This window comes from Bradyrhizobium sp. BR 1432, from assembly GCF_051547705.1.
GTDB classification, from domain to species: domain Bacteria; phylum Pseudomonadota; class Alphaproteobacteria; order Rhizobiales; family Xanthobacteraceae; genus Bradyrhizobium; species Bradyrhizobium zhanjiangense.
The window spans coordinates 5,042,575-5,100,245 of record NZ_JBPUGF010000003.1; the positions used below are offsets into that span (position 1 = coordinate 5,042,575).

Consider the following 57,671-nt stretch of genomic DNA (forward strand, 5'->3'; position numbering starts at 1 on the left):
CAGGTTCAAGCTGCACATCCTGTCGCGCGACGGCGATTACCGGGTGACCTACGAATTTCCGGAAAACTATTCGCCGGGCGCCTCCGTCGAGGTCGAGCTATCGCGCCTGTTCGCCTCGCTCAAACTGCCGCAGGACGATTATCTGGTCATCGCTGTGATGTCGCGCGGACGCATGGACGGCTTTCGCTCCTCGCCTGCGAGCTATTCGATGACCTATGTCGATCAGGACAATGTCGCGATCTACCGCACCGGTGCGTTTGCCCGGCCCCTGAACGAGGGCAGACTCAAGGCGCATGTCGGGTTCACCGGGATCAATCCGAAGATCATTGCGACCGGCGACATCGTCAGCAGCCTGATGCTGATCAATCACTCCTCCGATCCCGAATATGCTCATGCCGCGCGGCCGACGTCGAAGCTGATCCGCGAGGATGGCGAGCAGATCGAGGGCGACTTCGGTGAGATTCCGCCGCTGGGCGCGCGCGAGATGTCGGTCGTGGACATGTTCGGCAGCCGCGTGTTCGATTTCCTCAAGCCGTTCGGTGGCCGCGGGACGACGGTCACCACCTGCACCGGGGTCACGCTCGCGAGCCTGCACTTGCAGCGTACGAACGACAACCGGCGGACGCTGCTGGGCATCGAGCACTCGCGCCCTGCGCACATGAACCTCGCCGGCATCCTGCAGCATTAGGGAAATCACTTCATTCGGAGCGCAGGGCAGTGCAGTCTCGCCGTCGTTATGAGCGGCGGCGCCGCGGCTACCACACGCTTCTCCCGCCATCCATGACGAGATTCTGCCCGGTCATGTAGCTTGAGGCATCCGAGCAGAGGAACTGGACCGCGGCTCGGTATTCGTCGACATCGGCCATCCGGCCCATCGGGATCAGGCGCGTCAGCCGCTCCACGAAAGCGGGATCCTGGTTGTTGAAGACGCCGCCCGGCGAGATCGCGTTGACGCGCACGCCGTGATCGGCCCAGTAGGTCGCCAGATATTTCGTCAGCCCGATCAAGCCGTGCTTGATCACCGAGTAGGTCACCGGCTTCACCGGCTGTTCTTCTTCGCGTGTCACATGCGGCTGGCGGTAGAGCCGCTGGTCCGGCGCGATCACCCCGAGATCGGAGGCGATGTTCAGAACCACGCCGCGGCCGCGTTTGGCCATCTCGCCGCCGAACACCTGCGCGCACAGCATCGCGCCGGTCAGGCCGACTGCGATTTCGATCTGCCACTGTGGCACCGGGAACGCCTCGAAGCGCGAGGAGTGCGTGACGCCGGGCGCGGAGGTCACCTTGGGGTCGATTGCTGCGTTGTTGACGAGGATGTCGACGGTGACGCCGCGGCTTGCAAGCTGCTCGTGTGCGGCGCGCACCGAGTCGAGCGAAGTGACGTTGATCTCAAGCGGGATCAGATCGGCCGAAGGTGCGACCTGCTTCAGCGCCGCCACGCCGGCTTCGGCCTGCGTCATGCCGACATCGCTGACGACCACGCGCGCGCCGGCTTCCGCAAGCGCCGCGACATGCTGCTTGCCAAGGAGTCCGCCGGCCCCGGTCACGAGCGCGGTCCGTCCGGTCAGGTCGTAGCGAGAGAAGGGGTTTGCCATCGAAGGGCTCCTGTTCAGCTTCTGAGCTGGCCGCCATCGGCCACCACGACGCTGCCGGTGATGAAGGCGGCGCGCGGCGAAGCAAGGAAGGCAACGACGTCGGCGATCTCCTCGGGAGTGCCCAGTCGGCGCAGCGCCACTTCGCGCTGGAGCATGTCGTCGACCGCCTGCTTGTTTTCGGCGATCTTGCGCGCCCAGGTGCCGTCCGGGCTCAAGATGTTCCCGGGGCGACCGCGTTGATGCGGATGCCCTCCAGTGCCAGCGGCCGCGCCAGTCCGCGCACGGTCGCGTTCAGGGCTGCCTTCGCACCGTAGTAGGTCACGGGCGCGCCAAGCGCGGCCATGCCGGCGATCGACGAGATGCAGACGATGGCTCGGTCGCCGTTACCGCCCGCCATCAGCGGCCGGGCAGCCTCGATCATGTTGGTCGCGGCGAACAGGTTGAGATTGATCACCCGCGACCATTCCGCCGCGGTTTCCTGGCCCGGCGGCACGGAGGCGCCGCTGCCGACATTGCAGATCAGGACATCGAGCCGGCCCCATTGCTTCCCGACGCTCGCGACCAGCGCCTTCGCCGCGACCGGATCCGTGACGTCGGCGACATGGACCGAGGCGCTGCCACCGACCGCCGCCCGTGCGGCATCAAGCGCGTCGGCGCCGCGCGCGGCGAGCGCGACCTTTGCGCCCTCGGCTGCGAGCGTCGCCGCGATCGCAAGCCCGATGCCGCGGCTGGCGCCGGTGACGAGCGCGACGCGATCGTTCAGCTCGAGTTTCATCGCGCGGCGTCCTCGATCCAGCCGACCGTCATGTCGCGATATCTGGCCAGCGCGCCGGCATGGTCACCGTCGGCAGCGCGCGCGGTTTGCAGGATGTACTGCCCCTTGTAGCCGGATCGCTCGATCAGCCGGATCGTCCTGGCGAGATCCGCATTGCCGGTTCCGAGCGGGACGGTGGTGCCGCCACGGATGCGGTCCTTGACGTGAACATTGAGGATGCGCGGCGCGTAGGCGCCGATTTCCTCGTCGCTGTCATAGCCGAGCGATGCGCTGTTGCCGCTGTCGTAGTTGATGCCGAACACGTCGGCCGGAAACGCCTCCATGAACCGGGCGAGCTCGCGCGGGGGCAGATCGGATTCGAAGACGATCTTGACGTTCCGTCTTGCGAGCGTCTCCGAGCGCGCGAGCAGCACGCGCTTCAACGTATCGCCTCTCTCTCGCTCGATCTTGCCGTTGTCGACCAGCGGGATCACGACGAATTCGATTCCGATGCGGCTACAGGCGGCGATCAAGAGGTCGAGATCGGCGACGAGGGCATCGCGCACGACGGCATCGACCTTCCAGAACGGAGCCTGCATGAAGCAGTCGCCGGTCAGGCTCGGGATGCGCACGCCGTTGTCGCGCGACAGCGCTAGAATCTCCTGCTGTCCCGGCTCGGTCGTGAGCGGATTCTCGCGCAACCGCTCCTGGTCGATGGTCCATTCCATCCGCGTCAGGCCGAGTTCCTTCGCGCGCGGGAATTCGTCACGCCATTCATTCCACGGAAACGCCTGGATCTTGCCGTCGACGAGCGCCGACAAGCGTCCCTGCATGAAGCCGATGCGTTGCAGCGTTGCGGTCACGATTTGCTGTCCGAACTGATAGCGAGGCCTTTGGCGATCCAACCGCCGTCGACGAAGATCTCCTGGCCGGTCATATAGGCGGAGGCTTCCGATGCGAGGAAAACGGCGGCTCCCACCATGTCGGCGGGCTGCCCCCAGCGGCCGAGCATGGTATGGCGGCGCCGATCCTCATGCATGACAGGATCGGCGAAACTCGTCGCGGTCATCTCGGTCGCGACATAACCCGGTGCAAGCGCGTTGACGCGGATGCCGTCGGGCCCATAGTCGGCGGCGAGCGCGCGCGTCAGCCCGGCTAGACCGGCCTTTGCCGCCACGTAGCCGGGATTGCCGGGAAAGCCGCGGACAGAATTGATGCTGGTGACGTTGACGATCGCGGCCGAGCCCGCGTTCTTCAGCAGCGGATGGGCGGCAAGGATCGTGGCATAGACTCCGGTGAGGTCGGTTGCGACCGTCGCACGGAACCGCGCGAGCTCGCTTTCGGCGCTTTGGGCGGGAAGACTGATGCCGGCGGCGTTCACGAGTGCGTCGATGCGTTCGCCTTTTGCCGCAATGATGCGGAACGCGCTTTCGATCGCCGCATCATCGGAGAGATCGCAGGCAATGGCGCTCACGCCCTGCGGCGCGGTCCCGGACCGGCTGAGCCCGAACACTGTGGCCCCCGCATCTTGCAGGCCACTCGCAATCGCCGCGCCGATGCCGCGCGAAGCGCCGGTGACGACCGCGATCTTGCCTGCGAGGGAAAATGCGCCGAGATCAGGCATAACCGTAACTGCGCATGATGGCGGCGCACAGCTTGACGTCCTCGGGACGGTCGATCTGGAACATCTTGTGACGCTCCATCACGTGAAAGCCGATCTTGCCGCCGAGGCGATTGCTCTGCTCGCGCAGGAGTGAGGGAATGAGAACGTAGAACGAGCCGTTTTCCAGGTAGCGCTTTTCGATCTGTTGCCGCATCCGGCGATTGCGGAAATCGTAGTTGATCGGTTCCGGGCCGTTGGCGCCGATCCGCCAGTTGAAGTAATCCTCAACCTCGCAGACCGAGAGCAGGCTATCGAGGTGCTCGCGGTCGAAGGTCTCCAGCGCCCGTTCGATGTCGGCGGATTCGCGGATCGGCGAGGTCGCCTGGAGCGCGACGATGCGCTCGAAGCGCCCGAGGCGCGCGTCGACGGCTTCGAGCGCGTGCAGCCAGGCGGATTTGGAGGAGGCGAGATCGCCCGAAATGTCGTCGGGCCGGCGCACGCCGACGGCGCCGGCCGCTTCGGCCGCGGCGAGAATCTGGTCGCTGTCGGAGGAGACTGCGACCACATCGACGCCGCGCGCGGCGCGCGCCTGCTCGACCGTCCAGGCGATCAGCGGCTTGCCGCAGAGATCGAGCAGGTTCTTGTGCGGGATGCCCTTCGAGCCGCCGCGTGCGGCGATCACGGCCAGCGTCTTGCGCGCCATCAGATGTGCCCCTCGAGACGCTCGAGCGCGGTCCAGAAGCCTTCGCCCATGTTCTTGTGGCCCTGCCATATCTCGGGAATGAACGACGCGGTCGGTGCATGCTTGCGCAGCACCTGTCCGATCTCGTCGAAATCGATCTCGCCTTCGCCGATCTGGAGGCCTTCGCCGTCGAGCCCCTTGGCGTCGCCGAAATGCAGATGCGCGGTGTGCGGTCCGAGCTGGGCGAGGCCCTGCGCGAAGTCGAAGCCGAAATGATTGGCAGCGAGCTTGGTGTGGGAGATGTCGACGCACATGCGCAGGTCGTGCTTGGCGCAGAACCCAGCCGACTCCTCCGGGAAGATGAAGATGTTCTGGTGACGCTGGCCGCCGAAATGCCAGGGGAACGGCGCCATGGTCTGCGGCGTCAGCTCGACGCCGTCCATGTCGAGCTCCGTCAGGCTCTGGGCAAAGATGCGGTAACGCTCGGCCTTCGCTTCCGGTGGCAGCGGCTCGTCCATGGTGAAGCCGCCGATATTGGCGACAATCGGCGGGCGCTTGGTCTTCGGGAAGAATTTCTTCAGGCTGCGGGTGATGTCGATCACCGCCTGCGTCTGCTCCAGCGAGTATCGCCGCAACGCCTCGTCGGGAGTTGCGAGGTCCATCAGCTTGGAGCCGGCAAACAGCTCCGGCGCGTGCACGACGAAACCGAGATCATAGGTGCCGGAGAGATAGGCCGCAGGATCGCGCTCCATGTCGCTATAGCTGAGATGGAACTCGATGATGTCGGGCTCGCAAATCTCCAGGAAGCGCTCGGTGTCGTGATAGCGCACCGGCACGCCCCATGGGCGGTCGAAGCGGTAGCGCCGCGCTTTTGCGGCGCCTTCGTCGAGGTCGCTCTGGAAGAAATAGTCGTCGGCCGCCATCGTCCGCGTCAGCTTGCGGCCGAGCAGCGCCGGCATCTTCAGCGGCGACAGGCCCTGTCCCGGGCTCTTCACCGCAATGTCGCTCTCGGAGATCATCGTGCCGGCCGGAAGGTCGCGCGCGGCCACCAGGCTCTTCGCGAGATTTTCACGGTTGATCAGTTCGCCCTGACTTAGCGCGCGTTCTGCGAGCTTCTCGCCGCGCGCCGCCTCGACCTCGCGGATGCCGGAGACGAGTGCCTTGAATTCCTCGGGCTCGAGGCTCGCGGCATGATCGGGGCCTTCCATCTCGCGGTCGAGCGTGATGTGGCGCTCGATGACGACGGCGCCGAGGGCCACCGCGGCGGTCGAGACGGCGATGCCGCGCTCGTGGCCGGAATAGCCGACGGCGGGATGAAGCTCGCGCAGCGTCTCCATGAAACGCAGATGGATATTGTGGAGCGCGGCAGGATAGGTGCTCTGGCAGTGCAGGAGCACATAGCTCGCATTGCGGTCGTCGAGGAATTTCGCCGCGGACTTGATCTCGCCCGTCGTGCTCATGCCGGTCGAGACGATCAGCGTCTTGCCGGTGGCGGCGAGGCAGGCGAGCAGCGGCAGGTTGGTGAGATCGGCCGAGGCGACCTTGTAGGCCTGTACGCCGAAACCTTCGAGCACGGCGACGCTCTTCGCGTCCCAGGGCGTGCAGAGGTACTGGATACCCTTCGCTGCGCAATACTCGGCGATCTTCTTCTGCTGCGCGGTCGGCAGCTCGAAGCGGCGCAGGAGATCGAGCGTATATTCGACGGCGAGGTCGTCGTCCTTTCCGGACAGGCTCGAGGCGCGATAGACCTCGTCAAGTTTGCGCATCTGGAATTTGGCGCAATCGGCGCCGGCCGCGACCGCGGCATCGACCAGCGCGATGGCGCGGTCGAAGTCGCCATTGTGGTTGTTGCCGATCTCGGCGATGACGTAGCAGGGTTGGCCATCGCCCAGAAGACGGTTGCCGATGCGGACCGGAGCAGGCTGTTTGGGCGATGTCATCAACATTCTCGTCTCAATTTCGTCAGGCCAGCCGCGCGGGAAAGCGCGACTTCCACGTCCGCAGCCCGTTCTCCTCGAACATGATGCGCGAACAGCGATGTCCCTGCTGTTCCAGCGCGGCGATCAGCTGGTAGCGTTCGAACGGACGTACGAAGAACAGGAAGTAACCGCCGCCGCCGGCGCCCAGCAGCTTGCCGCCGACCGCGCCGTGCTGTTTGGCGAAATCGTAGATCGCATCGATCTCGTCCGACGAGATCTTCGAGCTCAGCTTGCGCTTGGCGTGCCAGGCCTCGTCGATCAGCCGGCCGCATTCCAAGAGCTGGCCGCGCAGCAGATGCCGCCGGATGTGGCGCGTCACTTCCTTCTGCTTGGCAGCCGCGGCGACGGCGTCGCTGGTCTCGTGCTGGGCCTTCTGGTCGCGGTGAATGGCGCCGGAATCGCGGCCCGAGCCGGTGTAGCAGAGCACCAGGCTCTCTTCGAGCTCGGCGATGATGTTGGGATCGAGCCGAAGCGGCACGATGGTGTTCTGATCGGAGAAGAACTCCATGTGATTGAAGCCGCCGAACACGGTGGCGTACTGATCCTGCCAGCCGCCGGGGATGTTGAGCATGAGCCGCTCGGCCTGGAACGCCATCTCCGCGATCTCGTGGCGGTCCCACTGATCCCCACGGAATTCGTTGAAGCAGCCGATGATCGCGGACGAGACCACCGCCGAGCCGCCGAGGCCGGAGCCGACCGGGAAGTCGGCTGACACTTCGAGCTCGAATCCGTAAGTCGGCTTGATCAGGCGCACGACCGACTTGATCAGCGCGAGATCTCCGTCCGTTCCGAGCTCTGCGAGATTGTCGGCCTCCACGGTGCGACGGAAGTCGTGCGAGTAGATCCGGATGCTGGGATCGCTCCGGCGCCGCAGCGTCGCGTGAGCGTACATCTTGATCGTGGCGTTGATGACCGCGCCGCCGTCATTCGCCACGAAGTAGTGCGTCAGGTCGGTGCCGCCGCCGGAGAAGCTGATCCGCACCGGCGAGCGGGCGCGCGCGAACACCTCGCTCTCTTCCGACAGGTCGAACAGCTCGCGGCTGAACACGTCGACCAGCCGTCCCTCGCCATCGAGGATCGGCACCACGTGCACGCGCTGGTCGAGCAGCTTGAGGATCTGCTCGCGCGGCCCGCCGGTCCGCGCCCAGACGAAGTTGCGGTTGATGCAACTCGCAACCCGGTCCTGGATCGTGGTGCCGGTCAGCATGCGCCTGCGGATGTCGCCGTCCGTCACCGCGCCGACGATTCGTCCGCTCGCGTCTTGCGCGAACAGGATACCGAGCATGTTCGCATTCAGGCGCCGGAAAGCTTCCTCAATGGTCTCGGTTTCGGCGATGGTGACGAGGGTTCGTTCAAGCACGTTTTGGGATCCGGGAAGGGCCAATTTCAGGCCATATCGTTACAGGGTGGTAATACGGGAGCGGCTGGGGCGATGCAAGGTTCCTGCGTCCGGGGGCATTACGCCAAAATGGCACGCGTCAAGCGCTTCGGCCGCACAGTGGCCGATTTACATTGGCCGCAGCTTTTATGGAAGGCTTCCGTAGCGGGGCCACACGAAATGGACGTGATTGGAATCAACTCGGGGATCGGATCAAGTACGGGCATCACGATGGTGCGCGGTGCTGCTGCGACGGCGAGTTGATCTCGGCCGCGGAGGAAATGCGCATCACGCATCCAGGGCGCTAATTGCGGACGCCAATCCGCTCTACAGTCGCCTGATCGGTGAGTTCGCGAAAGCGACCTCGCTGTCGAAGTCAGTTGAAGTCAGCGCTCGTCCGCGATCACCTTGCCGTCGTTCGGCAGCACACCGGGGCTGACCAGCTCGACGTTGCCGCCGAGCTTCGTCACGGCACGCAAGGTGCCGGCGATCTCCTCGCGCAACGTGTCACTCGCGGCCGTCGTTTCCGCTTTCAGCGTCATTGCGTCGGTCTCGCCCTGGCGCGTGACGACGAGGCGTAGTCGTCCGAGCACGGAATGGCGCTTGCCGATCTCGGCGACCTGCTCGGGCCGGACGAACATACCCTTGACCTTGGTGGTCTGGTCGGCGCGGCCCATCCATCCCTTGATGCGCATGTTGGTGCGTCCGCACGGGCTGATGCCCGGCAGTGTCGCGGTGAGGTCGCCGAGCGCGAGCCGGATCCAGGGATGGTGCGGGTCGAGCGAGGTGACGACGATCTCGCCGACATCGCCCGGCGCAACCGGGTCCCCGGTGCCGGGCTTGACGATCTCCATGATCAGGTCCTCGTTCACGACCATGCCCTCACGGGCCTCGGTCTCGAAGGCGATCAGGCCGAGATCGGCGGTGCCGAATGCCTGGTAGGCGTCGATGCCGCGCGCCTTGATCTCGGCCTGGAGCGAGGGCGGAAACGCCGCACCCGAGACCAGGGCGCGCTTGATCGAGGAGACGTCACGGCCGGCGCTTGCTGCGGCATCGAGCAGGATCTTCAGGAAATCCGGCGTGCCGCTGTAGCCGACCGGCCGGTAAGCCTCGATCAGCTCGAACTGCTGTTCGGTATTGCCGGGACCCGCCGGGATCACGGCGCAACCGAGCGCGCGTGCCGATGCATCGAAGATGAAGCCGCCAGGGGTAAGGTGGTAGCTGAAGGTGTTGAGCACGATGTCATCGGGGCGGAACCCGGCTGCGAACAGCGCCCGTGCGCCGCGCCAGGGGTCGGCCTGGCGTCCCTCCGGCTCGAAAATGGGCCCAGGGGAGGTGAAGAGGCGGGCGAACGACCCCGGCGCGGCCGCCACGAAGCCGCCGAAGGGCGTAGAGGCCTTGTGCAGCGCCGGCAATTCCGACTTGCGCAGCACCGGCAGGCCCGCCAGCGCCTCTCTCGACCTCACCGAGGCAGGGTCGAGGCCCCTCAGCCGCTCGGCATAGGCTGGAGCGGCCATCGCGCCGCGCAGGACCTCCGGCAGCCGGGAAAACAGCTCGGCCTCGCGCGCGCCCTGGTCGCGCGTCTCGAGGGCGTCGTAATGGGCGGTCATGGCTGATCTTTCCGGGTTGGCATGGTCCGTTGCACGCCGCCGCCGGCATCGGTATCAGACGGCCATTGGCGAGGCTTGAAGAGGACCCGATGGCGGACGAAGGAATTATTGCGGCGAACGAGGCGGCGGACGTCGTCGCGCGCCTGAAGCGCCGCATGATCGAGGAGGCGCTGCCGCTGTGGTCGAGCGTCGGCTGGGATCACACCACGGGCGGTTTCATCGACCGGCTGCACCGCGACGGCACGGCGGACGTGGCCGCGCCGCGGCGCGTGTTCGTGCAGGCGCGCCAAATCTACTGCTACGCCAAGGCCGCGCAGATGGGCTGGTACCCCGAGGGGCGCGCCATCGCGCTGAAGGGGTTGGAGCATCTGCTGGCCAAAGCGAAGGCGCCTGACGGCCGGCCCGGCTATGTGCACCGGCTGACGCCGGAAGGGACGGTGCTGGATGCGCGGCGCGATGCGTACGATCACGCCTTCATCCTGTTTGCCCTCGCGACGGTCTACGCGCTCGACCAGGATGCGCAGGTCCGCGCCGAGATGGACGCGCTGCTTGCCTTCCTCGACGGCCATCTGCGCTCGCCGCATGGTGGCGTCCACGAAGGCCTTCCGGTCTCGCTGCCGCGCCGGCAGAACCCGCACATGCATCTGTTCGAGGCAATGATCGCTTGCTTCGACGCCACGCACGATCTGTCTTTCCAGAACCGCGCCGGCGAGTTCTTTGCGCTGTTCCTCGCCAATCTCTATGACAAGCGGAAGTGCGTGCTCGGCGAGTATTTCGAGGAGGACTGGTCGAAGATCGAGCCGGTCAGCGTCGAGCCGGGTCACCAGGCGGAATGGGTCTGGCTCCTGAAGGGTTTCGAGCGCATCACGGGATGCCCGACAGGGCAGCGGCGCGCCGAACTGCTGGCGACCTCGCTGCGCTACCGCGACGAGGCCACGGGCTGCCTGATCGACGTGGGCGATGACGCCGGCAACGTCTGCCGCAGCACGCGTCGGCTGTGGCCGCAGACTGAGATCGCGAAGGCGTGGATCGCGCAAGCCGAGTCCGGCGAGGCGGGCGCGGCGGATGAAGCGCGCGTAGCGCTGGCGAGGCTCGAACGGCATTATCTCAGCCATCCCGTGAAGGGCGGCTGGTACGATCAGTTCGACCGCGACGGCAAATCGCTGATCGACACCATTCCTGCGTCGTCGTTCTATCATGTTCTCTGCGCAGTCACGGAAGCGGAACAGGTGCTGGGCTAGGCTCGTTGCGGATCACAGCCAGCGCTTGCGCCGCTTGAAGCTCTTGAGGTTCTTGAAGCTCTTGCGCTGGTCGCCGGCGCCGCCGAGGTAGAATTCCTTGACGTCCTCGTTGTCGCGCAATTCGTCCGCGGTGCCGTCGAGCACGACTTTGCCTTGCTCCATGATGTAGCCGTGACTCGCCACCGAGAGTGCGGCGCGCGCGTTCTGCTCGACCAGCAGGATGGTGACGCCGAGGTCGCGGTTGATCTTCTGGATGATCGAGAACACCTCCTTCACCAGCAGCGGCGACAGCCCCATGGACGGCTCGTCCATCAAGATCATCTTCGGACGCGCCATCAGCGCGCGGCCGATCGCCAGCATCTGCTGCTCGCCGCCGGAGAGATAACCGGCAAGGCCGGTGCGTTCCTTCAGGCGCGGGAAGTAGTTGAAGACCATGTCGAGGTCGGCATCGACCTCGCGGTCCCTGCGCGTGAAGGCGCCGAGCCTGAGGTTCTCCAGCGAGGTCATGTCGGCGACGATGCGCCGGCCCTCCATCACCTGGAAGATGCCGCGGCGCACGATCTTGTCGGGATCGATGCCGTTGATGCGGTCGCCCTCGAACAGGATCTCGCCACGCGTAACCTCGCCGTCCTCGGTCTTGAGCAGGCCCGAGATCGCCTTCAGCGTCGTCGACTTGCCGGCGCCGTTGGCGCCTAACAGCGCCACGATCGCGCCCTTGGGCACATCGAGGCTGAGCCCGCGCAGCACCAGGATGACGTCGTCATAGACGACTTCAATGTTGCGCACGCTGAGGAGGGGCGGGGCGGGCACGATGCTGTGATTGGGGCGCGTTGCTTCGGCGGTCTGGGTCATGCTTCATAACTCTCCACTGTCGTCGCCCGGCTTGACCGGGCGACCCAGTATTCCAGAGACGCCGAAGTTTCACGGATATGCTGCGGCGTACTGGATCCCCCGCTCCAGTGCGCGTTGCGCACAAGGCGGGGGATGACGATGGTGCGTGAGGCGAGCCGCGGGCTCACCACCCCAGCAATTCCGGCTTGCGCGGTAGTTCGACGGTCTTGACCTTCTCGAGCTTGATCGTGCCCTTGGCCATGAGGTCGTTGAGGTCGCCGTCAGTCGCACCTGAGACCTTGGTGCGATAGAGATCGACCTTCAGCGTGCCGCGGTGATCCTTGTCGGTCCAGGTCGAGGGATTGCAGACGCCGTCCATACCGGCCGGCACCCAGTCCTTCTTCTGGTAGAAGCCCTTGGCGACGTTCTCCCCGGTGGCGCCGCCGTTCTTGGCGGCCCAATCGAGCGCTTCTTTCATGTACAGCGCCGAGCAGACAGCCGCGACGTAGTGCACGGGGCGATAGACCTTGCCGGTGGGATCGGACATCTTGGAGATCTCCATCAGGGTCTTCATGCCGGGCGCATCGCCGCCCCAGCTCACAGCGGTGCGCAACGGGAAGATCACGCCGTTCGCAGCATCGCCCGCGGTCTTGGCGGCGTTCTCGTCCATGCCCCAGACATTGCCGAGGAACTGGACCTCGACGCCCGCGGTCTTGCAGGCCTTCATCACCGAGATGTTGGAGGCCGCGGTGTTGCCGAGATAGGCGTAGTTGGCGCCCGAAGATTTCAGGCTGAGGCACTGCGCGCTGTAGTCACCCGGCGAGAGCGCGAACACCAGCGGAGGCAGCACCTCGAAGCCGAGCTCCTGTGCCATGGCTTCGCCGGCGGCCTTCGGCGCGTTCGGATAGGGATGGTTGGCGCCCATGTGCACGAATTTCGGCTTGCCGGACTTGCCCTTGGCCTTCCAATCCTCGGCCGCCCACATCAGCATCGCGCGCAGCGAATCCGAATAGCTCGGGCCATAGAAGAAATTGTAAGGAGCAGGCTTGGCCTTGCCGCTGACGCCTTCGGGATCGGTCAGCGCGGCGGCATAGGAGCCGGACATGTCGGGAATCTTGTCCTGTGCGAGGAAGCCGGTTAGTGCCTCGGTGTCCGCGGTGCCCCAGCCCATGATCGCAGCGACTTTCGAGTCCGGCGCCGACCACTTCTTGTAGAGCGCGATCGCCCGCGGCACCTGGTAGCCATAGTCGTTGGTGTCGACGTTGAGCTGCTTGCCGCCGACGCCGCCGTTCTTGTTGACCCAGGCGAAGGTATCGGCGACCGCCTGTCCATAGGGCGTGCCGACGTCGGAGGTGCCGCCGGAATAATCGGCAAGATGTCCGAGCGCGATCTGCGCCTGCGCGCTTGCCGAGAATGCGGCGATCGCAAGCGCGAGTGATGCGGTGCTCAAAAGGGACTTCATCGTCATGGGGTCGGTTCCTCCTGTTATTGTTTAAGTGAAGTTTCCGCGCTCAATGCGAGAACGGGTAGAGTTTCCAATAAGCCTTGATCTGCCGCCAGCGATGCGCGAGCCCATCGGGCTCGAACATCAGGAACGCGATGATGATCACCCCGATCGCGATCTCGCGCAGGAAGGTGATGTTGGTGTTGAGCGAGAGCGCCTTGTCGATCGCGCCGCCCTTCAAATGCAGACTGAGGAATTCCATCGATTCCGGCAACAGCACCACGAAGGCGGTTCCCATCAGCGTGCCCATGATCGAGCCGGTGCCGCCGATGATGATCATGGCCAGGAACAGGATCGAGCGCTCGATGCCGAAACCTTCCTGGGAGACCACGAGCTGGTAATGCGCATGAGCGCACCGGCGATGCCGGCGAAGAACGCGGCGAGGCCGAACGACAGCGTGCGGTACTTGGTGAGGTTGATGCCCATGATCTCCGCGGAGAGATAATGGTCGCGAATCGCCACCAGCGCGCGGCCGTCCCGCGTGCGCATCAGATTGGTGACGAGGATGTAGCTCGCCAGCACATAGGCCAGCACCACGTAGAAATACTGCCTGTCGCCGCGCAGCGTGTAGCCCAGAATCGAGAACGGCTCGGCGCTCGCCGGCACCGATCCGCCCGAGAACCATTCGGCGCGCGAGAAGAAGTCGAGCAGGATGTATTGCGCGGCCAGCGTCGCGATGACGAGATAGAGCCCCTTCAGCCGCGCCGCCGGAATGCCGAAGATCAGCCCGACCAGCGCGGTGACGATGCCGGCGAGCGGGATTGCGAAGAACACCGGAATCGGCGCGTTGTTGGAGATATAGGCCGAGGTGAAGGCGCCGAGCAGGAAGAACGCGGCGTGGCCGATCGAGATCTGGCCGGTGAAGCCGACCAGGATATTGAGGCCCAACGCCGCGATCGAGAAGATGCCGATCTGGATCAAAATGCTGAGCCAGTAGCCGCTGAAGAATTGCGGTGCGAGGCACAGCAGCAGCACGCCGGCGATCGCAAAATTGCGGCTGGTCGTGGTCGGGAAGATCGTGGTGTCCGCGGCGTAAGTGGTGCGGAAATCACCAGCGGGGATGAGGGCAGCGCCGGCCATGGGTTAGATCCGCTCGATGTCGTGGGTGCCGAACAGGCCGTAGGGCTTGATCATCAGCACGATGATGAGGACGTAGAACGGCGCGATCTCGTAGAGATTGCCCCAGTGCAGGTACTCGCTGTCGACATATTGCGCGATGTTTTCGAGTAGCCCGATGATGATGCCGCCGAGCACGGCGCCGCCGACGGAATCGAGCCCGCCGAGGATCGCCGCCGGAAACACTTTTATGCCGTACGCCGCAAGGCCCGAGGACACGCCGTTCACGACTGCAACGACGACGCCGGCGACGGCCGACACCGTCGCCGAGATTGCCCAGGCCATCGCGAACACGCTTTTCACGGAAATGCCGAGCGACTGCGCGACCTGCTGGTTGAATGCGGTGGCCCGCATCGCAAGGCCATATTTGGAGGCGCGGAAGAACCATGCCATGCCGATCATCATCGCGACCGACACCACGAGGCTCATGACGTAGACGGTCTGGATCTGGAGGCCGAACAGGCTGACCGATTGGCTCTCGAACACGCGCGGGAATGGCTGCGGATTGACGCCGAACATCCATTTCAGCGTCGCCTGGAGCACGGTGGAGAGACCGATCGTCACCATGATCACCGAGATGATGGGCTCGCCGATCATCGGTCGCAGGATCAAGACCTGGACCGCGATACCGAACACGAACATGAACACCAGCGTGATCGGCATGCCGATCCAGAACGGCACCTGGTATTTCGCCAACAGCGCCCAGCATACCCATGCGCCGACCAGCAGCAGCTCGCCTTGCGCAAAATTGACGACCTGCGTCGCCTTGTAGATGAGCACGAATGACATCGCGACCACACCGTAGAGCGTGCCGACCACGAGGCCGTTGACCAGGAGCTGGAAGAGGAAGGCGGTGTTCATGCAGATATGCTCGCTGACAAATCCGGCGCGCTCTTCCCCTCTCCCCTTGTGGGAGAGGGTGGCTTCGCGAAGCGAAGACGGGTGAGGGGTCGTCTCGGCAGCAACGGTGTGGAGAGAGGACCCCTCACCCGAGTGAGGGTGTGGTTGGCTGCGGAGATGCCCTCTCCCACAAGGGGAGAGGGCGCATCGGTAGACTGTTTCACTCCGCAGCCTCCGCCATGTGCCCATGTCCGTCCAGGTCCACCACGCGCAACGTCGTGCGCACGCGCTGCGTGGTGCCGTCCTGGAAGCGGATCACGGTGTCGACGGGGATGTCAGCATCGCCGCGGTAGATGGCGTCGATGATCCCTGCGTATTTCTCGTTGATGACCCCGCGCCGCACCTTGCGGGTGCGGGTGAGCTCGCCGTCGTCGGCATCCAGCTCCTTGTAGAGCAGCAGGAAGCGTGAGATGCGCTGGGCAGGCGGCAGCGTGGCGTTGACGGTCTCGACCTCCTTCTGAAGCAGCGCGTAGACCTCAGGCCGCGAGGCAAGGTCGCTGTAGGTCGTGAACGAGAGTCGGTTCTTCTCCGCCCATTTCGAGATGATGGAGTAGCGGATGCAGATCATGGCGGCGAGCGCGTCGCGGCCGGCGCCCAGCACCACGGCCTCCGCGATATAGGGCGAGAACTTCAGCTTGTTCTCGATGAACTGCGGCGAGAAGCGCTCGCCGCGCGAGGTCTCGGCGAGATCCTTGATGCGGTCGATGACGACGAGCTGACCGTTGTCATTGAAATAGCCGGCATCGCCGGAACACATCCAGCCATCCTTGATGTCGGCGACGCTGGCCTCGGGGTTCTTGTAATAGCCGAGGAACATGTTGGGGTGCCGCACCACGATCTCGCCGACACCATGAACGTCGGCACTGTCGATCCGGATCTCGACGCTGTCGGCCATCGGTACGCCTGTCGTGTCAGGATCGACCTTGCCCTCGGGATGCAGCGTATAGGCCCCTAATAGCTCGGTCTGGCCGTAGAGCGTGCGCAGCGGCACGCCCATCGCCTGGAAGAATTTGAAGGTATCAGGGCCGAGCGCCGCGCCGCCGGTTGCCGCCGAGCGCAGGCGGGTGAAACCGAGCCGGTCGCGCAGCGCGCGGAACAGGATCGCATCGGCAAAACCCGAGCGCTTGCCCTGCGCGAGTGCGGCCAGTCCCGATTTCATTCCGACGTCGAACAGGCGCTGCTTCAACGGCGTAGCGTCCATCACCTTGGCGCGGACATCAGCGGCGATCGATTCCCAGACGCGCGGCGCGAACAGTACGAACGTCGGCGCGATCTCGCGCAGATCGTTCATCATCGTATCGGGCTCTTCGACGAAGTTGATCTTCATCCGGCACAACAGGCCTTTGCCGAGCACGTAAACCTGTTCCATGATCCAGGGCAGCGGCAGCACCGAGACGTACTCGTCCTCAGGTCCCTTCGGATCGAAGGCGAGATAGGTCGCGCAATGGCCGAGCACGCGCCCGGCGGCGAGCATCGCGAGCTTCGGGTGTGAGGTGGTGCCCGACGTCGTGCAGAGGATCGCGACGTCCTCGCCGTTGGTTGCATCCACGAGCCGGTCGTAAAGCTCCGGCTCCCGAGCGGCCCGCGCGCGGCCGAGCTCGGCGAATTTTTCCGCCGACATCAGCCTGGGATCGTCATATTTCCGCATGCCGCGCGGATCGGAATAGATGATGTGCTTCAACTTCGGCACGCGCTCGGCAAGCGCGAGCAGCTTGTCGACCTGCTCCTCGTCCTCGGCGAAGACGAGCCGTGCCTCGCCATAGGTCAGGAGATAGGCGGCTTCCTCATCCAGCACGTCGCGATAGAGCCCGAGGCTCAGCCCGCCAACGGCATGGGTCGCGACTTCCGCCGCGACCCAGTCCGGCCGGTTGTCGCCGATGATGCCGATGACGTCGCCGCGGCCGAGGCCAAGCTCGACGAGCCCGAGCGCGAAGTCGCGCACCCGCATCTGGTAGTCGTTCCAGGTGAACAGGCGCCAGAGCCCGAGATCCTTCTCGCGCAGCGCGATCTCGCTGCCATGCTCCTTCGCGTTGAGCCGGAGCATCTTGGGATAGGTGTCGGCCTGCGCAACGCGTCCTGCGTAATCCATCATGCCGCGCTCTCCTGCGCCGGCGGGGCGTCGTCCGGATCGACCAGCACCTCGTCTTCCTCACCAAGGTAGGCGCGTTTGACGTGGGGATCGGCGAGGACCGCCGCGGGATCGCCCTCGGCGATCTTCTTGCCGAAATCCAGCACCATGACGCGGTGGGAGATGTCCATCACCACGCCCATGTCGTGCTCGATCATCACCACCGTCATCCCGAACTCCTCGTTGAGATCGACGATGTAGCGGGCCATGTCCTCTTTCTCCTCGAAGTTCATGCCGGCCATCGGCTCGTCGAGGAGGATGAGGCGAGGCTCCAGCGCCATGGCGCGGGCGAGCTCCACGCGCTTGCGCAGGCCGTAGGAGAGGGTGCCGGCGGTGGCTTTTCGCACCGATTGGAGATCGAGGAAGTCGATGATCTCCTCGACCTTGCGGCGGTGCTCGAGCTCCTCCTTGCGCGCGCCGGTGAGCCAGTACAGCGAACCCGTGAGGAAATTGTTCTTCAGCAGGTGATGGCGGCCGACCATGATGTTGTCGAGCACGCTCATATGGTGGAACAGCGCCAGATTCTGGAAGGTGCGGCCGATGCCGAGCGAGGCGCGGGCAGTCGGCGTCAAACCGGTGATGTCGCGGCCCTGGTAGAAGAGCTGGCCTTCAGTCGGCTTGTAGCGACCGGAAATACAGTTCACGATCGAGGTCTTGCCGGCGCCGTTGGGGCCGATGATCGAGAACAGCTCGCCTTCCCTGATGGCGAAGCTGACATCGGTCAGCGCACGGACGCCACCGAATCGCAAGGACACGCCGCGCACTTCGAGACTAGCCACAAACAAATCCCTCCCGGTGATGGCGCATTCACTGGCGCTCTTCATCCGTTGTTTTCGAGCGATCCTAGTACGGTCGTCCCGGTGAGGCCATGCAGCCATTGGTCTCGACCGGACCCCGCGCCGCCTTCGTTCCCATCAGGGATCAAAAGCCGCATCGCCCAAGGTGGCTCTCAATACGGGAAAGCGCTATTTTGAAATGTCTTCGGCCTGACAATTCGGTGACAAAGTTTTTCGGGCGGGCGCGGCGTCCATCTTTCGTCGGATGGCAGCCGAGGTGATCATGTTGCAGTGCAACAGAAGCGCGGAGTGACGAAACGGTGCGGCTGGCCTCTCCATCATGATTTCAGAGGATCATCTGAAGCGCATCGCCGCCTGGTCGCGCGAACTCACGGAGGCCGAGATCGAGGTCGCACGCGCCGGAGTCAGCGAGCGGTCCTACGGCACCGGCGAGACCGTGTTCATGCGCGGCGACAGCTTCGACTATTGGGCCGGCATGGTCTTTGGCCTCGCCCGGATGGGCGGCGTGTCGCGCGACGGCAAGGAGACCAGTCTTGCCGGGCTGACGGCAGGCGCCTGGTTCGGCGAAGGCAGCGTGCTCAAGAACGAGCCGCGACGCTACGACGTGGTCGCGCTGCGCGACAGCCGGGTTGCGCTGATGGAACGCAGCGCCTTCATGTGGCTGTTCGAGAACAGCGTCGGCTTCAACCGCTTCCTGGTCCGCCAGCTCAACGAGCGGCTTGGCCAGTTCATCGGCATGCTCGAGGTCAACCGCACGCTCGACGCCACCGCCCGCCTTGCCCGCAGCATCGCCTCGCTGTTCAACCCGATCCTCTATCCCGAATCGACCGCGCATCTGGAAATCACCCAGGAGGAGATCGGCGCGCTCTCCGGCATGTCCCGCCAGAACGCCAACCGCGCGCTGAACCGGCTGGAGAAAGAGGGGCTGCTGCGGCTGGAATATGGCGGCGTCACCATCCTCGCTATCGAGCGGCTGCGCAGTTACGGGGATTAGCGCGCATTTGCGGGGGCGTGCACCGGCCAGAGGTCGGCGCGCCATCGGATCGCGATCGCCAGCATCGCGATGATGCCTGCGGCGGCATAAAGCGATCCCGTCGCGGAATAGCCGATGACATCGATCAGGCTGCCGGCCGCGAGCAGTCCGAGCGGCAGGCCGTAGATCACCATCATGCGGACGCCCATGACGCGACCGCGCAGATGTGCGCTCGCCGTCCGCATCAGGATCACGGCTGCCGAGATCATCGACATGCTCTGCGCAATACCGGCGAGCACGAGGCAGGCCATCGCCACCGGCATGGTCCTGATCTCGACGAACACCAGCAGCATGGCATACCAGGCCAGCGTCGCGCCGATCAAAAGCCGGGCAATGCGCAATCCGCTGACCAGGCTGAGCGTGATGGAGCCGGTCAGCGAGCCGACGGCGAAGCTCGCCGAGAGATAGCCGAGGCCGGTCTGGTCGGTCTGAAATATCTCCCGCGCGATGTAGGGCAGCAATCCTCCGGTGAAAGGAAATGCGGTGAGATTGGCCAGGAACGCGACGCACAGCGCCGCGCGCATTCCCGGGCCATTCCAGGCGTAGACGATCCCCTCCTTGAGGTCGCCAAATAAGCGAGAAACGGCGTGGCTGTTGGCCGGGAGATCGCTCGTGGTGAGGGTCCTTTTCGGGCGGGTCAGGCAGAGCATGAGCAGCGCAGCCACGAGGTAGAGGCAGGCGATCGCCACATAAACGAGGCCGATGCCGAGGAGGGCGAACAGTCCGGCGCCCGTCAATGCTCCGGCGATGCGGGCGCTGTCCTGGGTGGTGCGCGCAACGCTGATGGCGCCGACCAGTTGCTCGGCCGGCATGATCTCGGCAAGCAGCGCCCCCCGGACGCCGAGGTCGGAGGGGCGAATCAGGCCCATGATCGCGACGATGATCATGACGCTCAGCGGCGACAAATGACCGGTCAACGCCAGAACCATGATGGTCGACGAGAGCACCGTGTAGGCAAGACGCATCGCGACCAGCAGGTCGCGATGACCCATGCGGTCGCCGATCATACCGAATACCGGCGCGACCAGGGTCCCGACGAACTGGAGCGATGCAAGCACGGTGAGCAGCAGTACCGAGCCGGTTTCGACCAGGATGTACCAGCCGAGCACCAGCGTCTCGACCTCGAACGCCCAGGAGGTGAGCAGGTCGGACGGCCACTGGAAGCGATAGTTGCGGATGCGGAATGGCGCGAGCGCGGAAGGTCGTGCGGATGCGCTCAAGATGCGATGACGGGTTTCACGGCGATTCCCTGCCCTCTTTTATTTGTTCTTCTGTTTGGAAGGGTAGCCCCGGCGATGGCCCTGTCAATTGACGCTACCGCATGCCACCATGCTTTGCTGACGACGTGCGGTGCGCCAGTGCGCCCGCAGCATGCTTCGTCGCCCATACTGAGAGGTAGGCTACCGCCGCTTGCTCTTCCGGCGCGCAGAGCCCATTCTGGTCTGCATCCTGGGACCCATTCGGTAGGGGCCAGTAGATTGCACCATCGCGGCTTCCGCGAGGTCTTGAGCCATGAACTGCTCGGGTTGTGGTTTCGAGGTTCAGAGCGGCTTTGCCTTCTGCCCAAAGTGCGGCACGAAGCAGCCGAGCGCGTGCCCCGGCTGCGGCTTTCCATGTGCACCGGATTTTGTCTACTGCCCGAAATGCGGCTCCCTCATCAGCGGGGCCACCAACGACGGCGGACAGGCATCGGCGCAGACGAGCCCGGCGACACTCCCAATCAGATCGTCTTCGCCACCGCTCCTGCAGACGGCTCAACACGCATTTCGACCGCAACCGGACAACGTCGATAGCGAAGCAAACCGCCGCACCATAACCGTGCTGTTTGCCGACCTCAGCGGCTTCACTGCGATGAGCGAGCGGCTCGACCCAGAGGTCATGCAGACGCTTCAGAACCAGTTGTTCGAGGAGTTGACGGCCGCGGTGCAGAGCTTTGGCGGTTTCGTGGACAAGTTCATCGGCGATGCGCTGCTCGCGCTGTTTGGTGCGCCGACTGCGCACGAGGACGACCCCGAGCGGGCGGTCCGCGCTGCCCTCGACATGATCAGCCGGACGGCGCGCCTCAGCGAGCGCGCGAAGGCCTATGCCGGTTCACCGTTGCAGCTCCATGTCGGCATCAACACCGGCCACGTCGTCGCGGGTGGGTTAGGCGTGGGAGTTGCCAAATCCTATTCGGTGACCGGCGATACCGTGAATACGGCGCAACGATTGCAGTCGATGGCATCTCCGGACGAGGTGCTGGTCGGGCCGTTGACCCACCGTCTGACGCGGCATGCGTTCTCCTATGATTCGCTCGGAGAGATCTCGCTCAAGGGCAAGATGGGCAGCGTTCTGGTCCATCGTCTGAGGGGACCGCTCGATACGCCCCGCGCGGCACGCGGCCTCGACACGTTGGGCCTCGATGCACCACTGATCGGGCGCGACGCCGAGCTTGCGCGCCTGATCGGCAGCCTTGATCGCGCGTGCGGCGGCGCGGCTCAACTGGTGCGGCTGGTTGGCGAAGCGGGCATTGGGAAAACGCGGCTGGTGAACGAATTCGTCGCCCGCATCCGCGATGAGGATCGCTTCTCAGGCGTGGCGATCCGACGGGCGGTCTGCTCGCCGCTCGGCGAACAGTCCTACGGAGCACTCGCCGCCGTGCTGCGTAGCGCCTATGGCATCGCACAGAAGGCCGGCGCCGCGGAGGCAGAGACGAAGGTTGCGGAAGCGCTATCGGAGCTCGGCCTCGCGGCCGAGGAGGCCGACCGCCTGATGCCTCTCTACTTGCATGTTCTTGGCCTTGGCGATCCCAACGCCGTGCTCAGGCATGTCGAACCGGAACAGCTCCGGCGGCAGATCTTTTTCGCGATCCGTACCGTCTTCGAACGCCGCCTCGCCTTGTCGCCGCTCCTGATCATCGTCGAGGATCTGCATTGGGCCGACGCGGTGTCGCTTGAAGCGTTGCGGTTCCTGATGGACCGGCTGGAGCGGACGCGGCTGATGCTGCTGTTTACACATCGGCCAGCGTTGGTGGATCAGTTCGGTTCGAGCAGGATCAGTCACACGACCATTCGGCTGCCTCCGCTTGGCGATGCTGACGGACGAAGGCTGCTCGCGGCGTATTTCAGTCACGGTTGGCGGGAACCGCCGGGACATTTGTTCACCCGAATCCTCGATCGCGCAGGCGGAAATCCGCTTTTCCTCGAGGAGATCATTCGCGGCCTCATCGAAGGCGGGACCCTGGAGCGTGACGGCGCGCAGTGGCGGATGAAATCGGACGAAGCCGCCGCCGATATTCCAGCAAGCATTCAGGCGTTGTTGCTGGCGCGCCTCGACCGGTTGCCGCATCAGGTGCGCCACGTGGCCCAGGAGGCCGCGGTGATCGGTCCGCGCTTTGATGCGGCTGTTCTCGGTGCGGCAGCAACCGAGCCGGCAAGGGTCGAAGCAGCGCTCGAACTTTTGTGCGACGCCGAGCTCGTCGAGGAGGTCGCGGGCTCGAGCTCGATGACGCTGCGGACCTATCGCTTCACGCAGACTATGCTTCAGGATGTGATCTATCAGAACCTGCTCTTGCAGCGTCGGGTCGAGCTCCATGGACGGATTGGTGCCGCGCTGGAGCGGCTCTATGGCAAAGAGCCCGAGCAGCTCGAAGATCTCATATTGCTCGGGCATCACTTCAGTCTGAGCGCGAGCAAGTCGAGAGGCGCGCGCTATTTGCGCGCGGCCGGCGATCGCGCACGTGCCAGCTATGCCAACGACGATGCCCTCCGTTTCTATCAGCAATCCCTCGCCGTGCTGTCGACCGCCAGCGAACGGGAGCCGGAATGCCTGATCCTGTACGAGCGCGTCGCGGACCTCTGTTGCGTGGCTGGCCGGCGAAGCACAGCCGAGGAACACTATCAGAGCGCGCTGGAGGGGCACCGCACGGCCGGGGACCGTATCGGCGAGGCGCGCATTCTTCGCAAGCTCGGCCGATCGTTGTGGGACGCCGGCAAGCGCGTCAGGGCAGAGGAGCGCTATGCCGAGGCGGCAGAACGGCTCGGCGGGACCGACGCGCCGATCGAGTGGGCGCACCTCCTCCAGGAGCGCGGCCGTCTCGCGTTTCGTGTGGGCGATCACGTCGCCGCCGCGCGGTGGGCCGACGAGGCGCTGGGCCACGCGCGGTCCGTGCCGGCGAACGCGGACGAGCAAGCCGGGTTCGAGGCGGCGCGCGCCACTGCAGAGGCGCTCAACACCAAGGCGGTTGCGCTGGCGCGGCTTGGGCGACACCAGGAGGCGGTGAAGGAGGTGGAGCAAAGTGTCGCGGTAGCCGAGGCCGCCGGCCTCCTCAACGTGGCGTGCCGCGGCTACACCAACCTTGGCGTGCTCTACACGATCGTCGACCCGGCGCAAGCCATGGCGGTTTGCCGGCGCGGCCTCGATGTCGCGAATTGTATCGGCGATCTCGGCTTCCAGGCACGCCTTCTGGCCAACCTTGCCGTCGCCTGTTGCACCTTCACGGACAGATGTACCGAGGAGGGGGTGCCGGCTGCCGAAAAAGCGATCGAGATCGACCGCGCGCTCGATCAGCGCGAGCATCTCCCGGTACCCTTGATCGTGCTCGGGCAGATCCATCAGTGCCACTTCCGCCCCGACATGGCCGCGCGCTGCTACAACGAGGCCATCGAGGTGGCGAGCGAGACCGGCGAGCCGCAGCAGCTGTTTCCATGCTATGATGGTCTTGCGACACTGAACCTTGATCGAGGCGACATGCCCGAGGCCGAGCGGTATTTCGCGCTGGCCCATGATGTCTGCGCCCGGCACGGGCTCGATCCCGCAGGGCTGATCGTACTGCCGTTCCTTGACTAGCCAATGTGAGGGAGTTCAACCATGTCAGACCGTCATGTAGATGGAACACTTCAGCCGGGCGATCGTGCACCGAACATCGTCCTGGACGCCATCACACGCGAAGGAAAGATCGCGCTCGAGGATTATCGCGGGCATAGTCCCATACTGGTGGGACTGTTTCGTGGCCTGCACTGCCCGTTTTGCCGGCGCCATATCGCGGCGCAGGCGCAGCTTGATGGCGCGCTGCGCGGGAAGGGGATCGAAAGTCTCACGGTCGTCAACACGCCGATCGACCGGGCGCGGCTCTATTTCCGCTATCATCCATTGCCCAATCTGCTCGCCGCGTCCGACCCCGATCGGGTCTCGCACCGCGCATTCGGCCTGCCCAATATCGAGTTCACGGAGAACGAAACCGAGTGGCCACGCAAAGTGGGCATGGACGCGGTCATGAGCATGCAAGTGGACATGCCCGGCGAGTTGCCCAGCCCGATGAACCGGCCGGCAGCCGCGGAGTACCTCAACAAGAAGGACGGTTACGAGATGACCGAAGCCGACCAGCGTATGGCGGCAACAGGCACGGGGCAGCTGTTTGGCCAGTTCCTGCTCGACCGGGAAGGGATCGTGCGCTGGACGTTCACCGAGGTTCCCGGCGGCGGCCAGCGCATGTTCGGAGCGCCGAGCCCACAGGAGCTGATGTCGGCCGCCTCGCAGGTGGCAGGCTAAAGCATGATCCGGAAAAGTGCGCAGCGGTTTTCCGAAAAGATCATGCTCAAACAATAACCTAAAGCGCGATGACGATTTATCCTAATCTCATCGCGCTTTAGGCATCTTGGCGATTAACCCGCCACCCTCGGTCGTTTCTCGGCGAGCGCTGCCGCCATCGCCGAGATCAGCGGGCGCATGAAATAATGATCTTCCACCGGCGAGACGTCAGTGCGCAATCCGTGCGCGGCGAGCTCGCCCGAGACCGCCGGGCCGACTGAAGCAATCAGCGTCCGTTCGAGCCCCGCGCGAAGGCGTGCCTCGCTGCCGTGCGCCTTCGCGGCCTCGAACAGTCGGCGGACCTGGCCGAGATTGGTCAGCGCGATGGAATTGATCCGCCCCTCGGCCATGGCGTCGATCGCGGCGACGATGTTGGCATCTGCCGCCTTGGAATCGTAGACATAGGGCAGCACGGTATCGACCTCGGCGCCTTGCGCGGCGAGCGCGCCGGTCAGCGCGCTGTGGTCCTTGTCCGGATAGAGCTGCAGACCAAGACGGTGGCCCTTCAGGTCGAGCCCGCCCAGCATCTCGATCACGCCCTCGGTGGTCGGCTTCTCCGTGGTCTGCCGCGCGTCGAGGCCAACCTCGCGCAGCGCCTTGCCGGGCTTCGGGCCGCGGGTGAATTTTCGCGATTTGGCAAGCGCCGCCACGAGAGCCTGATCGAGCCCACGAGCGACGGCGAGCTTCATGATCCGGCGCAGGCCTTCGCCGGTCATCAACACGAGGTCGTCGAACGGCTTGTCGATGGCGCGGCGGATCCAGGCCTCGACCGGCGCCGGGTCCGGCGCGTCGTGGATGGTGAACATCGGGCACTGCACGACCTCGGCGCCTTGCTCGGCCAGAAGCTTCGCAAACTGCGCCTCCTCGCGCGTTTCCAGGATCAGGATGCGGGTGCCGTTCAAGCGGTCGGCCATGGGCGTGCTCCGGTCAAAAATCGCAATGGTACGTTCATCCTGACTCTGCGCCCGGGATTGGCGCAAGAGTGGGTCGGTGCTAGAGCGGGGCGCAAATCGCGGGTCGTCCCGCTTCGTTTTGCCCAAACCTTCATCAAGAGCCATGCCCGATCATCAATATATCCTGACCCTGTCCTGTCCGGATCGCCCCGGCATCGTCTCGGCGGTGTCGACGTTCCTGGCCCACAACGGGCAGAACATTCTCGACGCCCAGCAGTTCGACGACGTCGAGACCAAGAAGTTCTTCATGCGCGTGGTGTTCACCGCGGCTGATCTCGCCGTGGAACTGTCGGCGCTCCAGACCGGCTTTGCCGCGATCGCCGAGCGTTTCGGCATGGAGTGGCAGATGCGCGACCGCGCCGCGCATCGCAAGGTCATGCTGCTGGTGTCGAAGTCCGACCACTGCCTGGTCGACATCCTCTATCGCTGGCGCACCGGCGAATTGCCGATGATCCCCACCGCGATCGTTTCCAACCATCCGCGCGAGGTTTATGCCGGGCTCGATTTCGGCGGCATTCCGTTCCACCACCTGCCTGTGACCAAGGAGACCAAGCGCGAGCAGGAGGCACAGATCCTAGATCTCGTCGCCAGCACGGGGACCGATCTCGTCGTGCTCGCCCGCTACATGCAGATCCTGTCCGACGATCTCTCGGCAAAACTGTCGGGGCGCTGCATCAACATCCATCACTCGTTTCTGCCGGGCTTCAAGGGCGCAAAACCGTATCACCAGGCCCATGAGCGCGGCGTCAAGCTGATCGGCGCCACCGCGCATTACGTCACGCGCGATCTCGACGAGGGCCCGATCATCGACCAGGACGTTCGAGCGCATCAGCCATCGCGATACGCCGGAGGATCTGGTCCGCAAGGGCCGCGATATCGAGCGACGCGTACTCGCCCGCGCGATCCGCTACCATCTCAACGACCGCGTCATCCTCAACGGCCGCAAGACCGTGGTGTTCGTGGATTAAGGCCTGTTTACAGACAGGATTCCCAAATCAGTAGAAAATTGATTCAAGGCTGAAAATTGGAGATCAGCCTTGATTCGATTGATGTTGAGCGATGCGCAGTGGGAGCGGATTGCGCCGGAATTGTCTGGCAAAGCCGGTGATCCCGGCGGCACCGGGCGTAACAACCGGCTCTTTATCGAAGCAGTTCTTTGGATTGCGCGCACGGGCTCGCCGTGGCGAGATCTGCCGGAAGCGTTCGGCAAGTGGTTCACAGTGTATACGCGCTTCTGGCGCTGGGCGCAGAAGGGGGTCTGGGAGCGGGTCTTCAAAGCTCTCTGTGACGATCCCGATTTCGAATATGTCCTGATCGACGGCACACTCGTCCGGGTCCACCAACATGGCACCGGGGCAAAGGGGACTCAAAATCAGGCCATAGGCCGCTCGCGTGGTGGCCTGACTACCAAAATCATGGCTCTGGTCGACGCACTCGGCAATCTCATTCGCTTCACCCTGCCGCCCGGCCAGCGTCACGACAGCATTGGCGTCGAGCCTTTGATCACTGGCCTCGATTTTGAAGCGCTGATCGGCGACAAGGCCTTCGATAATAACTGGCTGCGCGCCAATCTGAACCAACGCGGCGCCGCAGCGGTCATCCCGTCCAAGGCCGACCGCGCCGGGCGCATCCCGCACGACGCCGAAATGTACAAATGGCGCCACCTGGTCGAGAACTTCTTCTGCCAGCTCAAGGCATTCCGCCGCATCGCAACTCGCTACGAAAAGACAGACGCCTGCTTTGCCGGCCTCCTCAATCTCGTCGCGGCTTTCCTCGCAAACTAGCGACTGTAAACAGGCCTTAGTGCGCTGTCATTTCGGGGCGCCTCAAAGAGGCGAACCCGGAATCTCGAGATTCTCAGGTGCGCAACTGCGTACTATAGTCCGATGCTGACGCATCGCCCCGGAATGACGGCCTACCGCACCGCGTTGCCCGACGTTGTCCCCGTCGCGCCCTTCTGGGCCTGCTCTTCCTTGTCGCGATCAGCCGCGGGCAGCAGCCGCTTGCGTTCGCGCTCCTTCATGTAAGCGTCGTATTGCGGCGTACCCGGTCGCGGCGGGGCGTCGGCCGGCAGGCCACCGGCCCATTGCGGGACGTAGTCGCCCATGCCGGCGGAGAGCTTTTCGTTGACCGTGCCGCAGCCCGCAAGGTTCGAAGCCAGCAGAGCGACGACGGCAGCGATCGAAAGCGAACGGAAACGCATGAGCATCTTCTCACTTCGTGCCCGATCGGGCACGTGTGATGGGGACGCCGAACGGGCGCGAGCGGCGGACTGTAGTCCTCAATAAGCAAAATTGGCCTATTCGAAGACGGATTCTTTTGTATACATGAAGGTATTATAATAGGTTTATTTTGCCCTTGAGAGGGCCATCCTAGCTGGTATGGTATACATAGCGTATTCACAAGCTAGGAGATCAGCCGACATAACCGTGAGGGTTCAACGGCAAAAGCATTCAGGGATGTTCGAATTCTGCAAATGAGAGGCGGAATTCTCCATCACGCTGCCGTGGCGCCCTCTTAGAGTGCCGCATCAAATTCGCGGCAAACTGGCTTGAGCAACGAAGGGCTTTTTCGTTGACAAGACCATTTTATTTGTACAATCGTACAAATCTCCCTGCTGTCGTCGACGGGACCGCGCGCTTGCGCCGAATGGTCGCCCAACGTCCGATTGACAACGGGGTTGCAGAGGACGCCATGTGGCCGCACGGCATGGCTTGTCCGCGAGTTAAGCGCGGCAAGGACCGGGCACTCGGTTCAGGGCACAAAAGTCAGGAATTAAGGGGAGGGAGATCTGATGTTCGTACGCAAACCATTTTCTTGGGCCGCCGCGGTGGCTGCCATCTCGGGCCTTGCTGCCGTCGCGCCTGCGAAGGCGCAGGACACCGTCAAGGTCGGTCTGATCCTGCCGATGACCGGCGGCCAGGCCTCGACCGGCAAGCAGATCGAGAACGCGATCAAGCTCTACATGCAGCAGAAGGGCGACACCGTCGCCGGCAAGAAGATCGAGATCATCCTCAAGGACGACGCCGCGATTCCCGACAAGACCAAGACCGCCGCGCAGGAGCTGATCGTCAACGACAAGGTCAACTTCATCGCCGGCTTCGGCGTGACGCCCGCCGCGCTCGCGGCCGCGCCGCTCGCAACGCAAGCCAAGATCCCGGAGGTCGTCATGGCGGCCGGCACCTCCATCATTACCGAGCGGTCGCCCTACATCGTGCGCACCAGCTTCACGCTGGCGCAGTCCTCCACCATCATCGGCGACTGGGCAGTCAAGAACGGCATCAAGAAGGTGGCGACGCTGACCTCGGACTACGCGCCGGGCAATGACGCGTTGAACTTCTTCAAGCAGCATTTCACCGCCGGCGGCGGCGAGGTGGTCGAAGAGGTGAAGGTGCCCTTGCAAAACCCTGATTTCGCGCCGTTCCTGCAACGCATGAAGGACGCCAAGCCCGACGCGATCTTCGTGTTCGTGCCGGCGGGGCAGGGCGGCAACTTCATGAAGCAGTATGCCGAGCGTGGTCTCGACAAGGCCGGCATCAAGGTGATCGGACCAGGTGACGTCACCGACGACGACCTGCTCAACAACATGGGCGATGCCGTGCTCGGCACGGTCACCGCGCATCTTTACTCTGCGGCGCATCCTTCGCAGATGAACAAGGATTTTGTCGCCGCTTACAAGAAAGCGTTCGGCAACCGTCCGGGCTTCATGGCCGTGAGCGGCTATGACGGCATCCACCTGATCTACGAAGCGCTGAAGAAGACCGGTGGCGACACCAACGGCGACAAGCTGATCGAGGCGATGAAGGGCCAGAAGTGGGAGAGCCCGCGCGGCCCGATCTCGATCGACCCCGAGACCCGCGACATCGTGCAGAACATCTACATCCGCAAGGTCGAGAAGGTCGACGGCGAGCTCTACAATGTCGAGTTCGCGACCTTCGAGGCCGTCAAGGATCTCGGCAAGACCAAGAAGTGACGCGCTCTTCTACACCTCTCCCGCTTGCGGGAGAGGTCGGCGCGAAGCGCCGGGTGAGGGCTCTCTCAATACGGGGATTGTCTCGTTGCGGAGATACCCTCTCCCCAGCCTCTCCCGCAAGCGGGAGAGGGAGCACAGCAGCCTACTCCGCTAGACCTCATATTTTCTCGACAACGACCCGTCATCGATGACCGCAATCCTCACCAACCTGTTCGATGGCGTTGCCTACGGCATGCTGCTGTTCGTGCTCGCCTGCGGGCTCGCGGTCACGCTCGGCCTGATGAACTTCGTCAATCTCGCCCACGGCGCCTTCGCCATGGCCGGGGGCTATGTCTGCATGGTGCTGGTCAACCGGATGGGCTGGCCGTTCTTCGCCGCGCTGCCGCTCGCCTTCGTCTCCGCAGCCGCGATCGGCATTGCGCTCGAACGCACGCTCTACCGCCACCTCTATGCGCGCAGCCATCTCGACCAGGTGCTGTTCACGATCGGCCTGACTTTCATGTCGGTGGCGGCGGTCGATTACATCCAGGGCTCCTCGCGCGTCTTCATCAATTTGCCCGCCGCGCTTCAGGGCCAGTTCGACGTGTTCGGCGTCGGCATCGGCCGCTACCGGCTGATGATCATCGTGATCTGCGGCCTGCTCACCATCGGCCTGCAGATGGTGCTGGCCAAGACGCGCTTCGGCAGCCGTCTCCGCGCCGCCGTCGATGATCCCCGCGCCGCGAGCGGCCTCGGCATCAACGTGCCGCAAGTGTTCGCCTTCACGTTCGCTTTTGGCTGCGGGCTCGCCGGCCTCGGCGGCGCGCTGAGCGCCGAGATCCTGGGCCTCGATCCGTATTTTCCGCTGAAATTCATGATCTACTTCCTGATCGTGGTCACCGTCGGCGGTTCGTCCTCGATCACCGGGCCGTTCCTGGCCTCGCTCCTGCTCGGCATCGGCGACGTCGCCGGAAAATATTACGTGCCGAAGATGGGCCCCTTCGTGATCTACACCATGATGATCGTGATCCTGATCTGGCGCCCGAACGGCCTGTTCGGCCGCACGGCCACGCGTTGAGTCCGCCGATGAGCGCTTCCTCCGACGTCGGTCATCACGCCCAGCGCCAGGCGCGCTGGCATTACGGCGAAGTCGCCTTCTGGCTCATCGTATTGGCCTGCGGCTTCGCTTTTCCCACGCGCTATCTGATCATGACCGACATCCTGCGGCTGGCGCTGTTCACGATGTCGCTCGATCTCATCCTCGGCTATGCCGGCATCGTCTCGCTCGGCCATGCCGCCTTCTTCGGCGTCGGCGCCTACGCGGCGGGACTTCTCGCGCTGCACGGTATCGTCAAAGAGCCCGTGCTGGCGCTGATCGTTGCCGGCCTTGCGGCGATGGTGCTCGGCTTTGCCACCAGCTTCCTGGTGATCCGCGGCGTCGATCTGACCCGGCTGATGGTGACGCTCGGCATCGCCCTGCTGCTGGAAGCGCTGGCCGAACGCTTCTCCAACATCACCGGTGGCACCGACGGCCTGCAAGGCATCGAGATGCAGCCGATCTTCGGCGAGATCCCGTTCGATATGTTCGGCAAGGCCGGCTTCTTCTACTCGCTGGCCGTGCTGTTCCTCCTGTTCCTGCTCGCCCGCCGCGTCGTGCATTCGCCGTTCGGCCTGTCGCTGCGTGCGATCAAGAACAATCCGCTGCGGGCCGCCGCCATCGGCATCCCGGTCAACCGCCGCCTGATCGCGATCTACACGCTGGCGGCGTTCTATGCCGGCATCGCAGGCGCGCTGTTCACCCAGACCACCGCGATCGCCTCGCTCGACGTGTTCGCGTTCGAGCGCTCCGCCGATTTGATGCTGGTGCTGGTCATCGGCGGCACCGGCTATCTCTATGGCGGGCTGATCGGCGCGGTGGTGTTCCGCATGCTCCAGGAATTGTTCTCGACCATCACTCCGCAATACTGGCAGTTCTGGATCGGCCTCGTGCTGGTCGTGATCGTGCTGATCGGCCGCCAGCGCCTGCACCGCTGGGTGCTGTATGTGCCGAACCTGATCATCAAGCAGGTGGCCGGGCGCAAGGCCGTCGTCGCCGTGCCGGAGAGCGACGCATGACCATCGCGCTCGAAACGAAGAATCTCGAAAAGCAGTTCGGCGGCCTGCGCGTCACCCGCGATCTGTCCTTGAAGATCGAGCAGGGCGCCCGCCATGCCCTGATCGGCCCGAACGGTGCCGGCAAGACCACGGTCATCAACCAGCTCACCGGCGTTCTCAAGCCGAACTCGGGCGGATCCTGCTCGAAGGCCAGGACATCACGGATCTGCCCGTGCACAAGCGCGTGCTGCGCGGCCTGTCGCGCACCTTCCAGATCAACCAGCTCTATCCCGACCTGACCCCGCTCGAGACTATCGGCCTTGCCGTCTCCGAACGCCTCGGCCATGGCGGCGACTGGTGGCGGCGGATGGGGACGCGCAGCGACGTCAACGGTGAGGTCGCCGATCTGCTCACGCGCTTCCACCTGCTCGACGTCATGAACGAGCAGACCGTGACGCTGCCTTATGGCAAGCAGCGTCTGCTCGAGATCGCGGTGGCGATCGCGGCCAAGCCGCGCGTGCTGCTGCTGGACGAGCCCGCCGCCGGCGTGCCCGAGAGCGAGCGCCATGACATTCTCGCGGTCGTCGGCGCACTGCCGCGCGACGTCACCGTGCTCCTCATCGAGCACGACATGGACCTCGTCTTCTCCTTTGCCGACCGCATCTCGGTGCTGGTCTCCGGCGCGCTGCTCACCGAGGGGCCGCCAGAACAGGTCGCGCGCGATCCGCAGGTCAAGGCGGTCTATCTTGGCGAGGAGGCGGTCAATGTCTGACCTGCTCGCGATCGACTCCCTTCGCGCCGGCTATGGCGAGGCGGTGGTGCTGCCCAACATGTCGCTGCGCCTCGCCGAAGGGCAGGTGCTGGCGCTGCTCGGCCGCAACGGCACCGGCAAGACCACGCTGATCAATTCCATCGTCGGCGTCACCCGCCGCTTCTCGGGGTCGGTCGCGCTTGCCGGCGCAGATGTCACCTCGGTCCGGCCTGACCAGCGCGCGCGCGCCGGCATCGGCTGGGTGCCGCAGGAGCGCAACATCTTCCGCTCGCTCACGGTGGAAGAGAACATGACCGCGGTGGCGCAGCCCGGCCCCTGGACGGTCGAGAAGGTCTACGAGATGTTCCCGCGGCTGAAGGAGCGGCGGAGCAATTTCGGCAACCAGCTCTCCGGCGGCGAGCAGCAGATGCTGGCGATCGGCCGCGCGCTGACCCTCAATCCGAAAGTCCTGCTGCTGGACGAGCCGACCGAGGGCCTCGCCCCCATCATCGTCGAGGAACTGCTCAAGGCGATCGGCACCATCACCCGGGCGGGCGGCATCTGCTCGATCATCGTCGAGCAGAATGCCCGAAAGATTCTGGGGCTGGCCGACCGCGTCGTGATATTGGAGCGCGGAACGATCGTCCACGACGCCCCGAGCGCCGCGCTGAAGGCCGACCCATCCGTTCTGGAGCGCCACCTCGGCGTCGCCGGAGCGGCCGCCCACTGATCTTCGCCTCTCCCCGCAGGCGGGGAGAGGGAGTACAACTTGCGCCACTGAAAGTTCGGGAGAGATAACAATGCAGCGAACCAAAGCCCCCTTCCGCGCCGACGAGGTCGGCAGCCTTCTGCGTCCCGCCAAGATCAAGGAAGCCCGCAGCCGTCTGGAGAAGGGCGAGATCTCGGCCGACGATCTGCGCAAGATCGAGGACATGGAGATCGAGAAGGTCGTGCACAAGCAGGCCTCGATCGGGCTGAAGCTTGCGACCGACGGCGAATTCCGTCGCTCCTGGTGGCATTTTGACTTCCTGGCCAAGCTCACCGGCTGCGAGCTGTTCCACCCGGACACCGGCATCCAGTTCGCGGGCGTGCAGACCCGTCACGACGCAGTGCGCGTGATCAGCAAGCTCGACTTCCCCGACAACCACCCGATGCTGGATCACTTCCGCTTCCTGAAGAAGTATGCCGACCAGGCCCACGTCACCGCCAAGATGACGATCCCGTCGCCGGCCGTGCTGCATTTCCGCGGCGGTCGCAAGTCGATCTCCAAGGACGTCTATCCAGATCTCGACGCCTTCTACGAGGACCTCGGCAAGACCTATCGCAAGGCCGTGAAGGCGTTCTACGACGCCGGCTGCCGCTATCTCCAGTTCGACGACACCGTGTGGGCCTATCTCTGCTCGCAGGACGAACTGCAGAAGGCGCGCGAGCGCGGCGACAATCCCGAGGGCCTGCAGCAGATCTATGCCCGCATCATCAACTACGCGCTGGCCGAGAAGCCCGCCGACATGGTGGTGACGACGCATGTCTGCCGCGGCAATTTCCGCTCGACCTGGATCTCCTCGGGCGGCTACGAACCGGTCGCCGAGACCCTGCTCGCCGGCACCAATTACGACGGCTATTTCCTCGAATACGACAGCGATCGCGCCGGCGGCTTCGAGCCGCTGCGCTTCCTGCCCAAGGGCAACAAGGTCGTCGTGGTCGGCGTCATCACCTCGAAGTTCGGCGAGCTCGAGAAGAAGGACGACATCAAGCGCCGCCTGGAAGAAGCCGCCAAGTTCGCCCCGCTGGAGCAGCTCGCGCTGTCGCCGCAATGCGGCTTCGCCTCGACGGAAGAGGGCAACATCCTCTCGGAGGAAGAGCAGTGGGCCAAGCTCAGCCTTGCGGTGGAGATCGCGAAGGAAGTGTGGGGCAAGTAAGCTCCACGCAGCCTTGACGTGAGTGACGGAAGACCTCTCCACACTGTCACTGTCATTCCCCGCGAAAGCGGGGAATCCAGTACGCCGCGGCTTCTCGATAGGCCACGGACCTCTCGGAGTACTGGATCGCCCGATCAAGTCGGGCGATGACACCGAGTATGTGACTGGCAGCGCCGCGTTCCAGACAGATGGCGGCGATCCCGCCCTCACTTCGCCGCCAGATAGACCTCACCCAGCAACGACGAATTCGACCACGGCACCTGCTTGTTCTTCGTGGTCGAGACCACCTCGGCCCGTACCCGTGTCAGCATCTGCTGCACCTCGAGCCCGGGCGTGCCGATGTGACGCGACAACGCGGCGGAGAACGGCGAGTTCGCGCCTTCGCCGTCGAGCGCGACCTGGCCCGGCGCGGTCGCGTAGGCGATCAGCGTGCCGGCTCCCAACGTCGCGCCGGTGCCCAGGCTCGTTGGAGCTGCGAGGCCCGAGGCACCCTCGATGCCGCGATTGCCGCTGTTGGGCGCGACCTGCTGCGCCATCGGATTGTTGCGGCAGGCGTCGAAGATCAGGATGTTGGTGCGGACCTGGTCGTCGAGGCCGGCCATGATCGTATCAGTCTCGATCATCGCCTCCGTCATGTTCGCGCCCGGCTTGAGCGCGACGTCGACGGGAATGAGATAGTTGCGGCCGTCGACCTGCACACCATGGCCGGCATAGTAGACCATCGCGACCTGCGCCCGCGCTGCCTCGCGCAAGAAATCGCGCGTCACCTTCTGCATCGCGGCGCGGTCGAGGTCGATGCCCTCGGACACGGTGAAGCCGATGTCGCGCAGGCTCTTGGCGATGGCGCGCGCATCGTTGGGTGGATTGGGCAGCGCCTTGACATGCGCATAGGCGCCATTGCCAATCACCAGCGCCATGCGCTTGCCGGGGGCGACCGGTGCGGGCGAGGGCGTCGGCGCCGGCCCCGCCTGCTGCGGAGCGGGGGTGGACGTCGGCTGCGTCGTCGGTGACGGCGCATCGCGCGGGATCGGCGCGCTCGCATCCGTCAGCAGCGACAGCCGCACCTTCGCGGTGGCCTGGTTGGCCTTGCTGCCGGCGTCCGAAGCCACGATCGCCAGCGTCGCCTTGTAGTCGTCCTTCGCATGCGCATAGTCGCCCTTGGCCTCATAGGCGAGCGCGCGATGGATGTAGCCGGAGATCAGCACGCTGTTGGGCGGCGTCATGATGTTGACCGGCGGCCTTTCCTTGGCGAGCCGGATCGCTTCGCTGCCATCGGCGATGGCGCGATCGAGATCACCCTTGGCGCGCCAGATCGCGGTGCGGTTGATCAGCGGCTGCGGCAGCGTCGGATCGAGCCGGATCGCCTGATTGATGTCCGCGAGCGCGCCGTCGAGATCGCCGAGCGCCTCTTTCGAGATGCCGCGGTTCTGGAACGAGAACGCCGATTTCGGATCGGCCTTGACCGACATGTCGTAATCGGCAATGGCCTTGGCATAGTCGCGCTTGCCGCGCCAGGCATTGCCGCGATTGTGGAAGATGATGCCGCTGGGCGGGCCGCGCTTCAGCGCGTCGTCGAAATCCGCGATCGCGATCTCGTACTCGCCCTTGTCGTAATAGGCCGACCCCCGCAAGTTGTAGACCGCCTGGCTCGGCTGGAGCCGGATCGCTTCCGTGGCATCAGTGATGACCTTGGCGTAGTCGCCCTTCTTGTTCCACCCGACCGCGCGCCAGAAGTAGACCGTTGCGAGCTGCTCGGCCCTGAACACTTTCAGCGCGATGATCTTGGTGCAGGCGTCGACCATCTGGTCCGCGGGCGTGGTCTCGGTGGTGCAGAGCGGGCCGAGCTGATTGCGGGCCTGGGCGAAGGCGGGCCCGGACCACGGCGCGACGATGAGCAGGCAGAGCGCGACGAGCAGGCGGCGCATGGCGATATCTCGTGAGAGGAGAAGCGCTTGTTTGTTGCCCGGCGGGGCGCAGGGGTTCACGGGCTCCTGCCCTGGCGCGCGGCCAACCGAGGCGTATCGATCCGCTATTCCCTGAGTGGGCAGAATTTGCTGAGGACACAGGACCCAATCCGTCTGCCCAACGCGTCCCACCGATGAAAAACGACGAAATCCTAAGCCAGATCACCGAGTTCTGCCGCAAGGCGGGCATGGCGGAATCGACCTTCGGTCGGCGCGCGGTGAACGATGGGAAGCTGGTGCATCGGCTGCGCGAGGGAAAGCGCATCACCATCGACACGCTGGAGCGGATCCAGGCCTATATGGCCGCATCGATGGCCGGCGGCGTGCCGCCGCCGCGGGGACTTCAGGTGCCGCCGGAAAAGCGCGACCCGCGCGGCAATTTCCGCTTCTTCGAGAACCGCCAGAAATACCTGCTGTTCGTCCACACCTGCAGCGAGAAGCGGGTGATCGCAGATAGGGTCGCCTTGGAGCTAAGCTCCATCCATCCGCGCCCGCCGGCGCTGCGCCTGTTCGACGCCGGCGTCGGCGACGGCACGGTGCTGGCGCGGGTGCTCCGCGCAACGCACCAGCGCTTTCCCCAAATGCCTTTCTATGTCGCGGGCAAGGAACTCAGCCTCGAGGACCTGCGCCTGACGCTGGAGAAGGTGCCGGACCGCATTTTCGAGCATCCGGCGTCGGTGTTCGTCTTCACCAACATGTTCTACGCGGAGGCGCCCTGGCTGACGCCGGCATCGCCTGCGGCGGCGGCAGCCACCGTCTGGCACGAGGTGCCGCTGCGCGGCGCTTCATCGGGTGAGTTCGAGCAGCAGATCGCGGAACTGCGGCCGTTCTGGAGCAGAATTGGCGCGCCGCGATCAGCCCACGCACGGCCATGCCGCTCTACGAGCGGCCCGTCGTCCTCGTGCTCTATCGCGAAGACCACAGATTTCTCTTGGATTCGACCATCCCGCGGCCGGGTCAGACCGAGGCCGAATTTCGACCTCGTCATCGCATCCCAGCCCTACCGGGCGCTGTCCTCGGTCAATTTCCGGGCCAAGCGGATCATTGCACCCTTGGCGCGGGCGCTCCGGCCTGGCGGCAGGCTGATCGGAATCCACTCCCATGGCCAGGATCCGGGCATGGAAATGATCCAGGCGATCTGGCCTGGAGAAAATCCTTTCTCAGTCAGCCGTCATGAGCTACTGCGTGCGGTTAAGTATGAACTTGGATCGGTGGGCCGCGACTTAAATTTTAATGCTTACGCGGATAACCGTTCGATCTTCAGGTATGATATGGAAGCGCTGCCCAACGAGGTCACCGGCACCATCGGTACCTCGACGGCCTTTGCAGCGTGGAATGCGGCGGTGTATGTCGCTCAGATTGAGGACGACCGGTTGACAGAAATGACTCAAAACGGCCGCACTCTGGATGCCGCCAGGGACGTGCTGCGCAAGTACAATGGGCTCTGGTTTCTCGACGAATCCTACGTCATCTCGCGTCGGCGTGATTGACATCATCAAAAGGTAAACATCGCAAACGCCCGCCGGCTAAAGGCGGAACAAGGGGTTACTGATGCGCGCATCCTATCTCTTCACCAGCGAATCCGTGTCCGAGGGCCATCCGGACAAGGTCTGTGACCGGATCTCCGATGAGATCGTCGACCTGTTCTATCGTGAAGGGCCGAAGGCGGGCATTGATCCCTGGGCCATCCGCGCCGCCTGCGAGACGCTGGCGACCACCAACAAGGTGGTGATCGCAGGTGAGACCCGCGGTCCGAAGTCGGTGACCAACGAGCAGATCGAGAGCGTCGTCCGCGGCGCGATCAAGGACATCGGCTACGAGCAGGAAGGCTTCCACTGGAAGACCTGCGACGTCGAGATTCTGCTGCATCCGCAGTCGGCCGACATCGCGCAGGGCGTCGACGCGCTGCAGCCGGGCGAGGTCAAGGAAGAAGGCGCGGGCGACCAGGGCATCATGTTCGGTTACGCCACCAACGAGACGCCCGACCTGATGCCGGCGCCGATCTTCTACGCCCACAAGATCCTCCGTCTCATCTCCGAAGCGCGCCACTCCGGCCGCGAGAAGGTGCTGGGCCCGGATTCCAAGAGCCAGGTCACCGTGCAGTACGAGAACGGCAAGCCGGTCGGCGTGCGCGAGATCGTGGTGTCGCATCAGCATCTGATCGAGGACCTCACCTCCAAGCAGGTGCGCGACATCGTCGAGCCCTATGTGCGCGAGGCGCTGCCGAAGGACTGGATCACGCCGAAGACGATCTGGCATATCAACCCGACCGGCAAGTTCTACATCGGCGGCCCCGACGGCGACTCCGGCCTGACCGGCCGCAAGATCATCGTCGACACCTATGGCGGCGCGGCCCCGCATGGCGGCGGCGCGTTCTCCGGCAAGGATCCGACCAAGGTCGACCGCTCCGCGGCTTACGCGGCGCGCTACGTCGCCAAGAACGTCGTTGCCGCCGGTCTCGCCGATCGCTGCACGCTCCAGCTCGCTTACGCCATTGGCGTCGCGCGGCCGCTGTCGATCTACATCGACACCCACGGCACCGGTAAGGTGTCGGAGGACCAGCTCGAGAAGGCCGTCGCCAAGGCGATGGATCTCACGCCACGCGGCATCCGCACCCATCTCGACCTCAACCGCCCGATCTACGCGCGCACTTCGGCCTACGGCCATTTCGGCCGCACGCCGGACAATGAGGGCGGCTTCTCCTGGGAGAAGACCGACCTCGTCGAGCCGCTCAAGCGCGCGCTCTAGTTTTAAGCGTCATCCCGGGGCGCACGCGGTACGCGAGCGAACCCGGGATCCTTATCCATCACATCGAGATTCCGGGTTCGCCTCTTTCGGGCGACCCGGAATGACGAGTTCAACAACAGGACACTCGCAATGAACGCGAAGCCCGGCTTCACCGATTACATCGTCAAGGACATTTCGCTCGCCGATTTCGGACGCAAGGAGATCTCGCTCGCCGAGACCGAGATGCCCGGCCTGATGGCCACCCGCGAGGAGTACGGCCCGAAGCAGCCGCTGAAGGGCGCGCGCATCGCCGGCTCGCTGCATATGACGATCCAGACCGCGGTGCTGATCGAGACGCTGGCCGCTCTCGGCGCCGACATCCGCTGGGTCTCCTGCAACATCTATTCGACGCAGGATCACGCCGCGGCTGCGATCGCGGCCGCCGGCATTCCCGTCTTCGCCGTCAAGGGCGAGACGCTGACTGAATATTGGGATTACACCGCAAAACTGTTCGACTGGCACGGCGGCGGCACGCCGAACATGATCCTCGATGACGGCGGCGATGCCACCATGCTGGTGCATGCCGGTGTCCGTGCCGAGAACGGCGACACTGCCTTCCTCGACAAGCCGGGCTCCGAGGAAGAGGAGATCTTCTACGCGCTGGTCAAGCGCCTTCTCAAGGAGAAGCCGAAGGGCTACTTCGGCGAGATCGCCAAGAACATCAAGGGCGTTTCGGAAGAGACCACCACGGGCGTGCATCGCCTCTACGAGATGGCCAACAAGGGCACGCTGCTGTTCCCGGCGATCAACGTCAACGACAGTGTCACCAAGTCGAAGTTCGACAACCTCTATGGCTGCCGTGAATCGCTGGTCGACGGCATCCGCCGCGGCACCGACGTGATGCTGTCGGGCAAGGTCGCGATGGTCGCCGGCTTCGGCGACGTCGGCAAGGGTTCGGCCGCTTCGCTGCGCCAGGCCGGCTGCCGCGTCATGGTCTCCGAAGTCGATCCGATCTGCGCGCTGCAGGCGGCGATGGAAGGCTACGAGGTCGTGACCATGGAAGACGCCGCGCCCCGCGCCGACATCTTCGTCACCGCGACCGGCAACAAGGACATCATCACCATCGAGCACATGCGCGCGATGAAGGATCGCGCCATCGTCTGCAACATCGGCCACTTCGACAACGAGATCCAGATCGCCGCTCTGCGCAATCTGAAGTGGACCAACATCAAGCCGCAGGTCGACGAGATCGAATTCCCCGACAAGCACCGCATCATCATGCTGTCGGAAGGTCGCCTCGTGAACCTCGGCAACGCCATGGGCCATCCGTCCTTCGTGATGTCGGCGTCCTTCACCAACCAGACGCTGGCGCAGATCGAACTGTTCGCCAACAACAAGAACGGTAAGTACGAGAAGAAGGTCTACGTGCTGCCCAAGACCCTCGACGAGAAGGTCGCCCGCCTGCACCTCGCCAAGATCGGCGTCAAGCTCACCGAGCTGCGCAAGGACCAGGCCGAGTACATCGGCGTGAAGCAGGAAGGCCCGTACAAGTCGGACCACTACCGGTACTGAGATTTTCTCCAGCAACGGCACGAAAGCCCCGGATCGATCCGGGGCTTTTTTGTTTGTCGGCCAGAAAACGATCGCTCTCCTAACGGTTGTGGCGAGCCGATTGGCGATTGACGGGCGCCGCCGCCGGTCGGACAATCCGTCCCGGCGGAGGAAACCATGTCCCAAGAACATTTCGACGTCCTCATCGTCGGTGCCGGCCTGTCCGGCATCGGCGCGGGCTATCATTTGCAGACGAAGTGCCCGGGCAAGAGCTACGTCATCATGGAGGGCCGCGACTGCATCGGCGGCACCTGGGACCTGTTCCGCTATCCCGGCATCCGCTCCGACAGCGACATGTTCACGCTCGGCTATTCGTTCAAGCCGTGGACCGACCCGAAGGCGATTGCCGACGGGCCGCAGATCCTGAACTATGTGCGCGAGACCGCCGCCGAGAACGGCATCGAGCAGCAGATCCGCTTCCGTCATCGGGTCAAGCGCGCATCGTGGTCGACGCCGGAGGCGCGCTGGACCGTGGAGGCCGAGCGCATCGCGGGCGAGGGCGCAACCGAACTCGTGCGCTTCACTTGCAATTTCCTGTTCATGTGCTCGGGCTATTACAAATACGAGGCGGGCTACACGCCGGAGTTCAAGGGCACGGCGGATTTCCAGGGCCGCATCGTGCATCCGCAGAAATGGACCGAGGACATCGACTATTCGGGCAAGCGCGTCGTCGTAATCGGCTCGGGCGCGACCGCAGTGACCCTGGTGCCGGAGCTCGCCAAGAAAGCGGCGCAGGTCACCATGCTGCAGCGCTCGCCGACCTACGTGGTGTCGCGCCCCGCTCAGGATCCCGTCGCCAACAAGCTGCGCCGCAATTTGCCGACGCGGCTTGCTTATCACCTGATCCGCTGGCGCAATGTGATGTGGGGGATGTTCTTCTTCCAGCTCAGCCGGCGCCGGCCGGCGAAGGTGAAGGATCTCATCCTTAGAGGCGTGCAGATGGCACTCGGCCCCGACTACGACGTCGCGACCCATTTCACGCCGCGCTACAATCCCTGGGACCAGCGGCTGTGCCTCGTTCCCGACGGCGATCTCTTCAAGGCGATCCGCGAGCAGCGCGCCGCGGTCGTCACGAGCGAGATCGACACGTTTACGCGCGACGGTATTCGCCTGAAGGACGGCAGCGAGCTTGCGGCCGACATCATCGTGACGGCGACGGGCCTCGTGCTCCAGGTCGTCGGCGGGCTCGAGATCAGCGTCGATGGCCGCGCCGTCGATTTCGCCAGCACGCTGACCTACAAGGGCATGATGTATGCCGACGTGCCGAACATGGCTTCCGCTTTCGGCTACACCAACGCGTCGTGGACGCTGAAATGCGATCTCACCTGCGAATATGTCTGCCGGCTCATCAACTACATGGACCGGCACAATTTCCGTCAGTGCCTGCCGCATAATGATGACCCGACGATCACCGCACAGCCCTCGCTCGATTTCACCTCGGGTTACGTGCAGCGCTCGGTCGCCAAGATGCCGAAGCAGGGCTCGAAGCGGCCGTGGCGGCTCTATCAGAACTACGCGCTCGACATCGTCTCCTTGCGCTTCGGCCGGATCGATGATGGCGTGATGAAGTATTCCTGATCTCCGTATGTTGCCGGAGGAACCCGTCGATCGCTTGAGGCGAACCGCGACTTGAAGTAGTATTGTTGCGTTGCATGCAATTTACTTCCGACAGCGCCTGAGTTCCGCGTCGCTGGCATTGATGGGAGCGCGGGACGTGCAGGTGGTTGCTCTGGTCACGCAAAAAGGCGGAAGCGGCAAGAGTACGCTGGCCGTTGGGCTTGCAGTGGCCGCGATGGAGCGCGAAGAGCGCGTCGCTCTCATCGAGGCGGACGCGCAGGGCACCATCTCGAAATGGAAACAGCGTCGCGAGAATTCCTATCCTCGTGTCGAGTGCGTTGCGGATCCGGCGGAGATCGAGCCGGTGCTATCTCGGCTCCAGGCTGAAGGAATTGGGCTCGCAATCATCGACACGGCCGCCACGAATAACGCCTTGGCGCTGCGCGCCATCACCAACGCCGACCTCTGTCTCATTCCGGCGCGTCCGAGCCCGGCCGATATCGAAGCTGCCATCCCTACGCTGTTGGCAATTCGCAGGGGTAACCGCCGGTTCGCCTTCATCCTCAATCAGACGCCCACACGGGGGTGCCGGCTGAGTGAAGCTGCCACGTCGCTCAACTCGCTTGGGGTGCTCGCGCTTCCCTTTATTGGACAGCGCAACGACCATCAGGATGCGCTCGGGGTAGGCTTGGGCGTCACCGAGTTTGCGCCGGACGGAAAAGCCTCGGACGAGATCGTTGGGCTGTGGCGCTGGATTTCGGAACACATCTTCGCGGAGTTGAATCATCATGAGCAAGGCGCGGTCGAGACAGCCTGCTGATGGCGCACGCGCCAGACGTCGGTCGCTGGTGGATCTGACTGCGGCGGTGAGCCGCACAATCGACGAGAGCCTCTTGGAGATGCCGCCTGATCCGGTCGCCGTCCCACGGGGCGATGGACTCCGGAGCGAGCGGGCAGCCAAGAAGGCTGCTCGAAAGACGCCTGCTCGAAAGATGCCTGCGGAGACGACCAAGCCCGCGGCAATCGACGACGTCGCGACGTGCCCGTCTACGGGTTCGACGCAATTCCAAAGTGCCAGCAACACCTCCGCTCTCGCCGTGGAGATCGCCAAAGAGATGCAGACGCGTGCTCTCGAGGCAATGAAGTTAGGCGTGCATACTGCGTTCGAATATACGAAGGATATTGCCAGCCCGGAAAGCGACGTCCTGGACGGAGCTGCCGCTGAGTGCCACGCGGTCGTGCTCGAATTGATGAAAGTGAATGCAGGCGCGACCCTGCAGTATACACGCGAGTTGAGCCGCGTGAGAACGCTCTCGCAGTGGGTCGAGTTGTCGAGCTCACATGCGCGAAAGCAGTATGAGTTGGTGCGACAGCAAGCCGAATTGCTGAAATCATTGACACGCAATGCGAGAACGTCCGGCGCCGAATAGCGCGCATCGGAATCAGGATATCGCCGAGGCTGGGCGGGGCGGCCCGCCCGCCGATGTTGTTTGCGTATTCGGCCGCCCGTCTGAATTGGCCATCCTGCCCAACGGTTAACGCCGGATTAACGGATGGGTCCTAGCCTGTCTCGGCCGGGGTGACTCGCAAGGCCGAGGTGAGCCCAATGGAAGCCCAGAGAATCGCGGTCGACGCCGTCGTCGCGCTGACCGATTGCGACCGCGACGCCGTCATCGCCTTCATCCGCCGTCTCTACCTCGCCGGCGTCACCGATCCCAAGCGCCTGACGTTCAAGGGGCTCCAGGCGCTGTCGCGGGCCTGATTTGGGCGGTTTCGGCCCCAAGTTCCGCTCGAGCGCTCTCCCCAGCGTGATTGCAACCCGGCGGTGAATATCTTGCCGCTCGGGCCCTGTCGGGCTACACGACACCCCGGCTGGGTCACTTGGGATTGGGGAAATGCTGAAACAGCTTTTTGCGCCGCAACTTGTCATTCTTTATGTGCTGGCGGCCTCGACGATTTACGTTCACTTCCGCGGCAAGCAGCGGCTGCGCTTCGCGCGCCAGCTCGGCGATCACTCGACCTACCTCGCACCCTACAACGTGCTGATGTATGCCGGTTCGGCCGTGCCCAACAAGCCGGTGATCTCGGTCGATCAGTTTCCCGAGCTGAAGCCGCTGAGCGAGAACTGGGAGACCATCCGCGACGAGGCGGTGCGCCTGTTCGACGAAGGTTTTATCCGCGCCGCCGCCAAGAACAACGACTGGGGCTTCTATTCCTTCTTCAAGAGCGGCTGGAAGCGGTTTTACCTGAAATGGTACGACGACTTCCTGCCTTCGGCGCGCACGCTCTGCCCGAAGACGGTGGAGCTGCTGAACTCGATCCCGAGCGTGCACGGCGCGATGTTCGCGATGCTGCCGCCGGGCGGCAAGCTCGGCGCCCATCGCGATCCCTTCGCGGGTTCGCTGCGCTATCACCTCGGCCTCGTTACGCCGAACTCGAACAAATGTCGGATTCTCGTCGACGGCGTCGAATGCGTCTGGCGCGACGGCGAAGCCTTCATGTTCGACGAGACCTTCATCCACAGCGCCGAGAATGCGACCGACGTCAACCGCATCATCCTGTTCTGCGACGTCGAGCGCCCGATGAAGTTCGGCTTCATGACCGCGATCAACCGTTGGGTCAGCCATCACATCGTCAAGGCGTCGGCGACGCAGAACGTCGACGGCGAGAATGTCGGCGTGCTCAACAAGGTGTTCGGCAAGCTCTACGAGATCCATCTCGGCAGCCGTAAGGTCAAGGAATGGAACCGCAACGTCTACTATACGCTGAAGTATTCGCTGACGGCGCTGATCCTCGGCCTCATCGTGCTGTCGGCGTTGCGGTGATCGGCGCCTCGCGATGAGCCCCTTGCCGGTCGCGAATACGGAGATCGTGCGGTTCTTCCGCCAGTGGCTGGACACCTTCGCGGGCTATGTCCGCGAGGTCGACTACGCCTCGGCCAGACCGCTCTTCCATCCGGATGTGCTCGCCTTCGGCACGCATAACGATGTCATCCCCGGCCTCGATCAATGGGTCGCGACGCAATGGGACAATGTCTGGCCGAAGACGACCGATTTTCGTTTCGTGCTCGATCAGACCTCGATCCTGGCATCGTCCGACGGCACGATGGTGACCGTGATCGCGCCGTGGACGAGTACGGGCTATCATTCCGATGGCAGCGCGTTTCCACGCCCCGGGCGGGCGACGATGGTGTTCTCCAAGACCGCCGACGGCTGGCTGTGTGTGCATTCCCACATGTCGCTCAACCGCGGAGTGCCTCAGGCGAGCCACGCCAATCGGCCGGTGAAGGCCTGGTAGAGCCAAGCCATCCGGCAGCGTGCGCCGCCGGCTTTATTGGCCGACTAAAGTTTTACACTCTCGTTCCAGTTCGGCCGGAACCCTTGGAACATGATCTCGTTTTTCCTCAACGAATAACCGGTGAAAAATGCGCAACAGGGGGGCTGTTCGAGGGAAACGCTCCCATGGCAACACTCGATCTTGATGCCACCCAACTTACTGAATCCGAGCATCAGCGCCAGCTTCGTCGCGCGGTGATCGCGTCCACGGTAGGGACCGCGATCGAATGGTATGATTTCTTCCTCTACAGCACCGTCACCGGTCTGGTTTTCGCAAAGCTGTTCTTTCCGCAGTCCGATCCCTGGGTTGGCACGCTGGAGGCGTTTGCGATCTACGCGGTCGGCTTCGTCGCGCGCCCGATCGGCGCGGCAATCTTTGGACACTATGGCGACCGCATCGGACGTAAATCGACGCTGATCGCGACGCTGCTTTTGATGGGACTGGCGACCGCAGCAGTGGCCGTGGTGCCGACCTATGCGAGCATCGGCATCTGGGGCGCCGTGATCCTGACCGTGCTGCGATTCATTCAGGGCGTCGGCGTTGGCGGCGAGTGGGGCGGCTCGGTGCTGATGTCGATGGAATGGGCCCGCAGCGACCGATCCCGAGGATTGATCGCGTCATGGCCGCAATTCGGCGTGCCCTGCGGCCTGTTCCTCGCAAATCTCGCCGTGCTGGCGTTCAGCCAGATGGCGGGCGATCAGTTCCTGGCGTGGGGCTGGCGTATTCCGTTCGCGCTCAGCATCATCCTGGTCGGTGTCGGCCTTTATATCCGGCTCGGCATTCTCGAAACGCCGGTGTTCTCAAAGCTCGTGGCCGAACGTCAGGTCGACCGCACGCCGATGCTGACGGTGATCCGGGAATACCCGAAGGAGATCCTGCTGTCGGCCTTCGCGCGCATGTCGGAGCAGGCGCCGTTCTACATCTTCACCGCCTTCGTCTTCTCCTATGGCATCGGCACCCTGCACGTTTCGCGCGACTTCCTGCTGACAGCGGTGCTCTCGGCCTCGGTGCTGTCGTTCGTCTCGATCCCGCTGTGCGGACATATCTCCGATCAGATCGGCCGCAAGAACATGTACATGATCGGCGCTGCCGTGACGGGCATCTTCGGCTTCGTCTATTTCGCGCTGCTCAACACCGGATGGCCAACCATCATCTTCCTTGCGATCATCCTGTCGTTGATTCCGCACGACATGCAGTACGGTCCGCAAGCGGCCTTGATCGCCGAGAGTTTTACCGGACGCCTGCGTTACAGCGGCTCGTCGCTCGGCTATCAACTCGCATCCGTGATCGCCGGCGGCCCGGCGCCGCTGATCGCAACCTGGCTGTTCGGCACGTTCCATTCGGCGACCGCGATCGCGATCTACATCGCGATTTGCGCTATCATGACGCTGGCCGCAACCGCGATGATGACCGACTACACCGGGAAGGATATCAACGCGGTGGGCGCGCATGAGCGGCGAACTTGAGGCCGCAAAAAAAGCCCCGGACGTGACGTCCGGGGCTTTTGCTTTTTCATTGATTTGAGGTCTGCCTATTCCGGCTGGCCGATGCTCACCTTTAGCGTGCCGATGCCGTCGACGCCGCATTCGAGCTTGTCGCCCACCTGGAGCTGCGACACGCCGGCCGGCGTGCCCGTCATGATGATGTCGCCGGCGGCGAGCTTCACCTGCTGCGAGAGCTGCCAGATGATCTCCGGCACGTTCCAGATCAGCTCGGTGAGGTCGCCCTTCTGCGCTTCCTTGCCATTGACCGTGAGCCAGATCTTGCCCTTCGAGGGATGGCCGATTTTCGAGGCCGGCTGCACCGCGGAGCAGGGGGCGGAGCCGTCGAACGACTTGCCGATCTCCCAGGGACGCTCCTTCTTGCGCGAGGCGATCTGGAGATCGCGGCGGGTGAGATCGATGCCGACGGCGTAACCGTAGACGTGGTCGAGCGCCTTGTCGGCGGGGATGTTCAGCCCGCCGCTCTTCATCGCGACGACCAGCTCGACCTCGTGATGCAGATCCTTGGTCAGCGGCGGATAGGGGATGGTTGCGCCGTCGGGCACCAGCATGTCGGCGTGCTTGGCGAAGAAGAACGGCGGGGCGCGCTCGTCATTGCCCATCTCGCGGATGTGCTCGAGATAATTGCGGCCGACGCACCAGATGCGGCGCACCGGGTAACGGCCGCTTTCGCCGACGACGGGAAGCGATGCCTGGGGCGGAAGCGGAATGACGTAGGAGGCGGCGTTCATGAAGCGGTCTCGCGGCTCTTGAGGTTGATAAGGAACTCTATGCGGTTGCGCTGATCGGCGCCAGAGCGCCGGCATCGTGATGTTGCAGGCGGAAGAACGAGGCGTAGCGGCCGGACCGGCGCAAGAGCTCGTCATGCCGGCCGTGCTCGACGATCTCGCCGCCCTCGACCACCAGGATGCTATCTGCGTGCATGATGGTGTGCAGGCGGTGCGCGATCACGAGGGTGGTGCGGTTCCGGCAGAGATGCTCGATCGCCTCCTGCACCTGACGCTCGGACTCCGAATTGAGCGCGGCGGTGGCTTCGTCCAGGAGGATGATCGGCGCGTTCTTGATCAGCGCGCGCGCCACCGCGATGCGCTGGCGCTGGCCGCCCGAGAGCTGCGTGCCGTGCTCGCCCACCGGCGTGTCGTAACCGAGCGGAAAACCCATGATGAAATCATGCGCGCAGGCGGCCTTCGCCGCCTCGATGATTTCCTGTTCGGTCGCGCCTGGCCGGCCGAAGGCGATATTGTTGCGAATGGTGTCGCGGAACAGATAGACGTCCTGGCCGACATAGGCGGTCTGCGCCCGCAGCGATTTGCGCGAGACCGAGTTGATCGACTGCCCGTCGATCACGATCGCGCCTTGCGTCACCTCGTAGAAGCGCAAGAGCAGCGCCAGCACGGTCGACTTGCCGCCGCCGGACGGCCCGACCAGGGCGGTGACCTTGCCGGGCTCGGCAACGAAGCTCATGCGGTTCAGCACCGTCTCATTGGCGCGATAGGAGAAGCTGACGTCGCGGAGCTCGATGCGGGCATCTGACAGCTTCAGCGCCGGCTTGTCGTCGTCGGACTGCTCGCTCGCGGGGCTGTCGACGACCTCGAGCAGCATGCGCGCGCCGACCAGCTGGCTGTTGAGGTCGATGTTGAGCCGCGCCAGCCGCTTGGCCGGCTCGGTCGCCATCAGGAACGCAGTCATGAAGGAGAAGAATGCGCCGGGCGTCGCATTGAGCGCGACCACGGCGTAGCCGCCGTACATCAGGCAGCCGGCGACCGCGAAGCCCCCGAGCATCTCCATCAGCGGGTTGGAGCGGTTGGCGACGCGGGCCATCTTGTTGGCGTTGCGCTCGACGACCGCGATGTTCTCGTCGATGCGGTTCTGCATGGTGTCTTCGAGCGTGAACGCCTTGACCGTGCGGATGCCTTGCAGCGATTCCTGCATCGTCTCCAGGATGTCGGCGGTGCCGGTGAACTGGTTATGCGCAAGGCCCTTGATGCGCTTGACCAGCTTGCGCAGCACCAGCATCGCAGGCGGCACCGCGACGAGGCCGATGAACGACATCAGCGGATCCTGCCACACCATCACGCCGATCATGGCGAGCAGCATCAACAGGTCGCGCCCGATGGCGTTGACCAGCATGTTGAGCACGTCGGTGATGGACTTGGCGCCGGCGGTCAGCCGCGCCAAAAATTCCGACGAATGCCGCTCGGAGAAGAAGCCGACACTCTCGCGCATCAGCTTGGCGAACAGCTGGCGCTGGTTGGTGGCTAGGATGGCGTTGGAGATCTTTGTCAGGATCACCATGTGGCCGTAGGTCGCCACGCCCTTGATGAACAGCAGCACCACCGTGATGCCCGAGAACATCGCGATGCCCGGGATGTTCTTGTCGACATAGGCCTGGTTGATGACCTGGCCGAGCACATAGGTCGCGCATGCGGTTGAGCCTGCGGCGAGCGCCATCAGCGCAAAGGCGACGAGGTAGCGCCGCCAGTAGACGACCCCTTGTTCCATGACCAGGCGGCGAATCAGGACCGCTGCCGCATAGGGATCGTCGGTGATTTTCTTTGGAAACTGGGCCATCCGGTGTCCATTGACGGCGCAGGACAAAGCCTGCCCGCGCGTCAGGGATCGATGGGCCTCTGTGCCCGCTCAAGCGGGGTTTTTCAAGCCCAATTAAGGGCTTGCGCTCGGGATGATTTTAGGCCGAGACGGCGTGGCGAAGCTCGCCATGGCGCTCGCGGAACAGCTTGTCCTCCCACGCCAGCGCATGCGCGGCGATGGTCTCGAGGTCCTCGTATTGCGGCTTCCAGTCGAGCAGGCCGCGGATGCGGCTGGTGTCGGCGACCATGGTCATGATGTCGCCGGGCCGGCGCGGGGCGTATTGCACGGCGAAGCTGCGGCCCGAAACCCGGCGCACCGCGTCGATGGTCTCCAGCACCGAATAGCCGCGGCCATAGCCGCAATTGAGCGTCGTCGAGGCGCCGCCATTGCGCAAGTACGCCAGCGCGGAGCGATGCGCCTGCGAGAGGTCCGTGACGTGGATGAAGTCGCGGATGCAGCTGCCGTCCGGGGTCGGATAGTCGGTGCCGAACACGTCGATCTTGGCGCGCTGGCCGGTGGCGGCTTCCACCGCGATCTTGAGCAGATGCCTGGCGCCGACGGTGGCAAGACCGATGCGCGCCTGCGGATCGGCGCCGGCGACGTTGAAGTAGCGCAGGGTCACATATTGCATGCCGAAGGCGGCGGCGACGTCGTGCAGCATGATCTCCGTCATCAGCTTCGACGAGCCGTAAGGCGACAGCGGCCGCGTCGGCGCGTGCTCGGGCACCGGCACCTGGTCCGGATTGCCGTAGACGGCGGCGGTCGAGGAGAAGATGAAGCGGCCGATGCCGCGCTTGACCGCGACGTTGAGCAGATTGCGCGCGGTCGTGAAATTGTTGCGGTAGTAGCCGAGTGGATCGCGCATCGAATCCGGCACGACGACCGAGCCGGCGAAATGGATGATGCTCTCGATGTCGTGCTGGGCGATCACGCCTTCGAGCAGGTTCTCGTCACCGGCATCGCCAATGAACAGCGGCACGCCTTCCGGCAGATAGGTGGAGAAACCTGTGGAGAGATCGTCGATCACGACGACGTCCTCGCCGGCTTCCGCCAGCGACAGGACCGTGTGACTTCCGATATAGCCGGCGCCGCCGGTGACTAGCACAGTCATGATCTCACCCGTCTCCGATCAACGCGCAAAACTAGCGCTGGCGTGGTGAAGAGGGGGTATCGGCGCGGCTGAACTGGTCACTATGCTTAATGTTGCGTATAGGGGACCTGCTAAACGGAGCATGACGTGGCGAATTTCCCGGGCGATCTCGACGTGATCGTGCCAAATCTGCACAGGCGCTATTCCGGGGTCACCGCGACCAATCGGATGGTGGCGCCGCGGCTGGCGAAACTGTATCGCGCTGCGTGGTTCGGCTCCGATGCGCCGGACGGGATCGCGCGCCTGAGCGCTGCGGATTTCCTGAAGCTATGGCGGCGCAAGACGCCGCTGATCTGGCATGCGCGCCGCAACAACGAGATGATCGCCGGCGTCACGTTGCGCGCGCTGGGCTGGCCACTGAAACTCGTATTCACCTCGGCGGCGCAGCGGCATCACAGCTGGATCACGCGCTGGCTGATCCGGCGCATGGATGCGCTCATCGCAACGAGCGACATCTCGGCATCGTTCCTGAAAGTGAAGGCAACCGTGATTCCGCATGGCGTCGACACCGACGTCTACGCGCCGCCGACAGATCGCGCCGCTGCCTTGGCGGAAGCCGCGCTGCCCGGCCGCTACGCGATCGGCTGCTTCGGCCGCGTGCGCGCGCAGAAGGGCACCGACGTGTTCGTCGATGCGATGTGCCGGCTGTTGCCGCGCTACCCCGATTTCACCGCTGTGATCGTCGGCCAGGTCACGCCCGAGCAGACGGCCTTTGCCAACGACCTGAAGCAGCGCATCGCGGCCGCCGGCCTGCAATCGCGCATCGTCATCACCGGCGAGTTGCCGATCGGCGAGGTGCAGCGCTGGTATCAGCGATTGACGATCTACGCCTTCACCTCACGCAACGAAGGCTTTGGCCTGACACTGATCGAGGCGATGGCGGCCGGCAGCGCGCTGGTCGCCGCACGCGCCGGTGCAGCCGAACTCGTGGTCGAGGATGGCGTCACCGGCGTGCTGATGCCGCCGGGCGATGTCGATGCGCTGGTCGCCGCGCTGGAGCCGCTGATGCGTGATGTGGACGCCGCGACCGCGATGGGCGCGCGCGGGCGGGCAAGGGTGCTCGAACGCTTCAGCCTGGATGCGGAGGCGGCGCGGATCGGCGAGGTCTATCGGCCGCTGCTCTGAACCGGCTTTTTCGCGACCGCCAAACAAAAAGTGCGAAAACAACCCCATGCACAGTAGCCGGGGTCAGCAAAATCAATGGCTTGGCGGTTCATGTTGCCGTTTGCGGATTTTTCGAATTCCGTTTGACTTGTCGGGCAAAACACTGGCAGGATGTCATCATCGGCGCCCGCCCCGATCACGTCGTCGCCCGCGCGCCCACTTCACCCAGCACCCGCTGCGCAATCGCCACCACCTCGCTCGCCGCGATGTCGCGCATGCAGCGGTGGTCGTTCATCTTGCAGATCGTGCTCTGGCAGGGCTGGCAGGACAGTACGCTCTTGTCCTGCACGACGGTCGCGGCGAGGCCATTGAGGGGGGCCCATAGGTAGGGGCTGGTCGGGCCGAAGATGCCCATGGTGGGCGTGCCCAGGGCGGCTGCGATGTGCATCAGGCCGGAATCGTTGGAGATGGCGACGCCGGCCGCGGCCATGGCCAGCACGCCGTTGCGCAAATCGTTGCCGGTGAGGTCCCGCACCCCCGCGCCGCCGGCCGCGACGATTTCCTGAGCGAGGCCCTTTTCCGCGGGGCCGCCGACCACCCAGACCTCCAGGCCGCGCTCGACCAGCAATCGGGCGGCCTCGGGATAGTAGGTCCAGCGCTTTGACACGCCGACCGAGCCGGGGGCCAGCGCCACGGCCGCGCCGGCGCTGAGGCCATTGGCTTGCCGCCAGCGGACGATCTCCTCGGCCGGGACCCGCAATTGCGGCACCGGCCATTCCGGAGGCAGCGGGGCGCCGTCGGGCTGGGCGAGGGCCGCGTTCTTGTCGATGAAACGGGGCAATTTCTTCTCGCCCCAGCGCCAGTGATTGATCAGGCCGAACCGGAACTCGCCGACGAAGCCGACCCGTTCAGGAATGCCTGCCAGCGCGGGCGCTATGGCCGCCTTCCAGGTTCGGGGCAGCACCAGGGCGGTGCCGTAGTTCCGCTCGCGCAGGAGTTTTGCCAGGCTGAGCTGGCGGCCAACTGCAAGCCGGCCGCGCGGCAGGTCCCAGACGATCCCAGCGCGCACGCCGGGCATGTAATCGACCAGCGGGGCGCACAGGGAGGTGGTCAGGAGATCGACCGGCCGGTTGGGCCAGCGCTCCTTCAGGACCCGCACGACGGTGTGATTCCGGACGAAATCGCCGATCCACATGTAGGGAATGATCAGGATCGGGCTTGTGTCGTCCCGGTCGGCATGTCCACTAAGCTGCGAATCTATATTCATTTGTTAATTGGGCCGAAGGCGAGCTGTATGGCCGTTCGGTTAGCCGCTCCGGGCCGGCAGGTAAAGCCGGCTGAGGACCGATCCCAAAACCGCTTACACTTTGGCGGATCATGCGCTACGGCAGGACTGGGCTTTCAGAAATCGGGCAGGTAGGTGGAATGTTGCTGGTGACCGGCGGGGCCGGTTTTATCGGATCGAATGTCGTCGCCGCGCTCAACGAGGCCGGCCGCAGCGACGTCGTGGTCTGTGATCTCCTCGGTTCTGACGGCAAATGGCGCAACCTCGCCAAGCGGCAGCTTGTGGATATCGTCCCGCCAGCCGAGCTGGGAGACTGGCTGAAGGGCCGCAAGCTCGACGCCATGATCCATCTCGGGGCGATTTCCGAGACCACTGCGATCGACGGCGATCTCGTGATCGAGACCAATTTCCGCCTGTCGATGCGCCTCTTGGACTGGTGCACGGCGAATGCGGTGCCGTTCATCTATGCCTCATCGGCGGCGACCTACGGCGATGGCGCGGACGGCTTTGACGACGACGCCTCGCTGCCCGCGCTGAAAAAGCTGCGGCCGATGAATCTCTACGGCTGGAGCAAGCACCTATTCGATCTCACCGTTGCCCAGCGCGTTGCGAACGGTGATCGGCTGCCGCCGCAATGGGCGGGCCTGAAATTCTTCAACGTGTTCGGCCCCAACGAATACCACAAGGGCTCGATGATGAGCGTGCTGGCGCGCCGCTTCGACGACGTGAAAGCGGGCCGCGTCGTGCAGCTGTTCAAGTCGCATCGTGAAGGCATCGAAGACGGCGACCAGCGCCGCGATTTCATCTATGTCGACGACGTCGTGCGCGTCGTCATGTGGCTGCTTGCGACTCCGTCGGTCTCCGGCCTGTTCAACGTCGGGACCGGAAAGGCACGCAGCTTCAAGGACCTGATGCTGGCAGCCTATGCCGCGCTCGGCAAAAGGCCCAACATCGAATACATCGACATGCCCGAGGCGATCCGGGCAGCTATCAATACTTCACCCAGAGCAAGGTCGATCGTCTCCACCGCGCCGGCTATAACGGCGGCTTCACGATGCTCGAGGACGCGGTCAAGGCCTATGTCGGGGATTATCTCGACCGGCCCGACCGCTTCCGCTGAGGCTCCGCGATCATGCCGACACCCATTCTCGATTTCGATGCCCTCGCACAAGCCATCGGCGGCCGCACGGTGCTGTGCATCGGCGACATCATGCTGGACGAGTTCGTCTATGGCGAGGTGTCGCGGATCTCGCCGGAAGCGCCCGCGCCGGTGATCTCGGCACAGCGCAGCGAGATTCATATCGGCGGCGCCGGCAACGTCGCGCGCAATATCGCCTCCCTCGGCGCGCGCTGCATCTTCGTCGGCCTCGTCGGCGAGGACGATGCGGGCAGTCGGCTCGCCTCCGCGCTGGCGGAGTACGCCGGCATCGACAGCATTCTGGTGACCGACTCCTCGCGCCCGACCACGCGAAAAGTCCGCTTCGTCTCCGAGCATTTTTCCACGCACATGCTGCGTGCGGATTGGGAGCAGGCGGGGCCTGCCTCCGATGCCACCGAGACGAAACTGATCGAGGCGATCCTGCCGCAGATCGCGCGCGCTGACATCGTGCTGCTGTCCGACTACGCCAAGGGCGTGCTGACCGCACGCGTGATCCGCCACACCATCGACGCCGCGCGAAAGCTCGGCAAGCCCGTCATCGTCGATCCCAAGAGCCTGAACTGGGCGATCTATCGCGGCGCGACGCTGCTCACGCCCAACCGCAAGGAATTTTCGGAGGCGACGCGGAGCCGCGCCGACACCACGCAGAGCATCGTCGATGCCAGCGACGACGTGATGCGGCTCGCCGATTGCGAGGCGATCCTCGTTACGCTGGGCGAGCATGGCATGACGCTGGTGCCGCGCAGCGGCGAGGCCGTCCATGTTCCGGCTTTCCCGGTGAAGGTGCGCGACGTCTCCGGCGCCGGCGACACCGTCGCCGCCGCGCTTGCGGTGTCGCTCGCAACGGGCGCGGACTGGGACGCGGCGTTGCGCATGGCCAATGCCGCCGCCGCCGTCGCCGTCGGCAAGCAGGGCACCGCCACCGTGAGCGCGGCCGAGCTGCGGCGAAAGATCCTGCCGCACGCCTATCTCGCCGCCGAGGAGAAGATCGTGCTCGAGCCGGGTGTGCTGGACGCGCAACTCGCCGAATGGAAGCGACAGGGCCAGCGCGTTGGCTTCACCAATGGCTGTTTCGACATCCTCCACCCCGGCCACGTCAAGGTGCTGACCGCGGCGCGCGCCGCCTGTGACCGCCTGATCGTGGGTCTCAACAGCGACGCCTCGGTGCGGCGGCTGAAGGGTGCCGATCGCCCGGTCCAGGACGAACGCGCGCGTGCCGAGGTGCTGGCTGCGCTGGAGGCCGTCGATCTCGTCGTCATCTTCGAGGAGGATACGCCGATCGAGCTGATCACCAAGATCAAGCCCGGCGTGCTGGTCAAGGGCGGCGACTACACCCGCGAGCAGGTCGTCGGCCACGAGGTCGTCGAGGCCGCGGGCGGGACGGTCGTGCTGGTCGATATCCTTCAGGGCTTCAGCACCACCGCGCTGGTGCACCGCGCGCGGGGAGGGGACAAGTGACGGCGCTCGCCCGCGAGACGGCGGGCCAGATGCTCGGGCGGCGCCTGCGCAGCCCGGCGGCCTGGCGCGAGACGGTCGACATTCTTGCGGTGCTGACCGCGGCTTCGCTGCCATGGTCGACCTCGCTTGCGGGCATCTTCAACGCCCTGATGCTGCTCTGCATGGTGCCGTTCCTCGACCTCCGCACGTTCCTGCAATCGCTGAAGCGTCCGATCTGCGTTGCGCCGATCGCACTGGTCGTTCTCGCGCTGGTCGGGACGCTGTGGTCGGATGCGACCTGGGGCGCGCGCCTGTATGCGGTCAATCCAACCGTCAAGCTGTTCGTGCTGCCCGTCCTGCTCTACCATTTCGAGTGCTCGCAGCGCGGGCATTGGGTGCTCGTCGCCTTCCTGGTGTCCTGTGCGCTGTTGTCGGTGATGTCGTGGCTGGTCGCCTTCTATCCCAACCTCGCGCTCAAGACCGATGCGCCCGAACGCGGCATCTTCGTCAAGAACTACATCGACCAGAGCCAGGAATTCACGCTTTGCGCGGTCGCGCTCGCCTATCCGATCGTGATGCTGCTGCGTGAGAAGCGTTACTGGCTCGCCGGGCTGCTCACGGCGATGGCGCTCACCTTCTTCGTCAACATGGCCTTCGTGGTGGTGTCGCGCACGGCGCTCGTCACCATTCCGATCATGTTCGGCGTGTTCGCGCTGCTTCATCTCAAATGGCGCAGCATTGCGATCGTCGCCGCCGCTCTGCTCGCCGGCGCCGTTCTGGCCTGGCAGGCTTCGCCGCATTTGCGCCAGACCGCTGAGAGATTTACCAACGAGTACACGCGCTATGTGGAAAGGGGCGAGCCGACCTCGATCGGGCTGCGGCTCGAATTCTGGCGAAAATCGCTCGGCTTCTTCGCGGAGGCGCCGATCGTGGGGCACGGCACGGGCTCGACGCGCGGATTGTTCGAGCGGGTCGCGACACCCGGGGGGCAGTACCAGGCGTCCGCCGAAGTGATCGGCAATCCGCATAACCAGACGCTGAACGTCGCCGTGCAGTGGGGCGCCATCGGCATCGCCGTTCTCTACGCGATCTGGATCCTGCACCTGCTGTTGTTTCGCGGCGACGGGTTCGCCAACTGGATCGGATTCCTGGTGGTGGTGCAGAACGTCTTCACCTCTCTGTTCAACTCCCACCTGTTCGACTTTCACGAGGGCTGGATGTACGTCATCGGCGTCGGTGTTGCCGGCGGCATGGTGATCCGGGCCCAACGGGCCGAGGCGAAGCCGGAAGAGGCCGGTTCCTGAACGGCTCTCGCGGCCGGCAGGCCTCGACTGGCCAGCGTCACCTCGCAAGCCTTCTCTGGCATGTCCTGCCGAGATGGGTTATCAGCGCGGGCAGGTTGCATCTAACTGGGTTTTCATCGGTCGGCGGATGACGCGTCTTTCGCATCTCACTTTGCGCAATTTCCTGATCGCGCTCCACGACTTGCTGGCGACCACGGCGGCACTGTTTGCTGCCTTCTATGTACGATTTGAGGGTGGCGAAGGCTTCTTCGAACGCTTGCCGCTACTGTTCCAGATCCTGCCCTATTTTCTTGCCTTCAGCGTGGTCGTGTTCTTCGTCTTGAACCTGACCACGACGAAATGGCGGTTCATCTCGCTGCCGGACGCGCTGAACATCATTCGCGCGGCGACCGTGCTGACGGTTGCTTTGCTCGTGCTCGACTACATCTTCGTCGCGCCCAACGTTCGCGGTGCCTTCTTCCTCGGCAAGGTGACGATCGTCCTCTACTGGTTCCTGGAAATCTCCTTCCTCAGCGCTCTGCGCATGACTTATCGCTATTTCCGCTATACGCGGGT

Annotated in this window: 46 protein-coding genes and 5 pseudogenes (2 of these 51 only partly in view); 28 read left to right on the forward strand and 23 right to left on the reverse strand. The window is 64.3% G+C overall.

Annotated elements, in window-relative coordinates:
* Positions 1–688, forward strand: partial view of a hypothetical protein gene (locus ACSKB8_RS24230; protein ID WP_438106886.1) — the 3' portion only. Its footprint begins 188 nt before the window's first position; the window shows 688 of its 876 coding nt (coding positions 189–876); its start codon lies beyond the left edge, outside the window; its stop codon occupies positions 686–688.
* A 67-nt stretch (positions 689–755) separates the two neighbouring features.
* Here ACSKB8_RS24230 and ACSKB8_RS24235 read toward each other — a convergent pair whose 3' ends face one another.
* From ACSKB8_RS24235 to ACSKB8_RS24275, 9 genes are all read right to left on the reverse strand, one after another.
* Positions 756–1,595, reverse strand: a complete 840-nt coding sequence (locus tag ACSKB8_RS24235) for an SDR family oxidoreductase (RefSeq protein WP_438106888.1) — start codon at positions 1,593–1,595, stop codon at positions 756–758.
* Positions 1,596–1,609: 14 nt separating this feature from the next.
* Positions 1,610–1,810 carry an SDR family oxidoreductase gene (locus ACSKB8_RS24240; protein ID WP_438106890.1) on the reverse strand — a complete coding sequence of 67 codons (201 nt, stop codon included), beginning with the start codon at positions 1,808–1,810 and terminating at the stop codon, positions 1,610–1,612.
* The gene (locus ACSKB8_RS24245; protein WP_438106892.1) at positions 1,807–2,370 is read right to left on the reverse strand and encodes an SDR family NAD(P)-dependent oxidoreductase; all 564 of its coding nucleotides are present in this window, start codon (positions 2,368–2,370) and stop codon (positions 1,807–1,809) included. The genes ACSKB8_RS24240 and ACSKB8_RS24245 overlap by 4 nt, the downstream gene beginning before the upstream one ends.
* Positions 2,367–3,212 carry a sugar phosphate isomerase/epimerase family protein gene (locus ACSKB8_RS24250; RefSeq protein ID WP_438106894.1) on the reverse strand — a complete coding sequence of 282 codons (846 nt, stop codon included), beginning with the start codon at positions 3,210–3,212 and terminating at the stop codon, positions 2,367–2,369. The genes ACSKB8_RS24245 and ACSKB8_RS24250 overlap by 4 nt, the downstream gene beginning before the upstream one ends.
* Positions 3,209–3,973 carry an SDR family oxidoreductase gene (locus ACSKB8_RS24255; protein ID WP_438106896.1) on the reverse strand — a complete coding sequence of 255 codons (765 nt, stop codon included), beginning with the start codon at positions 3,971–3,973 and terminating at the stop codon, positions 3,209–3,211. The genes ACSKB8_RS24250 and ACSKB8_RS24255 overlap by 4 nt, the downstream gene beginning before the upstream one ends.
* Positions 3,966–4,655, reverse strand: a complete 690-nt coding sequence (locus ACSKB8_RS24260; RefSeq protein ID WP_438106898.1) for an acylneuraminate cytidylyltransferase family protein — start codon at positions 4,653–4,655, stop codon at positions 3,966–3,968. Before ACSKB8_RS24260 ends, ACSKB8_RS24255 begins: the two co-directional genes overlap by 8 nt.
* Positions 4,655–6,574, reverse strand: a complete 1,920-nt coding sequence (locus tag ACSKB8_RS24265) for an N-acetylneuraminate synthase family protein (protein WP_438106899.1) — start codon at positions 6,572–6,574, stop codon at positions 4,655–4,657. The genes ACSKB8_RS24260 and ACSKB8_RS24265 overlap by 1 nt, the downstream gene beginning before the upstream one ends.
* A gap of 22 nt (positions 6,575–6,596) precedes the next feature.
* Positions 6,597–7,973 carry a GHMP family kinase ATP-binding protein gene (locus ACSKB8_RS24270; RefSeq protein WP_438106901.1) on the reverse strand — a complete coding sequence of 459 codons (1,377 nt, stop codon included), beginning with the start codon at positions 7,971–7,973 and terminating at the stop codon, positions 6,597–6,599.
* A 404-nt stretch (positions 7,974–8,377) separates the two neighbouring features.
* On the reverse strand, positions 8,378–9,601 hold the full coding sequence (locus ACSKB8_RS24275) for a phenylacetate--CoA ligase family protein (RefSeq protein ID WP_438106903.1): 1,224 nt from the start codon (positions 9,599–9,601) through the stop codon (positions 8,378–8,380).
* A gap of 89 nt (positions 9,602–9,690) precedes the next feature.
* Here ACSKB8_RS24275 and ACSKB8_RS24280 point away from each other — a divergent pair, with 89 nt between their 5' ends.
* Positions 9,691–10,842 carry an AGE family epimerase/isomerase gene (locus ACSKB8_RS24280; protein ID WP_438106905.1) on the forward strand — a complete coding sequence of 384 codons (1,152 nt, stop codon included), beginning with the start codon at positions 9,691–9,693 and terminating at the stop codon, positions 10,840–10,842.
* Between the two features lie 12 nt (positions 10,843–10,854).
* Here ACSKB8_RS24280 and ACSKB8_RS24285 read toward each other — a convergent pair whose 3' ends face one another.
* From ACSKB8_RS24285 to ACSKB8_RS24310, 6 genes and pseudogenes are all read right to left on the reverse strand, one after another.
* Positions 10,855–11,694, reverse strand: a complete 840-nt coding sequence (locus tag ACSKB8_RS24285; RefSeq protein WP_438106906.1) for an ABC transporter ATP-binding protein — start codon at positions 11,692–11,694, stop codon at positions 10,855–10,857.
* 163 nt (positions 11,695–11,857) lie between these two features.
* Entirely contained in the window at positions 11,858–13,141 is a 1,284-nt protein-coding gene (locus tag ACSKB8_RS24290) for an ABC transporter substrate-binding protein (protein WP_438106908.1), read from the reverse strand.
* A gap of 43 nt (positions 13,142–13,184) precedes the next feature.
* A pseudogene (locus ACSKB8_RS24295) lies at positions 13,185–14,257 on the reverse strand (branched-chain amino acid ABC transporter permease).
* 3 nt (positions 14,258–14,260) lie between these two features.
* Positions 14,261–15,154: a branched-chain amino acid ABC transporter permease gene (locus ACSKB8_RS24300; protein WP_438106909.1), complete on the reverse strand. Its 894-nt coding sequence runs from the start codon at positions 15,152–15,154 to the stop codon at positions 14,261–14,263.
* 199 nt (positions 15,155–15,353) lie between these two features.
* Complete coding sequence (locus tag ACSKB8_RS24305) at positions 15,354–17,285, reverse strand: long-chain fatty acid--CoA ligase (RefSeq protein ID WP_438106911.1); 1,932 nt, start codon at positions 17,283–17,285, stop codon at positions 15,354–15,356.
* Positions 17,282–18,145, reverse strand: coding sequence for an ABC transporter ATP-binding protein (locus ACSKB8_RS24310; RefSeq protein WP_438106913.1), 864 nt, complete (start codon positions 18,143–18,145; stop codon positions 17,282–17,284). Before ACSKB8_RS24310 ends, ACSKB8_RS24305 begins: the two co-directional genes overlap by 4 nt.
* Before the next feature lie 292 nt (positions 18,146–18,437).
* Here ACSKB8_RS24310 and ACSKB8_RS24315 point away from each other — a divergent pair, with 292 nt between their 5' ends.
* A complete protein-coding gene (locus ACSKB8_RS24315) occupies positions 18,438–19,112 on the forward strand; it encodes a Crp/Fnr family transcriptional regulator (protein WP_091891868.1) in 675 nt (224 codons plus the stop codon).
* On the opposite strand, the gene ACSKB8_RS24320 is transcribed toward ACSKB8_RS24315, so the two are convergent.
* Positions 19,109–20,371: an MFS transporter gene (locus ACSKB8_RS24320; RefSeq protein ID WP_438106915.1), complete on the reverse strand. Its 1,263-nt coding sequence runs from the start codon at positions 20,369–20,371 to the stop codon at positions 19,109–19,111. The genes ACSKB8_RS24315 and ACSKB8_RS24320 overlap by 4 nt on opposite strands.
* A 292-nt stretch (positions 20,372–20,663) precedes the next feature.
* On the opposite strand from ACSKB8_RS24320, the gene ACSKB8_RS24325 reads away from it, so the two are divergent.
* Entirely contained in the window at positions 20,664–23,978 is a 3,315-nt protein-coding gene (locus tag ACSKB8_RS24325; RefSeq protein ID WP_438106917.1) for an adenylate/guanylate cyclase domain-containing protein, read from the forward strand.
* A 21-nt stretch (positions 23,979–23,999) separates the two neighbouring features.
* Positions 24,000–24,680, forward strand: a complete 681-nt coding sequence (locus tag ACSKB8_RS24330) for a peroxiredoxin-like family protein (RefSeq protein WP_091891877.1) — start codon at positions 24,000–24,002, stop codon at positions 24,678–24,680.
* A gap of 113 nt (positions 24,681–24,793) precedes the next feature.
* Here ACSKB8_RS24330 and ACSKB8_RS24335 read toward each other — a convergent pair whose 3' ends face one another.
* Entirely contained in the window at positions 24,794–25,633 is an 840-nt protein-coding gene (locus tag ACSKB8_RS24335; protein ID WP_438106919.1) for a uroporphyrinogen-III synthase, read from the reverse strand.
* A 142-nt stretch (positions 25,634–25,775) separates the two neighbouring features.
* Here ACSKB8_RS24335 and purU point away from each other — a divergent pair.
* Positions 25,776–26,640 (forward strand): annotated as a pseudogene (gene purU, locus ACSKB8_RS24340) (formyltetrahydrofolate deformylase).
* Positions 26,641–26,709: 69 nt separating this feature from the next.
* On the forward strand, positions 26,710–27,456 hold the full coding sequence (locus tag ACSKB8_RS24345; RefSeq protein ID WP_438106921.1) for an IS5 family transposase: 747 nt from the start codon (positions 26,710–26,712) through the stop codon (positions 27,454–27,456).
* 131 nt (positions 27,457–27,587) lie between these two features.
* Here ACSKB8_RS24345 and ACSKB8_RS24350 read toward each other — a convergent pair whose 3' ends face one another.
* Entirely contained in the window at positions 27,588–27,881 is a 294-nt protein-coding gene (locus ACSKB8_RS24350; protein WP_438106923.1) for a hypothetical protein, read from the reverse strand.
* A 585-nt stretch (positions 27,882–28,466) separates the two neighbouring features.
* Between ACSKB8_RS24350 and ACSKB8_RS24355 the strand changes: the two genes are divergently transcribed.
* The 6 genes and pseudogenes from ACSKB8_RS24355 to ACSKB8_RS24380 all read left to right on the forward strand — a co-directional run bounded on the left by ACSKB8_RS24355 (position 28,467) and on the right by ACSKB8_RS24380 (position 34,388).
* Entirely contained in the window at positions 28,467–29,645 is a 1,179-nt protein-coding gene (locus ACSKB8_RS24355; protein WP_438106924.1) for an ABC transporter substrate-binding protein, read from the forward strand.
* Positions 29,646–29,832: 187 nt separating this feature from the next.
* Positions 29,833–30,702, forward strand: a complete 870-nt coding sequence (locus ACSKB8_RS24360) for a branched-chain amino acid ABC transporter permease (RefSeq protein ID WP_370989860.1) — start codon at positions 29,833–29,835, stop codon at positions 30,700–30,702.
* A gap of 8 nt (positions 30,703–30,710) precedes the next feature.
* Complete coding sequence (locus ACSKB8_RS24365; RefSeq protein WP_438106926.1) at positions 30,711–31,739, forward strand: branched-chain amino acid ABC transporter permease; 1,029 nt, start codon at positions 30,711–30,713, stop codon at positions 31,737–31,739.
* Positions 31,736–32,490 (forward strand): annotated as a pseudogene (locus ACSKB8_RS24370) (ABC transporter ATP-binding protein). Before ACSKB8_RS24365 ends, ACSKB8_RS24370 begins: the two are co-directional and overlap by 4 nt.
* The gene (locus ACSKB8_RS24375) at positions 32,483–33,199 is read left to right on the forward strand and encodes an ABC transporter ATP-binding protein (RefSeq protein WP_438106928.1); all 717 of its coding nucleotides are present in this window, start codon (positions 32,483–32,485) and stop codon (positions 33,197–33,199) included. The pseudogene ACSKB8_RS24370 and the gene ACSKB8_RS24375 overlap by 8 nt, the downstream one beginning before the upstream one ends.
* Before the next feature lie 70 nt (positions 33,200–33,269).
* Positions 33,270–34,388 (forward strand): cobalamin-independent methionine synthase II family protein, encoded by a 1,119-nt coding sequence (locus ACSKB8_RS24380; RefSeq protein ID WP_438106929.1) that lies wholly within the window; start codon positions 33,270–33,272, stop codon positions 34,386–34,388.
* Between the two features lie 206 nt (positions 34,389–34,594).
* Here ACSKB8_RS24380 and ACSKB8_RS24385 read toward each other — a convergent pair whose 3' ends face one another.
* A complete protein-coding gene (locus ACSKB8_RS24385) occupies positions 34,595–36,313 on the reverse strand; it encodes a caspase family protein (RefSeq protein WP_438106931.1) in 1,719 nt (572 codons plus the stop codon).
* A 173-nt stretch (positions 36,314–36,486) separates the two neighbouring features.
* On the opposite strand from ACSKB8_RS24385, the pseudogene ACSKB8_RS24390 reads away from it, so the two are divergent.
* The 10 genes and pseudogenes from ACSKB8_RS24390 (at position 36,487) to ACSKB8_RS24435 (ending at position 47,049) form a co-directional block, all read left to right on the forward strand.
* Positions 36,487–37,842 (forward strand): annotated as a pseudogene (locus ACSKB8_RS24390) (hypothetical protein).
* A gap of 61 nt (positions 37,843–37,903) precedes the next feature.
* Positions 37,904–39,100: a methionine adenosyltransferase gene (metK, locus tag ACSKB8_RS24395; RefSeq protein WP_128932730.1), complete on the forward strand. Its 1,197-nt coding sequence runs from the start codon at positions 37,904–37,906 to the stop codon at positions 39,098–39,100.
* Between the two features lie 129 nt (positions 39,101–39,229).
* The gene (gene ahcY / locus ACSKB8_RS24400) at positions 39,230–40,651 is read left to right on the forward strand and encodes an adenosylhomocysteinase (protein ID WP_438106933.1); all 1,422 of its coding nucleotides are present in this window, start codon (positions 39,230–39,232) and stop codon (positions 40,649–40,651) included.
* A 156-nt stretch (positions 40,652–40,807) separates the two neighbouring features.
* Positions 40,808–42,268, forward strand: a complete 1,461-nt coding sequence (locus tag ACSKB8_RS24405) for a flavin-containing monooxygenase (protein ID WP_438106935.1) — start codon at positions 40,808–40,810, stop codon at positions 42,266–42,268.
* A gap of 136 nt (positions 42,269–42,404) precedes the next feature.
* Positions 42,405–43,067, forward strand: a complete 663-nt coding sequence (locus ACSKB8_RS24410; protein WP_438106937.1) for an AAA family ATPase — start codon at positions 42,405–42,407, stop codon at positions 43,065–43,067.
* Between the two features lie 28 nt (positions 43,068–43,095).
* Positions 43,096–43,677 carry a phasin family protein gene (locus ACSKB8_RS24415; RefSeq protein WP_438106939.1) on the forward strand — a complete coding sequence of 194 codons (582 nt, stop codon included), beginning with the start codon at positions 43,096–43,098 and terminating at the stop codon, positions 43,675–43,677.
* 176 nt (positions 43,678–43,853) lie between these two features.
* Positions 43,854–44,009, forward strand: a complete 156-nt coding sequence (locus ACSKB8_RS24420) for a hypothetical protein (RefSeq protein ID WP_007612486.1) — start codon at positions 43,854–43,856, stop codon at positions 44,007–44,009.
* Between the two features lie 133 nt (positions 44,010–44,142).
* Positions 44,143–45,072 (forward strand): aspartyl/asparaginyl beta-hydroxylase domain-containing protein, encoded by a 930-nt coding sequence (locus tag ACSKB8_RS24425; RefSeq protein WP_128938827.1) that lies wholly within the window; start codon positions 44,143–44,145, stop codon positions 45,070–45,072.
* 13 nt (positions 45,073–45,085) lie between these two features.
* The gene (locus ACSKB8_RS24430) at positions 45,086–45,544 is read left to right on the forward strand and encodes a YybH family protein (protein WP_128932738.1); all 459 of its coding nucleotides are present in this window, start codon (positions 45,086–45,088) and stop codon (positions 45,542–45,544) included.
* A 164-nt stretch (positions 45,545–45,708) separates the two neighbouring features.
* On the forward strand, positions 45,709–47,049 hold the full coding sequence (locus ACSKB8_RS24435) for an MFS transporter (RefSeq protein ID WP_438106942.1): 1,341 nt from the start codon (positions 45,709–45,711) through the stop codon (positions 47,047–47,049).
* 65 nt (positions 47,050–47,114) lie between these two features.
* Here ACSKB8_RS24435 and ACSKB8_RS24440 read toward each other — a convergent pair whose 3' ends face one another.
* The 3 genes from ACSKB8_RS24440 to galE form a co-directional block, all read right to left on the reverse strand.
* The gene (locus tag ACSKB8_RS24440) at positions 47,115–47,816 is read right to left on the reverse strand and encodes a fumarylacetoacetate hydrolase family protein (protein ID WP_438106943.1); all 702 of its coding nucleotides are present in this window, start codon (positions 47,814–47,816) and stop codon (positions 47,115–47,117) included.
* A gap of 37 nt (positions 47,817–47,853) precedes the next feature.
* Positions 47,854–49,656 (reverse strand): ABC transporter ATP-binding protein, encoded by a 1,803-nt coding sequence (locus ACSKB8_RS24445; RefSeq protein ID WP_438106945.1) that lies wholly within the window; start codon positions 49,654–49,656, stop codon positions 47,854–47,856.
* Positions 49,657–49,774: 118 nt separating this feature from the next.
* Positions 49,775–50,788 (reverse strand): UDP-glucose 4-epimerase GalE, encoded by a 1,014-nt coding sequence (gene galE, locus ACSKB8_RS24450; RefSeq protein WP_438106947.1) that lies wholly within the window; start codon positions 50,786–50,788, stop codon positions 49,775–49,777.
* 126 nt (positions 50,789–50,914) lie between these two features.
* Here galE and ACSKB8_RS24455 point away from each other — a divergent pair, with 126 nt between their 5' ends.
* Positions 50,915–51,952 (forward strand): glycosyltransferase family 4 protein, encoded by a 1,038-nt coding sequence (locus ACSKB8_RS24455; protein ID WP_438106949.1) that lies wholly within the window; start codon positions 50,915–50,917, stop codon positions 51,950–51,952.
* Positions 51,953–52,127: 175 nt separating this feature from the next.
* On the opposite strand, the gene waaF is transcribed toward ACSKB8_RS24455, so the two are convergent.
* A complete protein-coding gene (gene waaF, locus ACSKB8_RS24460; RefSeq protein ID WP_438106951.1) occupies positions 52,128–53,198 on the reverse strand; it encodes a lipopolysaccharide heptosyltransferase II in 1,071 nt (356 codons plus the stop codon).
* 158 nt (positions 53,199–53,356) lie between these two features.
* On the opposite strand from waaF, the pseudogene rfaD reads away from it, so the two are divergent.
* From rfaD to ACSKB8_RS24480, 4 genes and pseudogenes are all read left to right on the forward strand, one after another.
* Positions 53,357–54,336, forward strand: a pseudogene (rfaD, locus tag ACSKB8_RS24465) (ADP-glyceromanno-heptose 6-epimerase).
* A 12-nt stretch (positions 54,337–54,348) separates the two neighbouring features.
* Positions 54,349–55,833, forward strand: coding sequence for a D-glycero-beta-D-manno-heptose-7-phosphate kinase (gene rfaE1, locus ACSKB8_RS24470; protein WP_438106953.1), 1,485 nt, complete (start codon positions 54,349–54,351; stop codon positions 55,831–55,833).
* On the forward strand, positions 55,830–57,116 hold the full coding sequence (locus ACSKB8_RS24475) for an O-antigen ligase family protein (protein ID WP_438106955.1): 1,287 nt from the start codon (positions 55,830–55,832) through the stop codon (positions 57,114–57,116). Before rfaE1 ends, ACSKB8_RS24475 begins: the two co-directional genes overlap by 4 nt.
* A gap of 127 nt (positions 57,117–57,243) precedes the next feature.
* Positions 57,244–57,671 carry the start of an SDR family NAD(P)-dependent oxidoreductase gene (locus ACSKB8_RS24480; RefSeq protein ID WP_438106957.1) on the forward strand. The gene runs 1,483 nt beyond the window's last position, so the window shows 428 of its 1,911 coding nt (coding positions 1–428); it begins with the start codon at positions 57,244–57,246; its stop codon lies off the right edge, out of view.

What these genes read in the sequence shown, in the direction of transcription:
- ACSKB8_RS24235 (WP_438106888.1), bottom strand. Translation starts at nt 1,595, where the DNA reads ATGGCAAACCCCTTCTCTCGCTACGACCTGACCGGACGGACCGCGCTC.
- ACSKB8_RS24245 (WP_438106892.1), bottom strand. Translation starts at nt 2,370, where the DNA reads ATGAAACTCGAGCTGAACGATCGCGTCGCGCTCGTCACCGGCGCCAGC.
- ACSKB8_RS24255 (WP_438106896.1), bottom strand. Translation starts at nt 3,973, where the DNA reads ATGCCTGATCTCGGCGCATTTTCCCTCGCAGGCAAGATCGCGGTCGTC.
- ACSKB8_RS24260 (WP_438106898.1), bottom strand. Translation starts at nt 4,655, where the DNA reads ATGGCGCGCAAGACGCTGGCCGTGATCGCCGCACGCGGCGGCTCGAAG.
- ACSKB8_RS24265 (WP_438106899.1), bottom strand. Translation starts at nt 6,574, where the DNA reads ATGACATCGCCCAAACAGCCTGCTCCGGTCCGCATCGGCAACCGTCTT.
- ACSKB8_RS24275 (WP_438106903.1), bottom strand. Translation starts at nt 9,601, where the DNA reads ATGACCGCCCATTACGACGCCCTCGAGACGCGCGACCAGGGCGCGCGC.
- ACSKB8_RS24280 (WP_438106905.1), top strand. Translation starts at nt 9,691, where the DNA reads ATGGCGGACGAAGGAATTATTGCGGCGAACGAGGCGGCGGACGTCGTC.
- ACSKB8_RS24285 (WP_438106906.1), bottom strand. Translation starts at nt 11,694, where the DNA reads ATGACCCAGACCGCCGAAGCAACGCGCCCCAATCACAGCATCGTGCCC.
- ACSKB8_RS24290 (WP_438106908.1), bottom strand. Translation starts at nt 13,141, where the DNA reads ATGACGATGAAGTCCCTTTTGAGCACCGCATCACTCGCGCTTGCGATC.
- ACSKB8_RS24300 (WP_438106909.1), bottom strand. Translation starts at nt 15,154, where the DNA reads ATGAACACCGCCTTCCTCTTCCAGCTCCTGGTCAACGGCCTCGTGGTC.
- ACSKB8_RS24305 (WP_438106911.1), bottom strand. Translation starts at nt 17,285, where the DNA reads ATGATGGATTACGCAGGACGCGTTGCGCAGGCCGACACCTATCCCAAG.
- ACSKB8_RS24310 (WP_438106913.1), bottom strand. Translation starts at nt 18,145, where the DNA reads ATGAAGAGCGCCAGTGAATGCGCCATCACCGGGAGGGATTTGTTTGTG.
- ACSKB8_RS24315 (WP_091891868.1), top strand. Translation starts at nt 18,438, where the DNA reads ATGATTTCAGAGGATCATCTGAAGCGCATCGCCGCCTGGTCGCGCGAA.
- ACSKB8_RS24325 (WP_438106917.1), top strand. Translation starts at nt 20,664, where the DNA reads ATGAACTGCTCGGGTTGTGGTTTCGAGGTTCAGAGCGGCTTTGCCTTC.
- ACSKB8_RS24330 (WP_091891877.1), top strand. Translation starts at nt 24,000, where the DNA reads ATGTCAGACCGTCATGTAGATGGAACACTTCAGCCGGGCGATCGTGCA.
- ACSKB8_RS24335 (WP_438106919.1), bottom strand. Translation starts at nt 25,633, where the DNA reads ATGGCCGACCGCTTGAACGGCACCCGCATCCTGATCCTGGAAACGCGC.
- ACSKB8_RS24350 (WP_438106923.1), bottom strand. Translation starts at nt 27,881, where the DNA reads ATGCTCATGCGTTTCCGTTCGCTTTCGATCGCTGCCGTCGTCGCTCTG.
- ACSKB8_RS24355 (WP_438106924.1), top strand. Translation starts at nt 28,467, where the DNA reads ATGTTCGTACGCAAACCATTTTCTTGGGCCGCCGCGGTGGCTGCCATC.
- ACSKB8_RS24360 (WP_370989860.1), top strand. Translation starts at nt 29,833, where the DNA reads ATGACCGCAATCCTCACCAACCTGTTCGATGGCGTTGCCTACGGCATG.
- ACSKB8_RS24365 (WP_438106926.1), top strand. Translation starts at nt 30,711, where the DNA reads ATGAGCGCTTCCTCCGACGTCGGTCATCACGCCCAGCGCCAGGCGCGC.
- ACSKB8_RS24375 (WP_438106928.1), top strand. Translation starts at nt 32,483, where the DNA reads ATGTCTGACCTGCTCGCGATCGACTCCCTTCGCGCCGGCTATGGCGAG.
- ACSKB8_RS24380 (WP_438106929.1), top strand. Translation starts at nt 33,270, where the DNA reads ATGCAGCGAACCAAAGCCCCCTTCCGCGCCGACGAGGTCGGCAGCCTT.
- ACSKB8_RS24385 (WP_438106931.1), bottom strand. Translation starts at nt 36,313, where the DNA reads ATGCGCCGCCTGCTCGTCGCGCTCTGCCTGCTCATCGTCGCGCCGTGG.
- metK (WP_128932730.1), top strand. Translation starts at nt 37,904, where the DNA reads ATGCGCGCATCCTATCTCTTCACCAGCGAATCCGTGTCCGAGGGCCAT.
- ahcY (WP_438106933.1), top strand. Translation starts at nt 39,230, where the DNA reads ATGAACGCGAAGCCCGGCTTCACCGATTACATCGTCAAGGACATTTCG.
- ACSKB8_RS24405 (WP_438106935.1), top strand. Translation starts at nt 40,808, where the DNA reads ATGTCCCAAGAACATTTCGACGTCCTCATCGTCGGTGCCGGCCTGTCC.
- ACSKB8_RS24420 (WP_007612486.1), top strand. Translation starts at nt 43,854, where the DNA reads ATGGAAGCCCAGAGAATCGCGGTCGACGCCGTCGTCGCGCTGACCGAT.
- ACSKB8_RS24425 (WP_128938827.1), top strand. Translation starts at nt 44,143, where the DNA reads ATGCTGAAACAGCTTTTTGCGCCGCAACTTGTCATTCTTTATGTGCTG.
- ACSKB8_RS24430 (WP_128932738.1), top strand. Translation starts at nt 45,086, where the DNA reads ATGAGCCCCTTGCCGGTCGCGAATACGGAGATCGTGCGGTTCTTCCGC.
- ACSKB8_RS24435 (WP_438106942.1), top strand. Translation starts at nt 45,709, where the DNA reads ATGGCAACACTCGATCTTGATGCCACCCAACTTACTGAATCCGAGCAT.
- ACSKB8_RS24440 (WP_438106943.1), bottom strand. Translation starts at nt 47,816, where the DNA reads ATGAACGCCGCCTCCTACGTCATTCCGCTTCCGCCCCAGGCATCGCTT.
- ACSKB8_RS24445 (WP_438106945.1), bottom strand. Translation starts at nt 49,656, where the DNA reads ATGGCCCAGTTTCCAAAGAAAATCACCGACGATCCCTATGCGGCAGCG.
- galE (WP_438106947.1), bottom strand. Translation starts at nt 50,788, where the DNA reads ATGACTGTGCTAGTCACCGGCGGCGCCGGCTATATCGGAAGTCACACG.
- waaF (WP_438106951.1), bottom strand. Translation starts at nt 53,198, where the DNA reads ATGAATATAGATTCGCAGCTTAGTGGACATGCCGACCGGGACGACACA.
- rfaE1 (WP_438106953.1), top strand. Translation starts at nt 54,349, where the DNA reads ATGCCGACACCCATTCTCGATTTCGATGCCCTCGCACAAGCCATCGGC.